At 29.4% G+C, this 43,228-nt stretch carries 45 protein-coding genes, 10 tRNA genes and 1 other RNA gene; 42 read left to right on the top strand and 14 right to left on the bottom strand.

The annotated features are described in order from the left end of the window. Positions 1–112: 112 nt before the first annotated feature. From ACLVEP_RS09085 to ACLVEP_RS09075, 3 genes are all read left to right on the top strand, one after another. On the top strand, positions 113–571 hold the full coding sequence (locus ACLVEP_RS09085; RefSeq protein WP_412584338.1) for a hypothetical protein: 459 nt from the start codon (positions 113–115) through the stop codon (positions 569–571). Positions 572–634: 63 nt separating this feature from the next. Further along, a complete protein-coding gene (gene deoD, locus ACLVEP_RS09080) occupies positions 635–1,333 on the top strand; it encodes a purine-nucleoside phosphorylase (protein WP_412584336.1) in 699 nt (232 codons plus the stop codon). Next, a complete protein-coding gene (locus ACLVEP_RS09075) occupies positions 1,334–1,954 on the top strand; it encodes an HAD family hydrolase (RefSeq protein WP_412584334.1) in 621 nt (206 codons plus the stop codon). 5 nt (positions 1,955–1,959) lie between these two features. Here the strand turns inward: ACLVEP_RS09075 and ACLVEP_RS09070 are convergent, their stop codons facing one another. Then, positions 1,960–2,163 (bottom strand): DUF378 domain-containing protein, encoded by a 204-nt coding sequence (locus tag ACLVEP_RS09070; RefSeq protein WP_032089665.1) that lies wholly within the window; start codon positions 2,161–2,163, stop codon positions 1,960–1,962. Between the two features lie 93 nt (positions 2,164–2,256). On the opposite strand from ACLVEP_RS09070, the gene ACLVEP_RS09065 reads away from it, so the two are divergent. Beyond that, the gene (locus ACLVEP_RS09065; RefSeq protein ID WP_412584332.1) at positions 2,257–3,237 is read left to right on the top strand and encodes a LolA family protein; all 981 of its coding nucleotides are present in this window, start codon (positions 2,257–2,259) and stop codon (positions 3,235–3,237) included. Positions 3,238–3,297: 60 nt separating this feature from the next. Next, positions 3,298–4,398: an alanine racemase gene (gene alr / locus ACLVEP_RS09060; RefSeq protein ID WP_412584331.1), complete on the top strand. Its 1,101-nt coding sequence runs from the start codon at positions 3,298–3,300 to the stop codon at positions 4,396–4,398. Between the two features lie 28 nt (positions 4,399–4,426). On the opposite strand, the gene ACLVEP_RS09055 is transcribed toward alr, so the two are convergent. Together ACLVEP_RS09055 and galE are read right to left on the bottom strand one after the other, a co-directional pair. Further along, entirely contained in the window at positions 4,427–4,846 is a 420-nt protein-coding gene (locus tag ACLVEP_RS09055) for a hypothetical protein (RefSeq protein ID WP_318000069.1), read from the bottom strand. A gap of 74 nt (positions 4,847–4,920) precedes the next feature. Then, complete coding sequence (gene galE, locus ACLVEP_RS09050) at positions 4,921–5,922, bottom strand: UDP-glucose 4-epimerase GalE (protein ID WP_412584330.1); 1,002 nt, start codon at positions 5,920–5,922, stop codon at positions 4,921–4,923. Between the two features lie 184 nt (positions 5,923–6,106). Here galE and ACLVEP_RS09045 point away from each other — a divergent pair. The 10 genes from ACLVEP_RS09045 to ACLVEP_RS09000 all read left to right on the top strand — a co-directional run bounded on the left by ACLVEP_RS09045 (position 6,107) and on the right by ACLVEP_RS09000 (position 7,051). After that, positions 6,107–6,182 (top strand) — tRNA-Val (locus ACLVEP_RS09045). A gap of 32 nt (positions 6,183–6,214) precedes the next feature. Then, positions 6,215–6,290 (top strand) — tRNA-Thr (locus ACLVEP_RS09040). Positions 6,291–6,294: 4 nt separating this feature from the next. After that, a tRNA-Tyr gene (locus ACLVEP_RS09035) sits at positions 6,295–6,378 on the top strand. A 13-nt stretch (positions 6,379–6,391) separates the two neighbouring features. Then, positions 6,392–6,467: transfer RNA gene (locus ACLVEP_RS09030), tRNA-Gln, on the top strand. 8 nt (positions 6,468–6,475) lie between these two features. Further along, positions 6,476–6,551: transfer RNA gene (locus ACLVEP_RS09025), tRNA-Lys, on the top strand. A gap of 13 nt (positions 6,552–6,564) precedes the next feature. After that, positions 6,565–6,653 (top strand) — tRNA-Leu (locus tag ACLVEP_RS09020). A gap of 6 nt (positions 6,654–6,659) precedes the next feature. Further along, a tRNA-Gly gene (locus ACLVEP_RS09015) sits at positions 6,660–6,733 on the top strand. Positions 6,734–6,809: 76 nt separating this feature from the next. After that, positions 6,810–6,883, top strand: a tRNA-Gly gene (locus ACLVEP_RS09010). Between the two features lie 13 nt (positions 6,884–6,896). Beyond that, a tRNA-Asn gene (locus tag ACLVEP_RS09005) sits at positions 6,897–6,972 on the top strand. Between the two features lie 3 nt (positions 6,973–6,975). Further along, positions 6,976–7,051: transfer RNA gene (locus ACLVEP_RS09000), tRNA-Glu, on the top strand. A gap of 31 nt (positions 7,052–7,082) precedes the next feature. On the opposite strand, the gene ACLVEP_RS08995 is transcribed toward ACLVEP_RS09000, so the two are convergent. Beyond that, the gene (locus ACLVEP_RS08995) at positions 7,083–7,502 is read right to left on the bottom strand and encodes a hypothetical protein (RefSeq protein WP_412584328.1); all 420 of its coding nucleotides are present in this window, start codon (positions 7,500–7,502) and stop codon (positions 7,083–7,085) included. A gap of 54 nt (positions 7,503–7,556) precedes the next feature. Here ACLVEP_RS08995 and ACLVEP_RS08990 point away from each other — a divergent pair, with 54 nt between their 5' ends. From ACLVEP_RS08990 to ACLVEP_RS08965, 6 genes are all read left to right on the top strand, one after another. After that, entirely contained in the window at positions 7,557–7,757 is a 201-nt protein-coding gene (locus ACLVEP_RS08990) for a DUF1146 domain-containing protein (RefSeq protein WP_412584327.1), read from the top strand. Between the two features lie 23 nt (positions 7,758–7,780). Then, positions 7,781–8,674, top strand: a complete 894-nt coding sequence (spoIID, locus tag ACLVEP_RS08985; protein WP_412584325.1) for a stage II sporulation protein D — start codon at positions 7,781–7,783, stop codon at positions 8,672–8,674. 33 nt (positions 8,675–8,707) lie between these two features. Next, on the top strand, positions 8,708–9,334 hold the full coding sequence (locus ACLVEP_RS08980) for a M23 family metallopeptidase (RefSeq protein WP_317999368.1): 627 nt from the start codon (positions 8,708–8,710) through the stop codon (positions 9,332–9,334). Positions 9,335–9,439: 105 nt separating this feature from the next. Next, positions 9,440–10,429 (top strand): rod shape-determining protein, encoded by a 990-nt coding sequence (locus tag ACLVEP_RS08975; RefSeq protein WP_022001045.1) that lies wholly within the window; start codon positions 9,440–9,442, stop codon positions 10,427–10,429. An 88-nt stretch (positions 10,430–10,517) separates the two neighbouring features. Beyond that, positions 10,518–11,291 (top strand): HAD family hydrolase, encoded by a 774-nt coding sequence (locus ACLVEP_RS08970; protein ID WP_412584324.1) that lies wholly within the window; start codon positions 10,518–10,520, stop codon positions 11,289–11,291. A gap of 36 nt (positions 11,292–11,327) precedes the next feature. Beyond that, a complete protein-coding gene (locus ACLVEP_RS08965) occupies positions 11,328–11,960 on the top strand; it encodes a hypothetical protein (RefSeq protein ID WP_412584322.1) in 633 nt (210 codons plus the stop codon). Positions 11,961–12,001: 41 nt separating this feature from the next. Here ACLVEP_RS08965 and ACLVEP_RS08960 read toward each other — a convergent pair whose 3' ends face one another. Beyond that, positions 12,002–13,150, bottom strand: a complete 1,149-nt coding sequence (locus ACLVEP_RS08960; RefSeq protein ID WP_317999371.1) for a DUF871 domain-containing protein — start codon at positions 13,148–13,150, stop codon at positions 12,002–12,004. A 124-nt stretch (positions 13,151–13,274) separates the two neighbouring features. Between ACLVEP_RS08960 and ACLVEP_RS08955 the strand changes: the two genes are divergently transcribed. The 7 genes from ACLVEP_RS08955 to ACLVEP_RS08925 all read left to right on the top strand — a co-directional run bounded on the left by ACLVEP_RS08955 (position 13,275) and on the right by ACLVEP_RS08925 (position 20,546). Beyond that, entirely contained in the window at positions 13,275–14,954 is a 1,680-nt protein-coding gene (locus tag ACLVEP_RS08955; protein ID WP_412584321.1) for an MraY family glycosyltransferase, read from the top strand. Between the two features lie 88 nt (positions 14,955–15,042). Continuing rightward, positions 15,043–15,273: a preprotein translocase subunit SecG gene (gene secG, locus ACLVEP_RS08950; protein WP_022001041.1), complete on the top strand. Its 231-nt coding sequence runs from the start codon at positions 15,043–15,045 to the stop codon at positions 15,271–15,273. A 46-nt stretch (positions 15,274–15,319) separates the two neighbouring features. Beyond that, complete coding sequence (rnr, locus tag ACLVEP_RS08945; RefSeq protein ID WP_412584319.1) at positions 15,320–17,500, top strand: ribonuclease R; 2,181 nt, start codon at positions 15,320–15,322, stop codon at positions 17,498–17,500. A 17-nt stretch (positions 17,501–17,517) separates the two neighbouring features. Further along, the gene (gene smpB / locus ACLVEP_RS08940) at positions 17,518–17,964 is read left to right on the top strand and encodes an SsrA-binding protein SmpB (protein WP_032089679.1); all 447 of its coding nucleotides are present in this window, start codon (positions 17,518–17,520) and stop codon (positions 17,962–17,964) included. 3 nt (positions 17,965–17,967) lie between these two features. Then, positions 17,968–18,317, top strand: a transfer-messenger RNA (tmRNA) gene (ssrA, locus tag ACLVEP_RS08935). A 733-nt stretch (positions 18,318–19,050) separates the two neighbouring features. Continuing rightward, positions 19,051–20,127 (top strand): hypothetical protein, encoded by a 1,077-nt coding sequence (locus ACLVEP_RS08930; RefSeq protein WP_412584318.1) that lies wholly within the window; start codon positions 19,051–19,053, stop codon positions 20,125–20,127. A 266-nt stretch (positions 20,128–20,393) separates the two neighbouring features. Next, positions 20,394–20,546, top strand: coding sequence for a hypothetical protein (locus ACLVEP_RS08925; RefSeq protein ID WP_317999381.1), 153 nt, complete (start codon positions 20,394–20,396; stop codon positions 20,544–20,546). 68 nt (positions 20,547–20,614) lie between these two features. On the opposite strand, the gene ACLVEP_RS08920 is transcribed toward ACLVEP_RS08925, so the two are convergent. Next, positions 20,615–20,806: a helix-turn-helix domain-containing protein gene (locus ACLVEP_RS08920; protein ID WP_412584339.1), complete on the bottom strand. Its 192-nt coding sequence runs from the start codon at positions 20,804–20,806 to the stop codon at positions 20,615–20,617. Positions 20,807–21,119: 313 nt separating this feature from the next. Here ACLVEP_RS08920 and ACLVEP_RS08915 point away from each other — a divergent pair, with 313 nt between their 5' ends. The 6 genes from ACLVEP_RS08915 to ACLVEP_RS08890 all read left to right on the top strand — a co-directional run bounded on the left by ACLVEP_RS08915 (position 21,120) and on the right by ACLVEP_RS08890 (position 26,526). Then, positions 21,120–21,863, top strand: a complete 744-nt coding sequence (locus ACLVEP_RS08915) for a MerR family transcriptional regulator (protein WP_412584314.1) — start codon at positions 21,120–21,122, stop codon at positions 21,861–21,863. A gap of 204 nt (positions 21,864–22,067) precedes the next feature. Next, positions 22,068–22,913, top strand: coding sequence for a MurR/RpiR family transcriptional regulator (locus tag ACLVEP_RS08910; RefSeq protein ID WP_412584311.1), 846 nt, complete (start codon positions 22,068–22,070; stop codon positions 22,911–22,913). 114 nt (positions 22,914–23,027) lie between these two features. Beyond that, positions 23,028–23,927 carry an N-acetylmuramic acid 6-phosphate etherase gene (gene murQ / locus ACLVEP_RS08905; RefSeq protein WP_412584309.1) on the top strand — a complete coding sequence of 300 codons (900 nt, stop codon included), beginning with the start codon at positions 23,028–23,030 and terminating at the stop codon, positions 23,925–23,927. A gap of 12 nt (positions 23,928–23,939) precedes the next feature. Continuing rightward, positions 23,940–24,272 (top strand): hypothetical protein, encoded by a 333-nt coding sequence (locus ACLVEP_RS08900; RefSeq protein ID WP_032089731.1) that lies wholly within the window; start codon positions 23,940–23,942, stop codon positions 24,270–24,272. An 11-nt stretch (positions 24,273–24,283) separates the two neighbouring features. After that, positions 24,284–25,636 (top strand): PTS sugar transporter subunit IIC, encoded by a 1,353-nt coding sequence (locus ACLVEP_RS08895; protein WP_412584306.1) that lies wholly within the window; start codon positions 24,284–24,286, stop codon positions 25,634–25,636. Positions 25,637–25,647: 11 nt separating this feature from the next. Next, on the top strand, positions 25,648–26,526 hold the full coding sequence (locus ACLVEP_RS08890) for an N-acetylglucosamine kinase (RefSeq protein ID WP_412584304.1): 879 nt from the start codon (positions 25,648–25,650) through the stop codon (positions 26,524–26,526). A gap of 131 nt (positions 26,527–26,657) precedes the next feature. Here the strand turns inward: ACLVEP_RS08890 and tnpC (ACLVEP_RS08885) are convergent, their stop codons facing one another. The 3 genes from tnpC (ACLVEP_RS08885) to tnpA (ACLVEP_RS08875) are packed head-to-tail and all read right to left on the bottom strand — an operon-like array spanning position 26,658 to position 28,887. After that, positions 26,658–28,223 carry an IS66 family transposase gene (gene tnpC, locus ACLVEP_RS08885; protein ID WP_270470625.1) on the bottom strand — a complete coding sequence of 522 codons (1,566 nt, stop codon included), beginning with the start codon at positions 28,221–28,223 and terminating at the stop codon, positions 26,658–26,660. 44 nt (positions 28,224–28,267) lie between these two features. Next, positions 28,268–28,627: an IS66 family insertion sequence element accessory protein TnpB gene (gene tnpB, locus ACLVEP_RS08880; protein WP_270470626.1), complete on the bottom strand. Its 360-nt coding sequence runs from the start codon at positions 28,625–28,627 to the stop codon at positions 28,268–28,270. After that, on the bottom strand, positions 28,624–28,887 hold the full coding sequence (tnpA, locus tag ACLVEP_RS08875) for an IS66 family insertion sequence element accessory protein TnpA (RefSeq protein WP_270470627.1): 264 nt from the start codon (positions 28,885–28,887) through the stop codon (positions 28,624–28,626). The genes tnpB (ACLVEP_RS08880) and tnpA (ACLVEP_RS08875) overlap by 4 nt, the downstream gene beginning before the upstream one ends. An 89-nt stretch (positions 28,888–28,976) precedes the next feature. Here tnpA (ACLVEP_RS08875) and ACLVEP_RS08870 point away from each other — a divergent pair, with 89 nt between their 5' ends. Further along, positions 28,977–30,440, top strand: coding sequence for a glycoside hydrolase family 1 protein (locus ACLVEP_RS08870; protein WP_412584301.1), 1,464 nt, complete (start codon positions 28,977–28,979; stop codon positions 30,438–30,440). Between the two features lie 126 nt (positions 30,441–30,566). Here the strand turns inward: ACLVEP_RS08870 and tnpC (ACLVEP_RS08865) are convergent, their stop codons facing one another. The 3 genes from tnpC (ACLVEP_RS08865) to tnpA (ACLVEP_RS08855) all read right to left on the bottom strand — a co-directional run bounded on the left by tnpC (ACLVEP_RS08865) (position 30,567) and on the right by tnpA (ACLVEP_RS08855) (position 32,946). Beyond that, positions 30,567–32,147: an IS66 family transposase gene (gene tnpC / locus ACLVEP_RS08865; protein WP_412582196.1), complete on the bottom strand. Its 1,581-nt coding sequence runs from the start codon at positions 32,145–32,147 to the stop codon at positions 30,567–30,569. A gap of 113 nt (positions 32,148–32,260) precedes the next feature. Continuing rightward, the gene (tnpB, locus tag ACLVEP_RS08860; RefSeq protein WP_227352341.1) at positions 32,261–32,617 is read right to left on the bottom strand and encodes an IS66 family insertion sequence element accessory protein TnpB; all 357 of its coding nucleotides are present in this window, start codon (positions 32,615–32,617) and stop codon (positions 32,261–32,263) included. Continuing rightward, entirely contained in the window at positions 32,614–32,946 is a 333-nt protein-coding gene (tnpA, locus tag ACLVEP_RS08855; protein WP_119362695.1) for an IS66 family insertion sequence element accessory protein TnpA, read from the bottom strand. Before tnpA (ACLVEP_RS08855) ends, tnpB (ACLVEP_RS08860) begins: the two co-directional genes overlap by 4 nt. 240 nt (positions 32,947–33,186) lie before the next feature. Here tnpA (ACLVEP_RS08855) and ACLVEP_RS08850 point away from each other — a divergent pair, with 240 nt between their 5' ends. The 4 genes from ACLVEP_RS08850 to ACLVEP_RS08835 all read left to right on the top strand — a co-directional run bounded on the left by ACLVEP_RS08850 (position 33,187) and on the right by ACLVEP_RS08835 (position 39,058). Further along, positions 33,187–35,556: a glycoside hydrolase family 3 N-terminal domain-containing protein gene (locus ACLVEP_RS08850; RefSeq protein ID WP_412584298.1), complete on the top strand. Its 2,370-nt coding sequence runs from the start codon at positions 33,187–33,189 to the stop codon at positions 35,554–35,556. A gap of 101 nt (positions 35,557–35,657) precedes the next feature. Beyond that, positions 35,658–36,248, top strand: a complete 591-nt coding sequence (locus ACLVEP_RS08845; RefSeq protein ID WP_412584296.1) for a hypothetical protein — start codon at positions 35,658–35,660, stop codon at positions 36,246–36,248. A gap of 61 nt (positions 36,249–36,309) precedes the next feature. Beyond that, entirely contained in the window at positions 36,310–36,873 is a 564-nt protein-coding gene (locus ACLVEP_RS08840; protein ID WP_158546564.1) for a TetR/AcrR family transcriptional regulator, read from the top strand. Between the two features lie 139 nt (positions 36,874–37,012). Beyond that, positions 37,013–39,058 carry an FAD-dependent oxidoreductase gene (locus ACLVEP_RS08835; protein ID WP_412584294.1) on the top strand — a complete coding sequence of 682 codons (2,046 nt, stop codon included), beginning with the start codon at positions 37,013–37,015 and terminating at the stop codon, positions 39,056–39,058. Between the two features lie 40 nt (positions 39,059–39,098). On the opposite strand, the gene ACLVEP_RS08830 is transcribed toward ACLVEP_RS08835, so the two are convergent. Continuing rightward, positions 39,099–39,944 (bottom strand): LysR family transcriptional regulator, encoded by an 846-nt coding sequence (locus ACLVEP_RS08830; protein ID WP_412584291.1) that lies wholly within the window; start codon positions 39,942–39,944, stop codon positions 39,099–39,101. A gap of 100 nt (positions 39,945–40,044) precedes the next feature. Here ACLVEP_RS08830 and ACLVEP_RS08825 point away from each other — a divergent pair, with 100 nt between their 5' ends. Together ACLVEP_RS08825 and ACLVEP_RS08820 are read left to right on the top strand one after the other, a co-directional pair. Then, positions 40,045–40,746 (top strand): sulfite exporter TauE/SafE family protein, encoded by a 702-nt coding sequence (locus ACLVEP_RS08825; RefSeq protein ID WP_412584289.1) that lies wholly within the window; start codon positions 40,045–40,047, stop codon positions 40,744–40,746. A 46-nt stretch (positions 40,747–40,792) separates the two neighbouring features. Continuing rightward, positions 40,793–41,416: an L-2-amino-thiazoline-4-carboxylic acid hydrolase gene (locus ACLVEP_RS08820; RefSeq protein ID WP_412584288.1), complete on the top strand. Its 624-nt coding sequence runs from the start codon at positions 40,793–40,795 to the stop codon at positions 41,414–41,416. 13 nt (positions 41,417–41,429) lie between these two features. On the opposite strand, the gene ACLVEP_RS08815 is transcribed toward ACLVEP_RS08820, so the two are convergent. After that, entirely contained in the window at positions 41,430–42,770 is a 1,341-nt protein-coding gene (locus ACLVEP_RS08815; RefSeq protein WP_412584285.1) for an MATE family efflux transporter, read from the bottom strand. 107 nt (positions 42,771–42,877) lie between these two features. Here ACLVEP_RS08815 and ACLVEP_RS08810 point away from each other — a divergent pair, with 107 nt between their 5' ends. Further along, positions 42,878–43,153: a hypothetical protein gene (locus ACLVEP_RS08810; RefSeq protein WP_032089742.1), complete on the top strand. Its 276-nt coding sequence runs from the start codon at positions 42,878–42,880 to the stop codon at positions 43,151–43,153. The last annotated feature ends 75 nt before the right edge of the window (positions 43,154–43,228 follow it).

Here is a 43,228-nt window from a genome sequence, read left to right as displayed (position 1 = left end):
ATGTATTATTATTAATATTATTTATCTCTCAGCACATTTCTTTTCATTCAAAAATAATTGATGTATAATTGAAAAACAAATAGAAAACATTATAAATAGAAAAGGTGAAACCATGAAAAAATTAAAAAAAATTTTATTAATTATTTTATTATTAATCCCATTAGTGGGTTGTCAAAAGAATGAATGGAAAGAAACCTATCATTTGACTTATTTTTATTTAAAAGATTGTTCAAATTGTCAATATTTTAAAAAGAATGTTATTCCTGCTATTAAAAAAGAATTTGGAACACATATGAAAATAAAAGCTTATGATATGGATGATGAAAAAACATTTGATGAAATGAAAGCAAGTTATCAAAGTCATATAGATCAAATTATTGATTTTAATGAAGATGATTATGGTTATGGACCAATGGTCTTTTTAGAAGGATATATGGCTATTTTAGGTGCAGGAAATGCAGATGACTATGTTAAACATCTTGTTAATGCTATTAAGGGAGAAAAGCTTAATGAAGCAGCTGAAATAGAAACCTATTATTATTTAAAAGATGGAAAGGTACAAAAATCTTAAAATCTGTTATCAATTGAAAAAGAATATGTTAAACTTGAAAGAGAATATAAAGGAGGTAGTGTTATGGCAACACCACATAATCAAGCTAATAAAGGAGATATCGCAAAAACTGTCTTAATGCCAGGAGATCCTTTACGTGCAAAATATTTAGCAGAAACATATTTAGAAAATGTTAAACAATTTAATGCAACAAGAAATATGTTTGGATATACTGGAACTTATAAAGGAAAAGAAGTTTCTATTATGGGTTCAGGTATGGGAATGCCAAGTATTGGTATTTATAGTTATGAATTATTTAACTTTTATGATGTAGAAAATATTATTAGAATTGGATCTTGTGGATCTTTTAAAGAAGAAGTTCATTTAAGAGATATTATTATTGTTCAAGGAGCTTGTACAGATTCTAATTATGCACATCAATTTGAAGTACCTGGAACTTATTCAGCTATTTCAGATTATGGTTTATTAGAAAAAGCAGTAGAAAGAGCAAAAGCAAAGAACTTATCTTACCATGTAGGAAATATTTTATCTTCTGATATCTTCTATCATGCTGATAATAAAGCTGATAAATGGATTAAAATGGGATGTTTAGCAACTGAAATGGAATCATATGCTTTATTCGCAAATGCAGCTTATGCTGGTAAAAAAGCATTAACTTTATTAACTGTTTCAGATTCATTAGTAACAAATGAAGAAACAACAGCAGAAGAAAGAGAAAAAACTTTCACAGCAATGATGGAAGTTGCTTTGGAGATTGCATAGGTGTTAACTAAATTTGCATTTTTTGATTTTGATGATACTTTAATTCATGGAGATTCTGGTGGAAAACTTTTAAAGTACTATTTAAAAAAACATCCACTATCTGTTTTTAAATTATTAAAAGTGGTTTATCATTATGCTTTATATCTATTAAAGATAGAACCACTTAATAAAGCTAAATCAGCATGGTTATATCCATTAGATAAGATGTCTGATCAAGAAATTGAAAAGTTTTATCAAGAAGTATTAGAACCTTGTTATTATTTAAATGTTATTGAAGAATTAAAAAAGAAAAAAGCAGAAGGATATACCATTTATATATGTAGTGCTTCTGTAGAAGCATATCTTCGTTTTTGTAAATTACCAGTAGATGAAATTTTAGGTACTAAAACAGTGATTAAAGATGGTAAATATACAAGTCAAATGATTGGTAAAAACTGTAAAAATGAAGAAAAGGTAAAAAGAATCCAAGAAGTGATAAAAAATCATAATCTAGAAATAGATTATGACTTATCTTATGCCTATTCGGATTCTTTACATGATATACCGATGTTAAAGATGGTAAAAAATCGTATTAAAATTGATACTAAAGATGGACATATGTCCTCATTTGAAATAGAGTAGCTAAGCTACTCTTTTATATTTAAATCAGTAAAGAAAAGCATAATATTAATGAGTCCAGCTATTCCTACAACAATATAAATGAGCATTGATAAAAAACTGTTTTGTCCAAATAAACTATCTACTAAATTAAAATTAAATAAACCAATAAGGCCCCAATTAATAGCACCAATCACTGTAAAGACAAGTGCTGTTTTTTGTAATGCATTCATTTTCTTAACCTCCTTAAATAGAGTCTATCCGTAATTATTTATTTTATACATATAAAAATAAATAAAGAATACTTTTATAATGGAGGGATAGATTTGAAAAAATTATATATTGTCATCATTGCTTTAGTCATGTGTGCTACAGGAATTATTGTTTTTTTTAAATTCAAAAATAATTCATTAACTGAAATGTTGAAAGAAGCTAAAAGTATGAATGCTTATCAACTTGTTTGTGATATGGAAATGGCACAAAATGATGAACTTAAAAGCTATGAAGTGAAAGTAGATTACTTAAAAAAAGAAAAACAAAAATATTATCGTGTAGAACTTTATGATAAAAGTTTGAATCAATCACAAATTATTATTAAAAATCAAAAAGGAGTTTATGTTTTAACACCAACACTTAATCAAATGTTTAAGTTTCAAAGTGATTGGCCAGAAAATAGTCCTAAACCTTATATTTATCATTACTTATTAAATATTTTAGAAAATAATAAGGTAAAAAAGATTGAAAAAGGTTATCAAGTTGAAGCAAAAGTAAAATATCCAAATGATTCTCGCATTATTAAACAAGAAGTGATTTTTGATAAAAAACTTAAACCATTAATTATTTTATGTTTAGATCAAGATGAAACAGAAATTGTTACTTGTAAAGTAAATGAATTTCATCGCAATAAAAAGTTTAATAACAAACATTTTAATCAAAACCAAGCCTTAAAAGAAGCAAAAAAAGATGTTAAAACAGCAGCTAGTAGTGATGTATTATATCCTGTTTCTTTATTAGGGGCTAAATTAGAAAGTGAAACAGTTTCTTCAATAGAAGGAGATAAAAATCATATTCTTAAATTTAGTGGTGATAAAAGTTTTACAATGATTGAAACACAAGTAAATAATCAACAAGTGATGCAGTTTTCTAATGATGAAGTTATTGATTTAATAGATGGATTTGCTTATTATCAACCTGGAAAACTCTCAATGATGTATCATGGAATGATGTGTTCTTTATATTCACAAGATTTAACGAAAGAAGAAATGATTTCGGTAATGACAAGTATGCAAACTTCATCGACAAAATAAAGAGATTTCAAATTGAATTATGAAATGGGTTGGATTATACTATTGTTTGGAGGTGTCGTTATGAATTTAAAGCGTGACACGTATGCAATTGTAGATTTGGACCATTTAAAATATAATGTTGAATTGGCACATAGTGAATTTAAAAGACCATTGATGGCTGTTATTAAAGCGGATGCTTATGGTCATGGATATAAAGAGGTTGCTAGTTTTTTAAAGGATATTGATTATATTGAAATGTTTGCAGTCGCAACACTTCAAGAGGCAATTGAATTAAGAGAATTAGGAATTGATAAGGGAATATTGATTTTAGGAGCTATTCCAACAAGTAAGGAAGATATTGATTTAGCTATTAAATATGATATTTCTCTAACAATGGTATCTGTTGCTTATTTAAAATTATTAGATCATTTAATTGATGAAGGACAAACATTAAAAGTGCATATCAAGTTAGATACTGGAATGCATCGTATTGGTTTAATGTCTAAAGAAGAATTATCGACTTTATTAAGACTTGTTAATCCTGATAAATTTAATGTAGAAGGAATCTTTACACATTTTGCGACAGCTGATGGTGATGATGTTGCATTTGAAAAACAAAGAAGTCTATTTTATGAAATGGTAGGTAATTGTAAATTTAAATATATTCATTGTTGTAACTCAGCAGCAATGACTTATCATCGTGATGAAAAATCTAATATGGGAAGACTTGGGATTACTATGTATGGATGTTCACCAAATGGTGAAGAAGAAACAAAGTTTAAACAAGTCATGTCACTTTATACAAAAGTAGCAATGATTAAAAAAATACCTGCAGGAGATAAAGTAGGGTATGGTTTAACTTATACTGCAAAAGAAGATGAATATATTGCAACATTACCTATTGGTTATGCAGATGGTTTTATTAGAAAAAATCAAGGACGTAAAGTTTATATCAATGGTAAATATTATGAAATTGTTGGACGTGTGTGCATGGATCAAATGATGGTCAGAGTGGATGAAAATGTGAAAATAGGAGATCAAGTAGAAATTTTTGGTGAACATATTTCACTTGAAAGTATGGCTAAAGATTTAGATACGATTTCATATGAAGTTTTATGTTTGATTTCTAAACGTGTACCAAGAGTATATGTTCAAAATGGACAAATAAAAGAACTGTTATAAAAAAACGAACTCAGTTGAGTTCGCTTTTTTATTTGAATAATTCACTAATTCTGTAATATGATAAAGCACCAGATTTTTGAATTTTTACTTTTCCATTTTTCATAACAAATGTAGAAGGAACTGATCCATCATCTGTTTTAAAAGTTTTTTGAATATATGTTGTAGCATTGTTTTCTTTAGCTAAATTTACATAGTAAATTTTATCACCATGATTTTTTTCTAAATATTTTAAACAAACATCTTTGTAGTTTAATGTAGTATTATCATTATCACTACCTACAACGACAACAAAACTATCTTTATCTTTGATTTTTTCTTCTAATTTATCTTGGGAAATTGTTGTAAGTTCAACATGTGTTATTTGTCTATAAGCAAATAATGCAATAAAAACAACAAGCACAAGTCCAAAAACACTTATTTCTTTCCCGATTTTTTTAAAAAAACCCATAGAAGATCCTCCTTTTATACCATATAATCATATCAAATTTTACTTATAGAAACAATAAAAAAATAGCCCTAAGGCTATTTCATTCTTGTTTTAGCAAAATTCCATGTGTCTCTACACATTTCATCAATTCCTCTAGTAGCTACCCAACCAAGTTCTTCTTTAGCTCTTGTAGGGTCTGCATAGCACGTAGCAATATCACCAGCACGGCGAGGTTTGATTTCATATTTGACTTTAACACCATTTACTCTTTCAAAGGCATGAACAAGTTCTAAAACACTATATCCACGACCAGTTCCCAAGTTACAAATATGTAAACCTGGTTTACTATATTTTTCAATAGCTAAGACATGACCTTTAGCAAGGTCAACAACATGAATATAGTCACGAACACCTGTACCATCAGGTGTATCATAATCATCACCAAAAACACCTAAACAAGGAAGTTCTCCAGCAGCAACTTTCATAATATATGGCATTAAATTGTTAGGAATACCTTTTGGATCTTCACCAAGTAATCCAGATTCATGAGCTCCAATTGGATTAAAATAACGTAATAATGTCACTGACATTTCAGGACAAGCATGTTGAACATCTGTTAAAATTCTTTCCATCATCGCTTTACTAGCTCCATAAGGATTAGTTGTTTCTCCTAATTTACAATCTTCTGTAAGTGGTACAACTTCAGGATCACCATAAACAGTAGCACTTGATGAAAAGACAATATTGTTGACATGATATTTTTTCATCATTTTAGCAACGATCAAAGTTGTTGTTAAATTGTTTGTATAATATTCAATAGGTTTTTCAACAGATTCACCTACAGCTTTAAAAGCAGCACAATGAATAACAGCATCAAGATCATTTTCTTTAAAAACTTGTTCTGTTTTCTTTTCATCTAAGATATTAAATTCATAAAACTTAACTTCTTTTCCTGTGATATCTTTAATATATCCTAAAACTTCTGGTTTAGAGTTAGAAAAATCATCAATTACAACGACTTCATGATTTGCTTGTAATAACTCTACACAAATGTGGCTACCAATATAACCAGCACCACCAGCAACGAGTACTTTCATTTTTATATCCTCCATAGCATCTTGCTTATTTACGATACTATTATAACAAATAATGATATAATAAAAAGGTGAAAAAAGGAAATAGAATGGGTAAAAAAATAAAATTTATAAAAAAATAAAAAAATTGGTAAAAAACTGTTGACGAATAGGGTAAGAGATGTTATTATAAGTGGGCACTAGTCAAGGAGGCTTAGCTCAGTTGGGAGAGCATCTGCCTTACAAGCAGAGGGTCAGCGGTTCGAGCCCGTTAGCCTCCACCATTAAATAGTGTTTGAAATAAATTATAGAAGATGCCGGCTTAGCTCAATTGGTAGAGCAACTGACTTGTAATCAGTAGGTTGAGGGTTCAAGTCCTTTAGCCGGCACCATGATGGAGAGGTAGCGAAGTGGCTAAACGCGGCTGACTGTAACTCAGTTCCTTTTGGTTCGGTGGTTCGAATCCACTCCTCTCCACCATCTATCTAATGAATGGGGTATAGCCAAGCGGTAAGGCAACAGACTTTGACTCTGTCATTGCGCTGGTTCGAATCCAGCTACCCCAGCCATAAGGTATGACCCGCTAGCTCAGTTGGTAGAGCATCTGACTTTTAATCAGAGGGTCAGGCGTTCGAGTCGCCTGCGGGTCACCATTTAACTGAATAAGCCCAGGTGGCGAAATTGGTAGACGCACAGGACTTAAAATCCTGCGGACCTTAAAATCCGTGCCGGTTCGACTCCGGCCCTGGGCACCATTCAATGCGGGTGTAGTTCAATGGTAGAACTTCAGCCTTCCAAGCTGACTACGTGGGTTCGATTCCCATCACCCGCTCCATTAAAAAAATAAAAAAGTTAAAAAAGTTCTTGCAATCGCTTGAATAATGTGCTAATATAAATGAGCACTAAGTAATGCGGGTGTAGTTCAATGGTAGAACTTCAGCCTTCCAAGCTGACTACGTGGGTTCGATTCCCATCACCCGCTCCATTTAATTGAATAGGCTTGAATAGCTCAGTTGGTAGAGCAATCGGCTGTTAACCGATCGGTCGTAGGTTCGAGTCCTACTTCAAGCGCCATGTGGCTCGTTGGAGAAACGGTTAACTCACATGCCTTTCACGCATGCATTCACGGGTTCGAATCCCGTACGAGTCACCATTTGTAAACTACATCACTTCGGTGATGTTTTTTATTTTTTAGCAATTTCTTCATCAAGTATGTTTAAATATATATTTGTAAGTTTAGTATTTCTCTGATCAATAGTAGAAGAAATATAAGAGGTTAAATTTTTAATTTGTTCATCATTATTCGCATTAAAACTTTCACCACTAAATATTTTTGTACTAGATCCTTCATATTCTAACATCCAATATATATTTTTTTTAAAGCTTCCTTGATCAACTGGTTCTTTAACAATTGGATGATAACTTGATGTGTTTAATTCTTGATAATAACGATCAAGATATGAAGCATTGTTAAGAGTCTCTTCTTGATAGAGTTTCATTTGTGTTTTTAATATTGTTGTAGGAGCTTGATTTGCTAATAGCTCATACATGCTTGCTGAATATAGTTGATTATAGATAAGATATTGTAAAGTTTGATTTGTCAAAATAATCACCCCATTTATTATATGTAAGTAAGTGGGTTATATGAGGAGAAAAATATGTCATATCAGTTATTAAAGTTAATTGTTTATTTATTTTCAATTTTATCTTCAATGTATGGTTTAAGTTGTTTTCATTATGAAAAATATATTATTAAAGGAAAGATAAGACAGTTTTATTGTTTATATATTGTAGCATCTGTATCCTTAGGATATTTATTTGCTTCTTTTATTTTAGATTTTGTAACAATACATTTTTGATTATAGTTTTCATATATTAAAATATGAAAACTATTTTTTTTAAATTATTTATTATTTTATTTATTTTAATTTCACTTTTATTACTTTATAAACCTTTGAAAAAAAGTGATTCTTTATATAAAGGAGAAAAAAAGGATGTCTATGTAAATGTTACAGTTGGAAATCAAACACAACAAATTCTTTTAGATGATTATCTATTAGGGGTTGTTGCAGGTGAAATGCCAGCAAGCTTTGAATTAGAAGCTATTAAAGCTCAAGTTGTCGCAAGTCGTACTTTTGTTTATTCACGTTTATTAAGTGTAGATAATACAACCAATACGCAGGTTTATTTAGATGATGCACAAATGAAAGTTTCGTGGAGTGACCATTATGAAGAGTATAAAGAAAAGGTTAAAAAGGCGATTGTTGAAACAAGAGGTGAGATTTTAACTTATCAGGGTAAGTGTATTTCTGCACTTTTTTATTCAAGCAGTAATGGAAAAAGCGAAAATGTAGAAAACTATTTTCAAGGATCTAGTCAACCATATTTAATCTCTGTAGATTCACATTGGGATAAACAGTATGATCCTAAATTTACAAGAAAAGTAAAGTATACTTCAGCACAGCTCAATTCTCTTTTTGGAGGTTCATTTCAATATCATAGTTTAAAACGTTATCCAAGTGGACGTGTAAAAACAATTGTAATTAATCAAAAACAATATAGTGGTAGAGAAATAAGAGAAAAGTTACAACTTGCTTCAAGTGATTTTGAAATTATTGAAGAAGGAAATTCATATGTTTTTGTGACTAAAGGAAGTGGTCATGGTGTTGGAATGTCTCAATATGGAGCACAAGGAATGGCAAAGGAAGGATATGATTATCAAGCTATTTTAAAACATTATTATCAAGGAGTAGTGATTTCAAAGAATAAAGAATAATTTTATGGTTACACTTCTTAAGAGGTGAAATTCATGAAAGGATTATTGAAGAGGAATAAGAAGACATTTATTTTTATGACATCACTTTTATTGTTTTTAATAGGGGCTGGAGTTATTCAAGAAATTGTTAAAAATTTAAAACCGTTTGAGGATGTTCCAGTTGTTTCAGTAGAAACTAAAGATAAAAATAATCAAGAAAGTGAAGTTTTAAAAAAACCAGTTAATGATGATGTTAAAGTAAGTAAAGGATTTTATGATACTTCTTTATCTGATGAAGAATTAGAAAATGCCTTAGTTTATTTTGAAGGGGTTTATCGACCTAATGATGGAATAGATTATACAAAAGATAATGAAGATTTCGAAGTTTATGCAAGTGCAAGTGGAACGGTTGTTAGAAAAGAAAATGATTCTTTACTAGGGTGGATCGTGACAATTGAGCATCAAAAGGGCCTTCAAACAGTTTATCAATCTTTAGATGATATTAAAGTTGAAAAGGGTGACCAAGTTAAACAAGGGGATCTCATTGGTAAGGCAGGAAATAATGTGTATCAATCTTCTCTTAAAAAGCATGTACATTTTATTGTTTCGATAAATGATCAAACAGTAAATCCAAATAAATATTTTGGTCAAAAAATTGAAAAAATTAAGACAACATCATGATAAATTTATATTTATAAAAAAAATAGTGTCTTTTGTTTTTTTACCTTGTAATTCAATAAAATCGTGATACAATATTGAGGAAAAAACATACAAGGAGGAAAAATAATGGCATTATCAAAAGAAATTGGTATCGATTTAGGTACTGCAAATATATTAATTTATGTCAAAGGTGAAGGTATTGTAGTCAATGAACCTTCAGTAGTGTCAATAGATGAAGAAACTAAAAAGCCATTAGCTGTAGGACAAGAAGCAAAAGATATGTTAGGTAAAACTCCTGGTAGGGTTCAAGCAATTAGACCATTAAAAGATGGAGTTATTGCTGATTTTAGAATTACTGAAATCTTATTAACTCATTTTATTAATAAATTAAATTTAAAAGGAATTTTTGCTAGACCAACAATCTTGATTTGTTGTCCATCTAACATTACTTCAATTGAAAAATCAGCAATTAGAGATGTTGCTGAAAGATGTGGAGCTAAAAAGGTATTTATTGAAGAAGAACCAAAAGTAGCAGCAATTGGTGCTGGTCTTGAAATTAATAAACCAACAGGTAATATGGTTATTGATATTGGTGGAGGAACTACTGATATTGCTGTATTATCTTTAGGTGATATTGTAACAAGTTCATCATTAAAAATTGCTGGTGACGTTATGGATGCTGACATTATTAAATTCGTTAAAGATAAATATAAATTATTAATTGGTGATCGTACTGCTGAACAAATTAAATTAGAAATTGGTTCTGCTGTAAAAGGTTCATCAGATAAAACTTTTGAAGTACGTGGTAGAGATTTAGTAACTGGATTACCACATACAATTACTATTACATCAAATGAAACTGAATTAGCACTTAGAGAAACTTGTGCAACAATTGTTAAAGAAACAAAACACGTTCTTGAACAAACACCACCAGAATTAGCTGCTGATATCGTATCACGTGGTATTTTCTTAACAGGTGGAGGAGCTTTATTAACTGGTTTAGATAGATTATTAGAATCTGAATTAAATGTTCCTGTATTCGTAGCAGATGATGCATTAAATTGTGTTGCTAATGGATGCGGTGTGATGTTAGAAAACTTACACTATATGAAATAAACTGTTCTTTGAACAGTTTTTTTTCTTATATAGAAATTATACAAATTGAATAATAAAAAATGATACAATCCCGTTTGAGGTGAAAATGATGAAAAAAGTATTATTTTTTGATATAGATGGAACATTATTAAATAGTGAATTAAAAATACCAGAAGGAGTAAAGAAAGAGCTTAAGAGATTAAAAGATGCAGGTCATTATCTTTTTGTTGCTTCGGGAAGACCTATAGCGTTTATTTCAAAACAAATTATAGATGCTGGATTTGATGGTTTTGTCTTATGTAATGGAGCACATGTGGAATTAAATCATGAAATTATTTTTGAAAATAGGATTCCCTATGAAAAAGTGGTTGGTTTAATGAAAATGTTAGAAAGTATTGATTGTGAATATAATTATGAAACAGCAACAGATTGTTATATTGATCCTGCTTATCATGATTTTATTGAATTCTTTAAAATTTGTGATATTCGTCATGAAAAATTAATAACAAATTTTGATAAAGAAGAAGTAATGCATCGTACTTTAAAAATAGAAGTAAGTGCTAAAAAAGATCATGATAAAATCATTGATTATATTGCTGATAAATTTTATTTTGATCATCATGGAACAGCTAATTCATTTGAAATATGTGCTTTAGATACTTCTAAAGCAACTGGTGTGGAAAAAGTTTTAGAACATTTGAATATTGATAAAGATCATAGTTATGCTTTTGGGGATGGCTTAAATGATTTAGAAATGATTAAATATGTTGGTCATGGAATTGCTATGAAAAATGCTGTTGATCAATTAAAAGAAGTAGCTGATGAAGTTATTGGGCATGTGGATGAAAATGGTTTAGAAGAATATTTAAAAACAATAGATTGATTATAAAAATACGAATAAATCTATAAGAGGTATTTCATGTATTATGATTGGGAAAATAAGTTTGAAGAAATATTTGAATTAAAAGATAGTGATACAAGTGAATTGAAAGTAATTATAGGGAAACAACCTTATAAGATTAAATTAAATGATGTTAAATTTGAAGTAAGTCATTTTATTTATCCATATAACAAATTAGGAAACTCAGTGGCTTTTCTAGTAACAAATTGGATAAAAATTCAAGACTCATTGGAAATGATTTTTAATTTATTATTTAAAAATAATATCAATGGACTTAAAGTATTATGTTTTTTAAGAGAAAATAATGTTGATGCTCAACAATTTGCACAATATTTATATAGAAAATATTCTATTATACTAACAAATAGTAAACTTTCTAATGATATAGATAATATGAAGAATATAAAAGAATTAGTTGAAGAAATAAATAAACCAACTTATTTTTTATTGGTAGGAAATATTGCTAGAAAAGATTATACGAGAGTTATGAAAGATGAAAAAATACAGGGCGTTGCTTATTTCATACATCCAAGTGGGATGGTTTTAAATAATAGATGTAATTCTAATAAATATTATAAGAATTGGTATTCTTTAAAAGGGAATAATGTTCAAGAACAAGATGTGATTAATAAATTCATCTTAAGTCGTTAAGAAAATAAAACAAAATAAAAAGGGCAAAAGCCCTTTTTCAATTATTTAATAAATTTGAAATGTTGACCTGGTTTAATGAAATCTAATAAACCTAAATCTTCATCTTTAATTTTACCAATTAAGTTTCTTTCACCGTCATTTGGAATTTCAGTTAAGACAACTTCTAATTCTCCACGATAATGAGCTAAGTTATCATTAACTACTAAAATGTCTCCACGAGTGAATACTTTTTTACCACAATCATGATGTGGAATAGATTTGTCTTCTTTAGCTTCTTTTTTATCACCAAATCCTGAATCTTGAACAGTTGCTTGGTTTTTGAATTGAAGTCTTGGGAAGCTTGATCTTAACATGAATGATGAATGATCATATCTATCCCAGTGTGGTGCGAATTCATACATGATGTATTTTTCATTATCAGTAATTTCTGGTACTTCTTCAACACGTAATTCTAAAGCTTGGAAATTGATTTTTGATAATGCTTCTAATTCTTCTGTACTAGCTGGATAGTTACCAACGATAATATCATCAACATCTCCAGTAGCTAATAAATATCTTGCTTGTACTTCAATTGGTAAAGGTCTCATGATTTCTACTGTAGGTAAACCACAGAATACTTCCCAAGGACCAATTGTTGGATCATTATGACTTGAAACAAAGGCAGCTGTATGAAGATTTAAAGCTTTCCATTGTTTATTGAATTGTTGGAATAAATCAAAATCTAACCCAGTGTATCTTTCTGGGAAGAAGTTATGACACATAATGATTTGATCTTTATTTCCACCGTTTTTAATTAATAAATCAACACCAGCATCCATACTAGCATTAAATTCAATTTTGATACCATAAGGATTTCTAGTAACAGCAATATCTCCTTGAGTACCAAAGTTACCATCCAAACGAATAATATCTAATCCTAAATCAGCAAATGGTTTTAAATTATTTGGAGTAGCTCCAATCAATTTAAATACTTCTGGATTTGTATCAGCAGCAACAACAAATCCTAATTCATGAGCTTTATCCATGAACCCTTTAAATTCTTTTAAATAACTTTCTCTTTTATCATCTGGAATAGATAAAAAACAAGTAAAGATTCTAGTAAAACCTAATTTAGCAGCAGTTTCCATATAATCATAGACTTCTTTAATATCACTTTTATCTGGATAAACAGAGATTCCTAAACTATGCATAAACACATTCCTCCTTATATACTAGTATAGACAAGTTTTTACTTGAATACAAGTCATAGAACCATTTAAAAGTTGAAATTTACTTAAAAATAATGAATAATATAGGCATAAAGGAGGTGGCTAAATGTCACTTACGGTCATTCTTTCATTTGTTGCAACAACGATTATTTCGGCTTTAATGATTCCACTTGTTATTAAAGCAGGAAATCAGTTAGGAATTGTTGCACATATGAATAAAAGAACAGTTCATAAACATGAAATAGCACGTATTGGTGGCTATGCCATTTATTTAAGTTCACTCATTGGATCAGCGTTATTTTTAAAAGCTGATCATCAAATAAATGCTATTATGGTTGCAGGATTTATTATTTTTATGGTGGGATTATATGATGATAGTCATGATTTATCTCCTAAAGTAAAATTGATTTTTGAAGTCATTGCAGCGTTTATTGTGATTATTTATGGAGAAATTTATATTAAAGGATTTGGCTATTTTCCAAGTGATGCAATGACATTTCTTTCAGGTGTTGTTACTTTATTTTGGATAGTAGGTATTACCAATGCAATCAATCTAATTGATGGTCTAGATGGTTTATCAGCGGGAATTTCAATTATTGTACTTGTTACAATTTCAATGACATCCTTACTTTCAGGAAGAAGTGATATTGCATCTTTATCACTTATTCTTGCAGGAAGTATTATGGGATTTTTGTTTTTTAACTTTCATCCTGCTAAGGTTTTTATGGGAGATTGTGGTGCTTTATATATTGGCTTTATGATTTCTGTTATTTCTTTATTAGGATTTGGTTATAATGCTTCTGCTTTCTTTACTTTAGGAGCACCTATTATTGTTTTAATGGTTCCTATTATGGATACATTAATTGCTATTTTAAGAAGAAAAATTCATCATAAAAAATTTAGTGAAGCTGATCGAGGACATTTGCATCATAATTTGATGTTTAAGTTAAATTTAGGACAAAGGAAAAGTGTTTTGGTTCTTTATTTAGTAACATTTTTATTTTCATTATCATCTTACTTATATTATTATAATCCAACAGCAGGGACTATTTTATTTATTACTTTAATGATGATGTTTGAAATATTTGTTGAAGTTACAGATATGATATCAAGAAAATATAAACCATTGCTTACAATTATAAACATTTTCATTGATTCTGATAAATTACCTAAAATAAAATTTTTAGAACGTTATCGTCAAAGAAGAACACCTCAAAAAGCAATGAGAGATCATTTGATTATTGCCATGGCTTGTTTATTAATGATTGTTGGAGTAGGTTATGTAATGTCTTTAAAAAATACACCTTTACCTCTTAAAACAGAAACAGTCCAATCTCCTTATGTTAAATCAGGAGAAAGTGAATTATTAAATAATATCTATGCAAGATTAGATGTAAGTTATAAAAATAAAAATGAAGAAGATGAATGTCAATTAGTAGCTGCTTATTTTGTATGTGATTATTATACATTTGTAGATAAGAAAAAAAATGAAATTGGTGGTCTTGATTATATGTATCCAGAAATGGTAGAAAACTTTAGTCAATATGCACAAACTTCATTTTACAGTTATAAAAATCAATATCCTGAATTAGAAGTTTTAAAATATAATATTATTTCTTATTCACCTTCAAAGGTAACAATTTCAGGATTAGAAGATAATGATTACTATAATGTTCTTATTTCTTTAACATTTAATGAAGAAATTGAAGGGTTTAATTCAACTGTTAATGTAACAGTTGTAAAAGTAAATGATCGATATTATGTTTGTGGTTTAGATAATGCATAAGTTATTTTAAAATTATGTTGTGTTTATGAGGATTTTATGATAATATTTGCTATGCAATGTATTAAATTAATCGAAGGAGGTTAAAAATATGTTTGAAACAATTTTAAAGGTTGCTATGGTTATTATTTCCGTTGCTCTTATTATATTATGTTTATTACAAAGTGGAAAATCAGATGATATTGTTAATGCATTAACTGGTCAAAGTTCAAATCTTTTTGCTGAACAAAAAGAACGTGGTGTTGATTTAGTAATGTCTAGAATGACAATGATTTTGAGTATTGCCTTCTTCGTGATCGCAATTCTACTACGTATGAATTAATGAATAATAGGACGCAAGGCGTCCTATTTTTTTTGGAGGTGAGAAGATGAAAGAAAGAATTTTGGATATATTAAAAGATAAAGAAAGATCAATTCATGAATTACAACATGTATTAGATCTAAATAATAGTGAAGGTTTTACAGTTTTGCTTAAAGCTTTAAATCAATTAGAAGATGAGGGTAAAATTGTAAGAAATGATAAAAATGAATATTTATTAATAGAAAATTCTAATTATATTGTAGGTGTTTTACATATTAATAAAAGAGGTTTTGGTTTTGTCATTATTGATGAAGAAAGTGATGATATTTTTATTTCTTCAAGAGATTTAAAAGATGCTTTTAATATGGATACAGTCATGGTTGAACTTAAAAAGCATCAAACAGGATCGCGTCAAGAAGGTAGAATTGTTAAAGTTATTGAAAGAGGACAAACAAGACTTGTTGGGCTGTTGAAAAACGCTAAAAGAGAACTTGTTTTTGATGCGGATGATCAAAAGTTTACACAACCTATTTATATAGATCATGCACATAGTCATGGTGCAGTAGCTGGACATAAAGTTGTTGTTGAAATTAAAACGTATAAACCTTATTTAAAAGGAAATGTCGTAGAAATTTTAGGACATGTAGGAGATCCAGGGGTTGATATTTTATCTGTTGTTTCTCAACATGAAGCACATGTTGAATTTCCTAAAGAAGTTTATGAACAAATCGAATCAATTGAAAATGAAATTGATCAAGAAGAAGCTAAAACAAGAACTGATTTAAGAAATGAAACGATTGTTACGATTGATGGTGATGATGCCAAGGACTTAGATGATGCAATTTCTTTAAGAAGATTAAAGAATGGAAATTATTATTTAGGGGTACATATTGCTGATGTTTCTTATTATGTAGAAGAAGGATCTGAATTAGATAAAGAAGCACTTGCAAGAGGAACTTCTATTTATTTAGTGGATCGTGTTATTCCAATGCTTCCTCATAAATTATCTAATGGAATTTGTTCACTCAATCCTCATGTGGATCGTTTTGCAATTTCATGTTTTATGGAAATTACCCCTCAAGGGGAAGTCATTGATCATGATATCGTTGAATCAGTTATTAATTCAACTGAAAGAATGACTTATAATAATGTTAATAAAATACTTGCAGGGGATGAAAAACTACAAGAAGAGTATAGCCATGTATGTGATTTATTTTTCTTAATGAAAGAACTTGCTGAAATTTTACAAAAAACAAGAGAAGATCGTGGAGCAATCGATTTTGATACAAATGAAGCTAAAGTATTAGTTGATGAAAAAGGTAAACCAACAGATGTTGTTTTAAGACAACGTGGAGAAAGTGACCGTATTATTGAATCATTTATGTTAGTTGCTAATGAAACAGTTGCAAAACATTTTAAATGGCTTGATTTACCATTTATCTATCGTGTTCATGAAAATCCTAAGGTAGATAAATTAAGAAAATTCTCTACAATTTCTAGAACTCTAGGTTATACAATAAAAGGTTCGTTAGAAGATATTCATTCTAAAGAATTAAGTAAAATCGTTGAAGCAAGTAAAGGAACAGATGAACATGTGATTATTTCTACATTACTTCTTCGTTGTATGGCAAAGGCAAGATATGATGAACAATGTTTAGGACATTTTGGTTTAGCGGATGAATATTATACACATTTTACATCACCAATTAGACGTTATCCTGATTTAATGGTTCATCGTTTGATACGTACGTATTTATTTAAAAAGAAATTAGATCAAGAAACTCTTTTTCATTTTGCTTCTATTATGCAAAATGTTGCTGATCAAGCTTCTTCGCTTGAAAGAAAAGCAATTGATATTGAACGTGAAGTAGATGATATGAAGATGGCTGAATATATGGAAGACCATATTGGTGAAACTTTTGAAGGAATTGTTTCTTCAATTACAAACTTTGGTATGTTTGTTGAACTTCCAAATACAATTGAAGGATTAATTCGTATGGAAGATCTTGTAGATGATTTCTATTATTTTGATGACATAAATCTACAATTAATTGGAAAAAGAACTGGAAGACGATTTAAGATGTCTGATAAAGTCAAAATTAAGGTTTCAGCTGCTTCAAAAAGAGAAAAAACAATAGATTTTCAAATTGTTGGTATGAAATCTAACAAAAAGAAGAAAAAAACTGTTATAATAAATAAGCGACGAGATAGAAAGCCAAAACAAAAGTTTAAAAGAAAAAGAAGATAGAAAAGGTGGTGATATGTATGAAGATCATTTCTCAAAATAAAAAAGCACATCATGATTATTTCTTGTTAGATACTTATGAAGCAGGTATTGAATTAAAAGGAACTGAAATTAAATCTGTGCGTTTAGGTAATGTGAATTTAAAAGATTCTTTTGTAAGAATCAAAAATAACGAAGTTTATGTAGAAAACATGCATATCGCTCCTTATGATCATGGAAATATCTTTAATCATGAAGCAAGAAGAACAAGAAAACTCTTGCTTCATAAAAAAGAAATCCTTAAAATAACTAATAAGTTAAAAGAAGGTGGCTTAACTGTCGTACCTACTAAAATGTATTTTAGTGGATCTAAAGCTAAATTAGAAATTGCGCTTGCTAAAGGTAAAAAACTTTATGATAAACGTAATGATCTAAAAGAAAAAGCTGCAAAAAGAGATATCGAAAAGTCTCTTAAAAATTACTACTAATCTGGGGATGTCTTGGATTCGACAGGGGTATGTTTGACCTTAGCTGCAGTCGTTGGAGTACGTTAAACTCAAACAAAAAATAACTGGAAACAGACAAACTAATTACGCTTTCGCTTAGTCGACATAGACATGAAAGCTGCTAACATTTAGTGAGCCTATAGCTATTTGTTAGTATTATAACTTTTAGGATAAGGGTTGAAGGAGTCTTGACTTTAACCACGAAAATTTAAAGAATCGCTTGGTGTAAAATTGTTCGTTGATTGTAGCCAAGTTAAATTATTCAATGGACTAAACTGTAGACGCTTTGGAGGAATTGCTTTTGGACGCGGGTTCGATTCCCGCCATCTCCACCAAAATTAAGAGTTAAAATGGATGTCATCGAAAAAATACCGATGAAATCAACGTTTTTTAAGATATTTTAAAGAATCAAAAAATAGCGATTTACGTGGATGTCACCCATATAAAAGGGTGTCACTACCTAAAAATCGCTATTTTTTACTTCAGAGATGAGGTAAAATGGATGTCATTAAAAGAAAGCAGGAAACCAAATGAAATTTTATATTAACAACAAAGAATTAAGTGAAAAAGTATTTTGGAGAACACTAGAATCATTAGTAAGTCCAATACAAAGAGTACATATCTTGGATGGAATGAAAGTGAAGATTGCCGATTACTTATGTTGGATTGAAATAGTGTAATGCTTTTAAAAGTGAATATGAATGATAAGATAGTAGATCAGAAGACTTACTATCTTTTTTTATGAAAGAAGGTGGTACAATGAAAGAAATGATAGATAATCAAAAGTGTGAATTTACTATGAGTAAATTAAAATAAATGTTATGATAATATAAACAAGTTTATTTAGTAAAATTTGTTGAAAAATGTAATATTTGATATTATTAAAATAATAAATAATATCAAATTATTTTAATTTAAAAATATGTAAAGGAGAAGAAATATGCTATTTGATGAAAGAGATTTAAGAGTTTTCGACAATATTTTGAAGAAATTTTACAATGTTACTATAGTAAAAATTATAGGGCAACTATTGTTTTGTTATATTCATTTGTTATTTATGATTTGTTTATGAAATTACAAACTATGGCAAGTGAGGGAAATAATAAGGCTGAGGAAAAATTAGCAGAAATTAATGAATTAATTTTAAAAAATGAAAAATATTTAGAAGTCGAAAAGAAAATAATTGAATTCTTTAATAAAAATTGTAAGTTGTATTTTAATCGATTTACAGAGGACGTAAATTATTTAATAGAGTGTAGACACAAATGTGCTCATTTGAAGGTCAATGATAATACATTATATGTTCCAGAGGATTATCAAGCTAGAATGTTAATATGTTCAATGTATGATAATATACTTTCTGTTAAAGCACCATTTATTATGGATTTATTCTCTCTAGTGCAAGATAAGGTTGAAAATTATTCACAGACTATTGATGATATTTCAGAAAATGGTTTAGATGATAGAATAAAAAATGAAATAACCAAAAACTATTTGGAACGTATGACATATGATTCACTAAAAATGTCGTATAAAACATTTTTAAAATTATTATTTATTACTACTGATAAAGATGCGGAAAGAAATGCTTATGGATTATTTGCATTTGTTTACGCTATGACAGATCATATAAGGAAAAATGGGTTTGAAAGATTATTTAAAGAAGAAGATGTTAGAAAAAAATTATTAAGTATTAGTATTGAAAATTTAGAAAACTCTTCTGAAAGAAAACAATCCTTAATAGAACTTATTTTAAATTTTCCAATTTTATTGGATATAATCAAAGAAGATGTGTCATTGTTTGAATATATCAGCAACGAAATTTTACTGAATCCAAATGGGATAAAATATTATAGACTATTTTATCCACGTTCTAATAAAACCCCATATGAATTTTTCAAAGATAACAGTATAGTTCAACAACCACTTTATTCAATGACATTATATGATGCTGATGGTTTCATGAACTTTTTTAAGAAACATTTACAAGATTTAGCTATAGAAGATATAGATTCTGTAATGAGTATATATAGACGAAATGGACAATGTACAGGTCGTTCTAGACATTCAACTGATTATCAAGAAGTCAGTATGTATTTAGAAGAATATAAAGTTCATGATACTTCAGAGGACGAAAGTAACTAAATATAAAAAAGATTGCTAATTGTAGCAATAAATATATAGAACAAGAATACTGAAGAATTATGTAATTCTCGTATTCTTGTTTGTACTTTTCAAACATGGTATACTAATCTTGTTTAAAAATTAAATATTCGGATGTATTAATGAAAAAAGAAGTAATGGACATATACGACTTAGAGATGTTTTTGAAATATAGAACTGAAAAGAGTGTTGTGCTAAAATTAATTTTGGTTGTCTTATAAAAAATATAAAAAGGGTAGGGAATCAAAATGAAATTCTATATAAATAATAAAGAAATGAGCGAAAAAGTGTTTTGGAGAACATTAGAATCTTTAGTGACGCCTCTTCAAAGAGTTCATATTCTAGAAGGGATGAAGGTAAAAATTGCTGATTATTTATGTTGGATGGAAATTGTCAAATGAAAGAATGAAAAGGAATTCGCATTATTGTAAATTCCTTTTTCTATGCTCTTTTTGGTATTTTTAAATGTTTAAATATAGTGATTTACATTTTGAAAATCATTTTTTTTAGAAATTTCAGTAATATTGAAAGTAGAATCTAAAAGATAATCAATACTTTTTAATAAACGATAGTGAATTAAATAATCATAAGGAGACATTTTAACAATCATTTTAAAATAACGATAACATTGAGCTATGCTCATATTTCCACTTTCAGCAATATCTTGTAAAGAAATACTTTTATAATAATTTTGGTGAATAAAACTTAACCTATTTTGTAGACGTTCTTGTTGTTTAAATAATGAAATGATTTATTTGAATTGATCAATAATCAATTCATTAGCTATTATATAAGCACGTAAATCAGTATTATCTAAATCTTTAGGTTTTAAAGAAGTTGGCATGATTTCGGGAGGTTTTATGTTAAAAGACGGTAGTTATTCAAATATGTATATCTTATATTTGTCTTTATTATAAAAAGTACTTGACCATATCCTAAGGTTATACTGTTTAATAAGGGTAGAGGTGATGAATATGACAACACATGAAGTAGAAGAAATGTTATCAATAACAAAGAAAACATTGATTTATTATGAAAATGAAGGTTTGGTAAAACCAGCAAGAGATAGCAATAATTATCGAAATTATAGCCAAGAGGATGTTTCAAGAATTAAATTTATTTTATTATTAAGAGAAATGGATGTCACGATTGAAGAAATCAAACAAATTATAAATGATAAGAAGTCGATTAGAGATGTTTTAGAAAATAAAAAAGATATGATTAAAAAACAACATCTTGATTTAGAAAATATAGATGAAAGAATTAATAATTATATTAAAAGAAGAAAAGTTAAAATAGCAGTTGATCACGTTTTAGATTATGGAACGATTTATGATCGCTTATATTTTTATAAAGATTATCTTCAATATGAACAAACAAAAATAAACTATAGTGATATAAAATATTTTAAATTATCTATGTCTAGTTCAATAGGTCTAATGAGAGTATTAGTTGTTCATATGAATTATTATGTAGATTTAGATGTTGTCACACAACATGATACATATTCTTTTCAAATTATGAATAATGAAGTTGTTTATCAAATGATGGAAAGAATTAAAGATTATCCAATAGAAGATCCTCTTGGATTGGTTGATATTTATCTTAATAAACGAGATATGGTGCAACTTAATTCATATATTAATAGACATTTTAGAAAATGGGCAAAAGAATATCATTTAGATAATCCAAGAGAGAGTATTCTAAAAAAAGAATAAAGACCAAAATGTTCTTAAATAAAAATTATTTAATTATAAATGATAGAATAATTATGCATATAAAATGTGTACTATCACTGTTGATGAGATTATCCATATATTTTCCTTTTGTGATAGTTAAGGAAAGCTTTTTGAAGCTTTCTTTTTTTAAATAGAATTTCATATTAATGATTGATATAATGAAACTATATAGGGAGTGATTATGTGAATATTTTATTAAGAATTAAAGAAAATAAAGAAAATTATACATCGACAGAAAAATTAATAGCAAAATATATTCTTGAAAATAAAAACGAAGTTTTAAAATATTCTGCACAAATATTAGGTGAAAAGACAAATACATCTGCTGCGGCAGTTATTAGATTTTCTAAAAAAATAGGTTGTAAAGGATTTAGTGATTTAAAGATGAATTTAGCTCAATCTCATTCAAATGAGCAACATGATTTAGATGTAGATATTATTTTTAATGAAAATGATGATATGACATCTTTAGTAGATAAAGGATGTCGTTTAAATATGAATACGGTATTGAAAACATATCAATTGATTAATGTTAGTGATTTAGAAAATGCTATAAATCTTTTATGCAATGCATCTACTATTTATCTATTTGGAGTAGGTGGTTCTTCAGTTATTGCTAATGATATTGAACAAAAATTAATCAGAATTGGGAAAAAGGTTATTTATAATAATGATTTACATATTCAAATGACATTTACGCAAAGTATGACAAAGGATGATACGGCATTGATCATCAGTTATTCAGGAACAACGGCAGGATTGGTAGATATTTCTAAAATCTTAGTTGAAAAAAATATTTCGTATATTTCAATTACACAAATTAATCAAAATCTTATATCAAAAAATAGTACGGTTGCACTTAGAGTACCAAGCGAGGAAAAGGAGTTACGTATAGGAGCAGTTTCATCAAGAATTTCTTCTTTTGTAATTACTGATTTATTGTATTATGGTGTGTTTAAAAAGAACTTTGATAAAAATAAAGATAATTTGATTGATTCAAGAAATAATGTTTCAATTCTTAAAAAGTAGATTCATTTCAAAATGAATCTTTTATTTTAGAAATAATATTTTAAAATATATCAATTATTATTGAAATAATATTTCAAAAATAATATAATGATATTGGAAGGAGGGGCCATATTAATGAAATTAAATCAGTTAGATACAGAAAAAGTAAACCAAAATTCATTACATATTGATGAAATGTCAACTATTGATATTTTAAAAACAATTAATAATGAAGATCAAAAAGTAGCATTTGTAGTACAAGACGTCATATTACAAATCGCTCAAGCGGTTGATTGTATCTATAAAAAAATGTGTTTAGGTGGAAGATTAATTTATGTAGGTGCTGGAACTTCTGGAAGGCTAGGAATACTAGATGCCTCTGAATGTCCACCAACTTATGGAGTTGAACTTACTCTTATCCAAGGAATTATTGCTGGAGGGATTAAAGCTGTTACCCAAGCAGTTGAAGGTGCAGAGGATTCGAAGCAATTAGCACAAATAGATTTAGAAAAAATAGATTTAAATGACAAAGATATTGTTTGTGGAATTGCTGCTTCAGGAAGAACACCTTATGTAATTGCAGGATTGCAATATGCGCGCAAAATTGGCTGTTCTACAATTTCATTGTGTTGTGTTCAAAATGGAGAGATTTCAAAGTACGCTAATTATCCTATTGAAGTTGTTGTAGGACCAGAAGTTGTCACTGGCTCAACAAGAATGAAAGCTGGGACAGCACAAAAGATGGTTTTAAATATGATTTCAACTTCAGTGATGATTAAAAGAGGAAAAGTATTTGGAAACTTAATGGTTGATGTTCAACCAACAAATGAAAAATTAAAAATGAGAGCTGTTTCTATTGTTTGTCAATCTGTTGATTGTGATGAAGCAGAAGCAACAAGACTATTAAATAAAAGCAAGTTTAATGTTAAGATTGCTATTTTAATGGGTCTTACGGGTAAAGATGAAATAGAATGTCAAGAAGCTCTTGAAAAGAATAAAGGTAATATTAGCCTAACAGTTAGAAGTTTTTTATAGGAGGAATAAGCAATGAAAAGATATGTTGTAAAAAATGAAAAAAATAAAACATATAAAAATATGTTTGGGGTAACAGACTATGATATTCCAATGTTCGGATTTAAAAGCGCATTGTTGATTTTAGGTGCTACAATGTTATCTTTAATTGTTTGTGTAAATGGTTTTCATTATTTACATATTGATTTTCGCCTTCCTAATGCAATTATTAGTTCAATTGTATGTGGTTTATCTGTTGCTTATTCACAATTTTATATTGAAAGAAAAAAAGGAATGTGTAAAAGCTTTTGGATTGTTGCAGGTATATTTACAATCATGGCTTTTGTGATGATATTAATGATTAGATAGGAGGAAAAAATATGTTTGAAAAGTTCTCGAACATTATTGAAGGTAAATTTGCTGGTCCTTTGGAAAAACTTTCCAATCAAAGACATTTACGTGCTATTCGTGATGGGATCATTGCTACTTTACCAATTATTATTGTAAGTTCGTTATTAATGGTTGTTGCATTTTCATATAATCAAATGCCTGAATCATGGGCTTTGGCGAAGTTTATCAAAGCTAATGCAGTAGCTATTTTATTACCATATAGAATGTCAATGTATATTATGACATTATATGCAGTTTTTGGAATTGGCTATTCACTTGCAAAATCTTATGATTTAGATGGATTAAGTGGAGCAATTATGGCAGAGTTAACATTCTTATTAACGATTGTTCCTGTCTCTATTCCAGATGTGACTGATTCAATTACTGCATTAGCAGGTAAAAATGCAGAATTAAATGCATTTTTACAACAACTTCCTTCGGGATATGTTATTCCTGCAGAAAACTTAGGATCAGCAGGTATGTTTATTGGAATTTTATCTGCATTTATTGGAGTTGAAATTTATAGATTTACACAAGTAAAAGGTATAAAAATTACGATGCCTGCTGCTGTTCCACCAGCAGTAGCAAGATCTTTTGAATCTTTAACACCAACAATTATTATTATTTTAGGTATGGCTACAATTACAATGTGGCTAGGTATTGATGTTCATAGTATTGTAGGAACACTTATTAAACCATTAGTAAATGCGACAGATACATTACCATCAACATTAATTATTATATTCTTAATTATGTTTTTCTGGTCATTTGGTATTCATGGAGATTCTATTGTCAGTTCTCTTGCTAGACCAATTTGGTTAATTTTATTAGATCAAAATACAGCAGCAGTAGCTGCTGGTGGTGTTGCTACACATATAGGGGTAGAACCATTTCTACAATGGTTTGTACATATTGGAGGTTCTGGAGCAACACTTGGATTAGCTATCTTATTCTGTTTTAAAGCAAAATCTAAATATGGAAAAACTTTAGGAAGAACAACATTATTACCATCTATTTTTAATATCAATGAACCAATGATTTTTGGGGCACCTATTGTTTTAAATCCAATGTTACTTATTCCTTTTATCATTATTCCTTTAGTTTTAGCAACAATTGCTTGGGTTGCTACAGCTATGCATCTTGTTAATTGTGCAGTTACAATTGCTCCATGGACATTACCTGGACCAATTGGTGCTTATCTTGCATGTGGAGGAGATTGGAGAGCAGCAGTTTTGAATATTATTTTAATTATCATCTCTGTTGTACTATATTATCCATTCTTTAAAATGTATGATAAGGAATTATTAGAAGAAGAAAAAGCAAAAGAAGCTATCGAAGGATAAAGGTGAAATTTATGTATATAGGTATTGATGGTGGTGGAACTAAAACAAAGATGGTTTCTTATGATGATAATGGGAATATTTGTCAAGAAATTGTTTTACCAACTGTTCATATTTTAAGTCAAACACCTCAAAAATGCATTGAAATATTAAAAGATGGTATTGAACAATTAGATCCACAACATATTTCAAAAATTGGTATTGGTTTAGCAGGATATGGACAAGATAAAAAAATAAGAAAAGAAATAGAAGAAATTTGCGAAAAAGCCTTTGAAAACAGACCATTTGTTTTAGAAAGTGATGTAAGAATAGCAATAGAAGGTGCTCTTGATGGTCAAGATGGAATAGTCGTTATTGCTGGAACTGGTAGTATTGCGCTTTCTTTGAAGAAAGGTGCATTACAACGTTGTGGTGGTTGGGGCTATCAATTAGGTGATGAAGGAAGTGCTTATTGGATTGCTAAAAAGATGTTAAGTGTTTTTTGTCAAGAAATAGATGGTCGATTAGAAAAGACAATTTTATATGATTTAATTAAAAGAGAATGTCATTTAGTAAATGATTATGACATTATTACTTTTATGGATCATTTAAATCATGATCGTACCAAAATTGCTGCTTTAGCTTATATTAATGGTTTAGCAGCAAAAGAAAAAGATCCTAATGCTTTAAAAATATATAAACAAGCTGCAGAAGAAATATATAAATTGATTAACTTGTTATCTAAAAATTTTAAATCTCCCATTAACGTCTCTTATATAGGCGGTGTATTTCAACATGCAAATTCTTTTATTATTCCTCACCTTAAAGATAAATTAGGAAAACAATTTAATTTAATCCCACCTATTCATACACCAGAATATGGTGCCTATATACTTGTAAAGAAACTAAGGTGAGAAATCACCTTAGTTTTTAAAAGGAGGACATAGAATGTAAGCGTCAAATAACGAGCATAAAAAGTACTGGATGAAAACCAACCAGATAGGATCATTCTGTTTTTTAATTGATGCTCAAAAAGGACATATCGCTATGCCTTTTTGTCCCTATATAATGTTTTTGGTAATTTCTTTGACCATGGCATGATTTCTTCCAGCATGTTTTCTGTTAATTTATTTCCTGCCATTTTTGTAAGTATGTATTCTATGTAGTCATAAGGTTTTAACTTGTTCATTTTTGCACTTTCAATAATGCTGTATGCCGCACCACTTGCCTTGGCTCCATTGATACTGTTACTGAATAGAAAGTTCTTTCTTCCTATGACAAAGACTTTACAACATCTTTCCGCTGAGTTGTTAGAAATTTCAACACGTCCATCTTCTATGTAATATCTTAAATATTTTTCATTGTTGATGGCATAGGTCAAAGCAGTATGCAAATGTGTTTTCTCAACTGAATGAGGATAGACAGCTTTGACTTTTTGATAGAACTCATCAAGAACTGGCAATGAATTCTTTTTTCTTTCCTCAGTTATACGATCAAAATCATTTCTGTATTTTTTATCATATACCTTTTCCAGGTGGAACAGTTTGTTAAGCATCTGATACATTTTATATGTTTCTGTTTCTTTTATTTCTGTTCCTTTTGGTGCTACATCCATGACTTCTACAAACTTCCTTCTAAGATGTGCAAAGCATCCCATGTTTTTTACATCTTCCACATTTGAATATGCCTTATAGCCATCACTTTGTATAATTCCCTGATATCCTTCTAAGAAGTTGCTCGCTCTTTCATGTTTTCTGTCATTTTCAAACTGATAGAGAACCATTTGCTTTTCTTCGCTTCTTCCTGTTTTATAAACCCATACGTAGCTGTCCTGTCTTCCTTCACTTTTTTTAAGTTCCAGTACTTCCAGGGTTGTTTCATCTGCATTGATATAGCTGCATTTGAGAAGTTCCTTATGCATATAGTCAACAAATGTCTGAAAATAAAGATCATAGAGCTTTATGATCCAGTTGGACATTGTCTGTCTTGACAGCGTGATTCCAACTCTTTCAAGTGCCTTTTCCTGTCTGTATAGCGGCAATGACAGATTGAACTTTTTATCCAGAATAGATGCAAGCAGTGATGGTGATGCAAAGCTCTTTGGAATAACAGATGCTGGCACATCACCCTTATACATTGGAGTTGTTTCTATTTCTTCATCATAATCTGCACTGTAGACATACTGAACATGTCTGATGACTTCATAGTATTCCTTATGATGAACAAGTTCTTTTCTTTCATTCGTTCCAATAAGTCTTAATGGTTTCCCTGTTCGAGGGTCAGTTTTATCTTCTATATCATGTTCAACAACTGTTTCAGGAAGATCATCAATATTTCTTTTTCTTGATTTCTTTCTTGAATGTGATGACACCCTTACCTGAAGTTCAGGTTCTGCTTTTATGGGTGTTTCTTCAGTTTCAGCTTCATTAAAAATATTGAGTGTCAACTGATTAGGAATTTCAGTCTTTTCAGTTCTTGAGCCATAGAGAGTCTTTTTATAAAGTACAAGCTGTTCATGAATATAATTCAGTTCCTGTTTGAGACTTTCTATGACATTGTTTTTAGCTTCAAGTTCTGCTTCTAGCTGACTGATTCTTTCTTCATTTTTCATTGATCATCACATCCTTAAAACACAAAAGATTATACCATAAAATACTAGACAATAATACGATTGGAAACCGTATTTTCACATATCATGTCTTCAAATTCCAACCCTTCAATCAGCCAGTTGAGCTGTTGAGGAGTAATCATCAGAACACCAGATTCTTCATGCATTTTAAGTTTAAATTTTCCATTTTCCAGTCTTCTGGTAAAAAGCCAGAATCCATTGGCTTCATAATAGAGCATCTTGATTCGATTGCGTGAAGCATTGGTAAAGATAAACAGACTGTGATCAAGAACATTCATCTTAAATTCGGATGTGACAATCAATGAAAGACCCGCAATCTGTTTTCTCATATCACAGTATTTTTTGGAAACATAGATATTTTTGATCTCATCGGTATTGATAATCATAGCAGACTCTCCAATATTACTCTGACATGTTGCTTTGAACACGAAATATGATGATGATCAATTTCAAAATCAATCATTTCATCATCTTTATCAACAACGACAGGAAGAAAAGAAGATTCTTCTTTAATAATCAGTGACTTATATTTATAGAAACTGGAAACACAGATATGGCTCTGTTGACAGTATTTTTCTATTGACAGTCCACTTGCTTTTTGATCTTCTATAACTTCTTTCCATTGTTCCCTGGTCTTTTTCATCATAAAGATGCACCTCCTTGTTTAGTACATCCTTATTGTATTGAATTATTCTATTATTTATAAGTGCTTAATTATTTGTCGCTTACCATAGAATGGTATATATACAAAAGAAAAAAGATATTCTTTGGGGTGGAGCAACTGCTAGTAGTCAATATGAAGGAGGTTATGATTTAGATGGAAAAGGTCTAGATACTCAAGATTGTAGACCTTATTTAAAAAGAACTTCTGATGCTACAACAGCAACCCGTTTACTCACTCAAGAGGTTATAGATGAAGCAAAAAAATGTCAGGGTGTTGGAAATTATCCTTTTAGAAAAGGCAGTGATGGATATCATCATATAGATGAAGATATTGCTTTATTAAAAGAATTAGGGATTGATATTTATAGATTTTCAATAAGTTGGGCAAGATTATATCCTCAAGGTGATGAATTAGAACCTAACAAAGAAGGAATTGCATTTTATGATCATATTTTTAAAGAAGTTCATAAGGCAGGAATGAAAATATTTTTAACAATGAATCATTATGCTGTTCCATTATATTTAGTAGAAAATTATGGTGGATGGACAAATAGAAAACTAGTTACTTTTTATGAAAGATTTGCTAAAACTGTTTTTGAACATTGGGGACAATATATTGATTACTTTTTACCATTTAATGAAATAAATGCAGGATATTTTAGTCCTTATAATGGTGTAGGTTTAGTTAAAGAAAAAGATCAACCTTATAACCAAAGTCTTGTTTTTCAATCACTTCATCATCAATTTATTGCAAGTGCAAAAACAATTAAAATAGCAAGAGAATTATCACCTAAAAGTCAATCAGGATGTATGGTAGCATGTTTTTGTTATTATCCATTAACTTCTTCACCAGAAGATAATTTAAAGGCTGTAAGAGATGAGGAAATACATCAATGGTTTGCTGTTGATATTTTAGCAAATGGTCATTATCCAAGTTATATGGATCGTTTCTTTAGAGAAAACAATATACATCTTAAAATGGAAGATGAAGATGAAACATTATTAAAAGAATATACTTGTGACTTTGTTAGTTTTTCATATTATTCAAGTTCTATTGCAACTATTCAAGAAAACGGCCAACAAACAGCAGGTAATCTTGTAGTTTCAACTAAAAATCCTTATTTAAAAGCATCTGAATGGGGATGGCAAATTGATCCTATTGGTCTTAGAATTATGCTTAATAAAATGTATGATCGTACTCAAAAACCAATCTTTATTTCAGAAAATGGTTTAGGAGCAAGAGATCAATTGAATAGTGATTTTTCTATTCATGATCCTTATAGAATAGATTATTTAAAACAACATTTCAAACAAATAGAAGAAGCAATTGATGATGGTGTTGATGTTATTGGTTATATTATGTGGGGCGTTATTGATATCGTTTCAGCAGGAAGTTGTGAAATGGCAAAAAGATATGGTGTTATTTATGTAGATGGTGATAATTTAGGAAATGGTACTTATAAACGTTATAAAAAGGATAGTTTTAAATGGTATCATGATTATATTCAAAATCAACATCAACAGTTTAAGAAATGATTAAATTCATTTCTTTTTATTTGAAATATCATTTCAAACTTTTTTATGAAAAATGAAATTTATATAGTAAGTGCCAAATAAAATAGTGTATTTAAAAAAGTCGATTGAATTGATACAATGATCAATTTAGTCGGCTTTTATTTCAAATTCTTCTTTTATTTCTTCACTCCATGGTAAGAACCAATCCAATTTCTTTGGATCTTCAACCAGATCTTGTTGAGGTAAATAATCCAGAATGAATTCAATATAATCATATGGATTAAGTTTGTTGGCTTTAGCTGTTTCAATCAAGCTGAAGACTGCAGCACTTGCTTCAGCTCCTTTAGTAGAAGTTGAAAACAGCCAGTTCTTTCGACCAACTGTAAATGGTCTGATTGTACGTTCATCTAATGAATTTGTCATAGGTACAAGACCATCTTCTAAAAATGAACGCAGTCCTGCCTCGTAATTCAAGGCATATTGTATAGCTTTTCCTGTCTTAGAAGCTGTTAACACCTTGTTTTGATTTTCTTTGCACCATAAAAAGAAGTCATCAACTAATGGCTTTGATTTTTCTTGACGTACTTTCTCCTTTTTATCAGGTGATAATGTTTCGATTTGTTTTTCTATCGCAAACAGTTTAGCTATTTTTTCAATGGCTGTATTTGCGAGTGTATCTGATGCATTCTTCATATCTACAGGCAAAGCATCATAGAACTTCCGTCTGGCATGCGCCCAACAATAAGCATTGGTTACACCATCTATATGGTTATATCCATAATAGCCATCAGTAATGATAGTACCATCAAATCCTTTCAGAAATTCTTGAGGGTTGGTTGCTTTTCTGTCAGGTCTGTAATCAAATATCTTAACAGGTCTTTTACTTTCTTTGATACTTGAATATACCCACATATATGATTTAGAAGTAGCCTTCTTACCTGGTTCATTCAATACCTGAACTGGCGTTTCATCACAATGTATATGTGATTCCTTCATCATCAGTTCGTGCATCCTGTTTACCAATGGAATGAAATATTCATTGGCGGCAATGATGATCCAGTTTGCCATTGTCGTTCTTGAAAGTTTCATTCCTAATCGTTTCCATTCTGATTCTTGTCTGTATAGTGGCATATGATTTACATATTTATCAATGATTACTTGTGACAGTACACTTGGCGATGTATATGAATGTGGAACAACCGGTTGAGGTGTGCCAGCTTTAAGCATGACTACCTTTCCTTTTTTTCTACAGTTTCGACATTCATATGTTTTTCGATAAATATCTTTTACATAGAGTTTGGCTGGTTCATAAATAACTTCATGTCTTACAAATTCCTCACCTACATAAGATAATTTAGAGCCACATTCATCACATACTCTGTCTTTTTCATCAACATCATAAACTTTTTTTACATGTTTTAGCTTGTCTAATTTGATATCAATTTTCTCTTTTTGTTTCTTTTTGGCTCTGGTATATGAGATATCTTCAAGCAGTTCAGGTTCACATTCATTTTCTGCTTCATCAAAAAGAGAAAGCTGATCCATAGAATGTGTTATCTTTTCACTCTTGGTACCAAACAGCTTTCTCTTTAAATAGGCATTTTCTTCACGTAAAAGTTCATTGTTGTTTTTTAAGTATTCATTTTCAGCTTTCAAACTGTCAATGGTACTGTTCAAAGATGCAATTGTAGCTTTCAATTCTTCAATAGAATGTGACAGATTAGCCATTACCAAAGCTAAATTTTCAACTGTACCTGTAGTAGAATCAGCCATCAAAAGCACCTCCATTTCATACATCCATTATACCATAAACAGGCATATTATCCTATGAAATCAAGGCTTTACAGTACAACTTGTGGATAACTTTTCTGAATGGTCTTAGGCTGTACGATAGAAAGTCCTTCAAGCAGCCATCTGAATTGTTGAGGGGTTATTTCTCGAGCTTCTGATTCATCTCTTGGCCATTTGAATTTACCATTTTCAAGTCTTTTATAAAGTAAGACAAAACCATCACCTTCCCAATACAGTGCCTTCATGATTCTTGTATTTCTACCACAAAACAGAAACACAGAATTAGAAAAAGGATCAAGCTTGAAGTTCTGTTGAACGATAGCTGAAAGACCATCAATCTGTTTACGCATATCTGTATAGCCAACAGCTATATAAATATGTTCGGCTTTTGAAATATCACCAATCATAATAGTGACTTCAAAAGAGGCTCAATACTTTGGTAAGGTGTATCTGAATCGAGTTCAATTTTGATGCTTCCCTTGATAATGATAATCTTTTCATTATTGTGTGGTTGCTTTTCAACAGAAACAAAGGATACTTCATTCTTGTAGCTGTTTTCATTTATCTGATCACATAAAATATTTCTGATTTTTTGTTGATAATTATAATAAGTCGACGGCTTGATATTGTTTTTGTCACAGAAATCTTTGACAGATAAACCACTTTCCTTGCATTCTTTGATTTTAAAATACCAAAATTTATATTTTTCATTTTCGGTAAGTTCCTGTACTGTCATATAGTCTCTCTTCCTTTCCATATAGTTTTTGGAGAATATAAAAACTACAATATAGTTTATGGAGTCTCCACATTCTATATTGTAGTTCTTAGAGTTCTATATTTTTATCCACTATTTTATTTGGCGCTTACTTTATATATGAAAAGGCTTGCAAAATGATTTTGTTTTTGTTACAACGCTTATTGTACAACATGTCTAGACAATATTAAGTGCAAAAATTGAGGAAGGAAATATAAAAATATGGGAAGAAGAATGAAGAAAGTTCTTGCATCTGCTATGTCTCTTTCAATGGTTGCTTCAATGGCCATGTCAGGGGTAGGTGCAACAACTTCAAGAGTTGATAGTTTGTTATCCAATATGTCTTTAAGACAAAAGATAACACAAATGATGATGATTGATTTTAGACAATGGAAAACAGCAGATGAAGAAGCAAAATCTGATTTTACAAAAATGAATTCAGAAGTACAAAAAATAGTAGAAGATTATGATTTTGGATCTGTTATTTTCTTTGCTAATAATATTAAAGAAACAGAACAAAGTTATAATTTAACAATGGATTTACAAAAAGCAGCAACTAAAGATAATGGTATTCCATTATTGATTAGTGCTGATCAAGAGGGTGGTTCTGTTTATCGTTTAGGATCAGGAACTGCTTTACCAGGAAACATGGCATTAGGAGCAACAGGTGATGTCAATAATGCTAAAATTGCTGGAGAAATTATTGGTAGTGAATTAAGTTCTTTAGGAATCAATACAAATTTAGCACCAGTTGTCGATGTCAATAATAATCCAAGTAACCCAGTTATTGGCTTACGTTCATATGGTGATGATGCTGAAATGGTTGGAAAAATGGCATCAGCTGAAATTGAAGGATTAGCTGAATATAATGTTATTGGATGTGCAAAACACTTCCCAGGTCATGGTGATGTAGCCACTGATTCACATTATGGATTACCAATCGTAGACAAATCAAAAGAAGAATTATTAAACAATGAATTAAAACCATATCAAGTAGCGATTAATCAAGGTATTGAAATGATCATGTCAGCGCATATTCTTTACCCACAATTAGATAATACAACAGTTTATTCAGAAAAAACTAAACAACAAGAAAAATTACCTTCAACATTATCTCATAAAATCTTAACAAACTTATTAAAAGAAGAAATGGGATTCAAAGGAGTTGTCGTTACTGATGCAATGAATATGGCAGGTGTTGCAAATACATTTGATCAAGTTCAAGCAGCAAAACTTGCTATTAATGCAGGTGTAGATTTAATGTGTATGCCTTGTGAATTAAAAAGTAAAGAAGATTTAGCTAATTTAGATAAAATTATTGATGGTGTAGAAAAAGCTGTAAATGATGGAGAAATCCAAGAATCTAGATTAGATGATGCAGTAACAAGAATCTTAACATTAAAAGAAAACAAAGGAATTTTAGATTGGAAAGAATCAAATTATTCATTAGAAAAAGCATTAGCAACAGTAGGTAGTGATGAAAACAGAGCTAAAGAAAGAGAAATCGCTACAAAAGCTGTAACAGTTATTAAAAATGAAAATAATACATTACCATTAAATGTTACTAAAAAAAGTAAAGTTTTAATGCTTTGTCCATATACAAATGAACAATCACAAATGTTAATGGGATGGAATAGAGCAAAACAAGCTGGGTTAATTCCAGATGGTGCAGAAGTTAAAGTTCAATGTTATCAAGGACATGATGATTTAGAAACAGTAAAAGAAAATATTGATTGGGCTGATACTGTTATTATTAATTCAGAAATTTATGGAACATATGATACAGATTATAAACATTGGAGATCTGCTGGACCAAATAATTTTACAAAATATTGCAAAGAAAATAATAAAACATCAGTTATTATGTCAGTGGATTTACCATATGATGTTCAATTATATCCATATGCAGATGCAATCTTAGCTGTATATGGTGATGCAGGGTCTTCTGTTGATCCAACAGAAGCTATCATAGGTGGAGCTACAACATCTAAAGCAGCATATGGACCAAATATTATTGCTGGTATTGAAGTTGCTTTAGGTACATTTGGAGCAACAGGAACTTTACCTGTAAATGTTACAAAATATGATGCTGATAGTGATAGTTATACAGATGAAATTGTTTATAAACGTGGATATGGAATAACATATGATGCAAAAGTAATCGATAGAGATACATTAGCAAATAAAGTAGCAGAATTAGAAAAACTTGAAAAAGGAAACTATACAGATGCATCATGGTCAGTATTTGAAATTGCATTGAAAAATGCACAAGAAGTATTAAGCAAAGTAAGTTCACAAGAAGATCTTGATGAAGCATTAGCAACATTAAATAAAGCATATGAAGCATTAACAGAAAACAAAAAAGAAGAACCAACAAACCCATCTGATAAAAAAGATGAACCAACAACACCATCTGACAAAAAAGATGATACAGTAAAAACAGATACAACAACAAAAACTGATACAAAGAAAGAAGATACATCAAAAGTAAAAACTGGTGATAATGCAGCAATTGTCCCATTAGTAACTATGATGATTATTTCTGGATGTGCACTAGCATATGTATTAGTAAGAAGAAAAAGAAATAACTAATTAAATGATCCTCTTCGTTAATAGCGAGGAGGATTTTTTTATTTTAATCACTTTGATTATCAAGTATAATTAAATAAATAAACAAAGAAAGGATTAGAGTGATGATTGATTTAAGAGAATATTTTTATAATAAAATAAAAAATGAAATGGATCATTGGAATATATCAGATGCTTACTCTGTTACATTTTTTCTATACAGTAATGAAGCATATGCATATAAAGAATATTCTAATGTATGTGAATTTAGTATTTCTTTAAATAATGAAACTTTTTTTAAAAGTGAATATACTGGAGATGATGAGGGACTTTATAGTGAAGAAAGATGGAATTATGCATATTTAGAACAAGATGATAAAGATATGCTTGATGAAAAAGGAATGGAAACTTTATTTGCGTGGTATAAACAAGAAGGTATAGAAAATATTGGTTATGAAGATCCTGATTGTTATGATGAAAATTGTAGATATATAGGAAAAGGTCCGATAGGGTATTATGAATTATTAGAAGTGATTAGTGATGTTGCTAGAAGATTAATTGAAGAAGATTATTTTCTACAAAGATGTGGTAAGAGAATTCCTATTATTATTCAAGATTTAGAATTTACGTGGTATGTTCTTGAGGCAACAAAGAAAGTAAATATTCATGATGAAGCACATGATTTTTTTAAAGCATTAGAATTTGGAAATATGTAACCTATTTGTATTTTTTAATAAGTTTTGATAAAATCTATTCTGTTTAGAAATGAGGAATAGTATGACTACTAGAGATATACAAAGAGAAGAAACTAAAAAGAGAATATATGATGTAGCTTTTAAGTTATTTGATGAATTTGGATATGATAAGGTAAAAGTAAGTGATATTGCTAAGGCAGCAAATGTTTCTGTAGGATCTGTCTATTATCATTATAAAAATAAAGAAGCAATTATTGATTATGGTTATTATGAATTTGATCAGATGTTAAAAGAAGCTTATGAAAAGCAAACTTTTAATAGTGAAAGAGAGGCAATTCTTTTTTTAATTGATTTTCAAATAAAAGATGTTTTTTTAGATATTGGTTTAAAGATGACAACTATTTGTTTTAAAAATCAAATAAATGCTGAAAATACATATCTTCATAGTGATGAAAGATATCTTTATCAAAAACTTTTAGAAAACTTAAATAATATACAACATATGAATAAAGAACATGCTGCTAAAATGATGTTAAGAATTAGTCGAGGAAGTATTTATGATTGGTGTTGTCATAATGGAAGTTATGATTTAATAGAAGCGGTGCATGAAGAAATTTCTATTGTACTAGACTATATTGGTTTATAGAAAGACGAAAGTCTTTCTATTTTTTTTATTTCTATGTGAAAAAATTATTAAGTTATTGACAATTGAATTGTAAAGGCTTACGATGTATATATAAGTTAACTGAATAAGTTCAGTGAACTAATTCAAGGAGGAATTTGGTATGAATAAATATCAACATTTATTTTCACCGGTTAAAATCGGTACAGTAGAAGTTCCAAATCGTATTGCATTACTTCCAATGGGTGTTTTTTCACCACGTATGATGAATAGCGATGGAAGTTATACAAAAGATGGAGCAGATTATTACATTGAAAGAGCTAAAGGAGGAACAGGTTTAATTATTACTGGACTAGTTCCTGTACCAAAAGGAGCAGGACTTCCAAGTATTGTCAATGATGTTAAAAGTTACACAGAAAATATGAAATACTTAGCTGATGGTGTTCATAAATATGGTTCAAAAGTCTTTGTTATGTTAACAGCGATGTCAGGTAGAGCCTCTATCCATCCAACAGATCCAGCACCTAGTTCAATGCCTAATGTGTGGGATCCTTCTAAAAATAACCCAGAGATGAGTATTGAAGATATTCATCAATATATTGAATGGTTTGCTCAAGGGGCAAAAGCTGCTAAAGATGCAGGAATCGATGGGGTTGAAATTCATGCAGTACATGAAGGTTATTTATTAGATCAATTTACAATTGCTGCATGGAATAAACGTAATGATGAATATGGTGGAAGTTTAGAAAATCGTTTGAGATTCCCATGTGAAATTGTTAAAGCAATTAAAAAAGCTTGTGGTGAAGACTTCCCAGTTTCTGTAAGATATTCTGTTGTAAGTAAAACAAAAGACTTTAACAGAGGTGCTTTACCAGGTGAAGAATATCAAGAATTTGGTAGAGATTATGAAGAAAGTGAAAAAGTTGCGAAAATGCTAGAAGAAGCAGGATATGATATGTTAGATTGCGATAATGGATCATATGATGCTTGGTATTGGCCACATCCACCAGTATATATGCCTAAAGCATGTAACTTGGAAGATGTTGAAAAAGTAAAACAATGGGTCAATATTCCAGTGATTTGTGGAGGACGTTTTGATGATCCAGAACTTGCTGAAAAAGAAATTGCAGCAGGTAAAATTGATATGATGGGTATGGGTCGTCCATTACTTGCAGATCCTGATTTAGCTAATAAATTCAAAGAAGGACGCGAAGATGATATTCGACCATGTATTTCTTGTCACTTTGGATGCTTAGCACGTATTTTCCAAGTAGATATGAAAACAATGACACCTAAAGACATTTCGTGTGCTTTAAATCCACGTTGTGGTATGGAAAATCATTATAATATTACGAAAGCCGATGTCTTAAAGAAAGTAGCTGTTGTCGGTGGTGGAATTGCTGGTATGGAAGCAGCACGTGTCGCAGCTTTACGTGGACATCAAGTAGATCTTTATGAAAAAACAGATCGTTTAGGTGGAGTCTTTAATGAAGCGAGTGCTTTTGATTTTAAAGATGATGATCGTCGTTTACTTGCTTGGTATAAAAAACAAATTAAAGATGCAGGTGTCAATGTTAAATTCAATACTGAATTTAAAGTGGTAGATAAAGAAAATTATGATGTTGTTTTTGTAGCAACAGGAGCAAGTGAAAAACGTTTAGATATGATTCCTGGATTTGATCAACCAAATGTAAGATATGCCGTTGATGTTTTAGATAAACAAGATATTAAAGATCAAAATGTTGTTATTATTGGTGGTGGTCTTACAGGTTGTGAATTAGCTTATGATCTTGCTAGAAAGAATAAAAAAGTTTCTGTCGTAGAAGCACTTCCTACTATTATGAACGTAGAAGGTTTAGCTGCGCCAAATTATAATATGCTTGTTGAATTGATGGAATATTATCATGTTGATCTTTATAAAAATGCGACAATAAAAGAATATAAAGATGGAAAATTAGCCATTGATGTTATGACAACAAATCAACCTAACATTAATAATAGAGCACGAATGATGTCATTATTTGGAGTGCATCATACACCTAAATTAATTGATGCAGATACAGTTGTTGTCTCTGTTGGTTATAAATCTGACCAATCACTTTATGAAGCAATTAAAGGAGATAATGTTTACTTATTAGGTGATGCTATTCAACCAGGTAACTTAATGACAGCTATTTGGGGTGCTTATACAACAGCTTTAAATATTTAATATGATTAAAATTACGAAACATGTTTGTTTCGTAATTTTTTTAAAGATATTTTTTTAATAATTCTATAAAAGCTTTTTGAATGGGAGAAATATTTCCTTTTTTCCAAATAATATGCCATTTATAAGAAGGCATATTTTTTAATGGAATGAACGTTAAATCAGGATCTTGATAACAAGTATCAGGCATAAGAGCAATTCCTAAATTTTCTTTCACCATTATTTTTGCGTTTTCTGGTAAGTCAAAGACAGCAACAATTTGTTGGTCTTGAATAAATGTTGGTACTTCACCATCTTGAAGTGCTTGTCTAGCAACAATTAATTTTTCATTTTTTAAATCTGTAGTTTCAATTATATTTTTATTTGCGAGTGAATGATTTAAAGGAACCAAAATACCTAAAGAGTTTGTAGACTTTAAAGACAGACCTTCATACTTGCTTTTATCATATTCACGAATAAATAATCCAAAATCAAGTAAACCATGATCTATTTGTTTTAATAAAGTTTCCTTATCGCCACTTAAAATATGAAATTTAACAAAAGGATAACGTTCATTAAATAATTTCATGACTTTAACAATTTCTACTAAATTATCTGTTTGTCCTGTACCAATATATAGAGGACCAGCTAAAACATCATTTTGCATTTCTTCAAGAGTTTTATGAGATAATTCTAAAATTTGTGAAGCTCTTTCTTGTAAAAGAAATCCTTTTTCGGTAAGTGAAAGGGAAGACTTTCCTCTAATAAATAAAGGACTTCCAATTTCTTGTTCTAAATCTTTGATTTGTTTGGAAAGTGCAGGCTGTGAAACATGTAATATTTTAGCAGCCTTTGTCATATTCTTTTCTCTAGCAATCGTTAAAAAATAATTTAAAACACGTAATTCCATTTTATCACCTCTATAACTTTTAATTATAATATATCATAAAATATAAATATTTGTAATTATATATTTCTTTTTCTATACTCTAGGTGAGGTGAAAAAAGAGATGGGATTATTTGTAGGATTAGGTGCAGGGTTATTACAAGGAATGACAGGATTTGGAGCAGGTATTATTTTGATGCTTTATTTACCAATGCTTTATACAGTAACAGGGAGTGCAGCAATTACTGGTGCTATTTCTATTGTTCTTTCTAGTTTTATGGTATTTCAATATCGACATTTTATTGAGTTTAAAAAAGTTATAAAACCTACTTTTCTTTATATGATCGTCTGTACTTTAACGATTATGATTTCTTCAAGGATAAGTACAAGTTATTTAAAAAAGGGTTTAGGTGTTTTTTTGATTTTATTAGCTTGTTACTATTTATTCTTTTCTAAAAATAAACAAGAAATGAAAAAAACAGTTGCTTACTTTTGTATTATTCTTTCAGCAATTTGTGATGGTTTCTTTGGTATCGGGGGACCATTGATGGTTGTTTATTTTATGTCGAAAACAAAATCACAAGAAGAATATTTAGGATGTCTACAAATGTTCTTTTTGATTAACTGTATTTACAATACTCTATTAAGAATTTATAGAGGTATTTTAGTTGTTGATTATTTACCAATGATTTTATTAGGTGCTATAGGAATTATATTAGGAAGTTTGATTGCTAAAAGGTTATTGAAATATATTGATGAAGATAAAATGAGAAAGTTTATTTATATTGTTATTGGAATAAGTGGTTTGATAAATGTAATCATCTAAAATGATTCTTTTAATTGAAAGGTGTATAATGATTTTGGTGATATAAATGAAATATAATCTTTCAGCAAAGAGTTATCAATTGATTTTTTTGGTATTATTAAAAAAATATTATAAAAATAATTTACCAACAAGAAACTTTAATGAAATTAAAAAGAAAATAAAAAAATATTATCGAGAAATGGTAGAAAGAACACCAGGTATTGGTGGAAATAGTTTAGAAAGTAATTTAGTGGCAGGATGTTTCTTTTTTGCAATGGCTAAAGCTGATGAAGAAATGACACTGGAGTTAATGAATGATATTATTGATCAAAGTATTCAATCAAACTTGATGCAAAAAGCACATGAGGGACAAAAGAAAAAAGGAACTTTATTTTCAGATAAAGTTCAAGATCAAAAAGTATTAGAATCTCAAAAATCAAAAAACAGTAAATATGAAACGGATTGGGTATTTGATTATCAAAAAGGAAAACAAGAATTTTATTGTACATATACAAAATGTGGTTTATGTACCTTAGCTAAAAAAGAACATATGGAAAGGTATTTACCATGTTTATGTCGTATGGATTATCAAACTTATGAGATGGTTGGTGCCAAGTTAATAAGGAATCATACATTAGCTAAGGGAGATTCATGTTGTGATTTTCATGTAGTAAGAAAAAAAGATATCTGAGAGGATATCTTTTTTAGATAAGTGTCTTTTTTACAAATTTTTTAAAGTACAGACCATTAATAATAGTTGTCATTAAATCAGAAATTGGTTCTGCAAGAACAACTGCAAAAACACCATAACTTGGTAAAATCAAGGGTAGAATATAAATAAGGGGAATAAGTAAAATGATTTTTCTAAAGAATGCAAAGAAAAATGCATTTTTACCACATCCTAAAGCATTATATGTTTGTTGGAATGTAGAGAAAGCTCCCATAATAATAAATCCAAAAATATAAATTCTTAAAAGTTGATAAGAAAGTTCAATCAATTTTGTATCATTAGCGAATAAAGAAACAAAAACTTGTGGAAATAATTCCATTAAAATAACACCAATAATTGAATAGGTAAGAGCAACTTTAAGGGCAATCTTAATAGTCTCTTTTACACGTTCATATTTTTTAGCACCAAAGTTATAACTGATAATTGGTTGTGCCCCTTGAGCAATTCCTTCCATTGGTAAAGAGAGAATTTGTGACATTGATAAAAGAATAGTCATGGCACTTACGGATAAATCTCCTCCATAAAGAAGAAGTTGTCTGTTAAAAGCAACTTGTAAAATTCCTTCAGTAGATGACATAAAGAAAGGTGTAAAACCTAATCCTAAAATCTTTTTCATGATATTAAAATCAAATAAAAGATTTTCTTTTTTGATTTTAATTGTTGTTTTCTTTCCAAATAAAAAGGAAAGAACCCAGATACATGAGATAAACTGTGAAATAATTGTAGCAAGTGCAGCACCAGCAACATTCATATGTAAAGCATAAATAAAAATAGGATCTAAAATAATATTTAAAATACCACCGATCAATAAAGTCATCATTCCAAATTTTGCATAACCTTGTGTATTAATAAAATAATTAAGACCAACAGTTAATTGAATAAAAATTGTTCCCACACTATAGATTCTTAAATAAGATAAAGCATAAGGAAGTGTCTTTTGACTTGCTCCAAAAAGAATTAAAATACGATCTCCCCATAATAATAAACAAATCATAATAATGATCGATGTTAAAACTAAACTACTAAACGCATTTCCTAAAATTCTTTCTGCTTCTTTAGGATTCTTTTCTCCAAGTTTGATAGAAGCTAAAGGAGCACCACCTCTACCAAAAAGATTACTAAAAGCAGTAATGATTGTAATAATTGAAGTACATAGACCTATACCGGCAATTGATAAACCGCCATCAGGTAATCTTCCAATATAAATACGATCAACCATATTATAAATAAGTGTTGCCAGTTGCGCTAAGATAGATGGTAAGGCAAGTGATAATAAAAGAGATGATACTTTTTCATTTTCTAAACGTTGATTCATATAAAACCTCCAAACATTTCTAATTATAAACGATAGGGGCTAAAGGTCAATATAGATAGGAAAGGAGAAATATGATAAAATGAGTTTTAAGAAAGAAGGGAAGAACAATGGCATTATTTGATGATTTAACAAAAAAAGCAGCAAAGTTTACTGAAAAAACAATTGAAAAATCTTCTGAATTCGTTGATACAACAAAAACAAAAGTAAGTATTAAAAGTGCAGAAGCAGATTTAGATGATCAGTTTATTGAACTTGGAAAACTTTATTATGAAGTTTTAAATAAGGACAATGTTTTTGATGAAAAAGCTGCTCCAGTTGTTCAAAAGATTGATGAAATCAATCAACGTATTGAAAGTTTAAAATCAAATCTTGAAAAAGAATAACGCAATTACTGTTCATATTTATTATACCGGGGAAAATGGAAGTGCAAAAGCTTTTGTCAAAGAGATGTTAACAAG

Origin of the sequence: Faecalibacillus sp., assembly GCF_047023275.1 — a bacterium.
GTDB lineage: Bacteria > Bacillota_I > Bacilli_A > Erysipelotrichales > Coprobacillaceae > Faecalibacillus.
This window is presented reverse-complemented; position numbering and strand designations above follow the sequence as displayed.

Coding starts and splice junctions, on each gene's coding strand:
- ACLVEP_RS09085 (WP_412584338.1), top strand. CDS start 113: ATGAAAAAATTAAAAAAAATTTTATTAATTATTTTATTATTAATCCCA.
- deoD (WP_412584336.1), top strand. CDS start 635: ATGGCAACACCACATAATCAAGCTAATAAAGGAGATATCGCAAAAACT.
- ACLVEP_RS09070 (WP_032089665.1), bottom strand. CDS start 2,163: ATGAATGCATTACAAAAAACAGCACTTGTCTTTACAGTGATTGGTGCT.
- alr (WP_412584331.1), top strand. CDS start 3,298: ATGAATTTAAAGCGTGACACGTATGCAATTGTAGATTTGGACCATTTA.
- ACLVEP_RS09055 (WP_318000069.1), bottom strand. CDS start 4,846: ATGGGTTTTTTTAAAAAAATCGGGAAAGAAATAAGTGTTTTTGGACTT.
- galE (WP_412584330.1), bottom strand. CDS start 5,922: ATGAAAGTACTCGTTGCTGGTGGTGCTGGTTATATTGGTAGCCACATT.
- ACLVEP_RS08990 (WP_412584327.1), top strand. CDS start 7,557: ATGTCATATCAGTTATTAAAGTTAATTGTTTATTTATTTTCAATTTTA.
- spoIID (WP_412584325.1), top strand. CDS start 7,781: ATGAAAACTATTTTTTTTAAATTATTTATTATTTTATTTATTTTAATT.
- ACLVEP_RS08980 (WP_317999368.1), top strand. CDS start 8,708: ATGAAAGGATTATTGAAGAGGAATAAGAAGACATTTATTTTTATGACA.
- ACLVEP_RS08975 (WP_022001045.1), top strand. CDS start 9,440: ATGGCATTATCAAAAGAAATTGGTATCGATTTAGGTACTGCAAATATA.
- ACLVEP_RS08970 (WP_412584324.1), top strand. CDS start 10,518: ATGAAAAAAGTATTATTTTTTGATATAGATGGAACATTATTAAATAGT.
- ACLVEP_RS08965 (WP_412584322.1), top strand. CDS start 11,328: ATGTATTATGATTGGGAAAATAAGTTTGAAGAAATATTTGAATTAAAA.
- ACLVEP_RS08960 (WP_317999371.1), bottom strand. CDS start 13,150: ATGCATAGTTTAGGAATCTCTGTTTATCCAGATAAAAGTGATATTAAA.
- ACLVEP_RS08955 (WP_412584321.1), top strand. CDS start 13,275: ATGTCACTTACGGTCATTCTTTCATTTGTTGCAACAACGATTATTTCG.
- secG (WP_022001041.1), top strand. CDS start 15,043: ATGTTTGAAACAATTTTAAAGGTTGCTATGGTTATTATTTCCGTTGCT.
- rnr (WP_412584319.1), top strand. CDS start 15,320: ATGAAAGAAAGAATTTTGGATATATTAAAAGATAAAGAAAGATCAATT.
- smpB (WP_032089679.1), top strand. CDS start 17,518: ATGAAGATCATTTCTCAAAATAAAAAAGCACATCATGATTATTTCTTG.
- ACLVEP_RS08930 (WP_412584318.1), top strand. CDS start 19,051: ATGAAATTACAAACTATGGCAAGTGAGGGAAATAATAAGGCTGAGGAA.
- ACLVEP_RS08925 (WP_317999381.1), top strand. CDS start 20,394: ATGAAATTCTATATAAATAATAAAGAAATGAGCGAAAAAGTGTTTTGG.
- ACLVEP_RS08915 (WP_412584314.1), top strand. CDS start 21,120: ATGACAACACATGAAGTAGAAGAAATGTTATCAATAACAAAGAAAACA.
- murQ (WP_412584309.1), top strand. CDS start 23,028: ATGAAATTAAATCAGTTAGATACAGAAAAAGTAAACCAAAATTCATTA.
- ACLVEP_RS08900 (WP_032089731.1), top strand. CDS start 23,940: ATGAAAAGATATGTTGTAAAAAATGAAAAAAATAAAACATATAAAAAT.
- ACLVEP_RS08895 (WP_412584306.1), top strand. CDS start 24,284: ATGTTTGAAAAGTTCTCGAACATTATTGAAGGTAAATTTGCTGGTCCT.
- ACLVEP_RS08890 (WP_412584304.1), top strand. CDS start 25,648: ATGTATATAGGTATTGATGGTGGTGGAACTAAAACAAAGATGGTTTCT.
- tnpC (WP_270470625.1), bottom strand. CDS start 28,223: ATGAAAAATGAAGAAAGAATCAGTCAGCTAGAAGCAGAACTTGAAGCT.
- tnpB (WP_270470626.1), bottom strand. CDS start 28,627: ATGATTATCAATACCGATGAGATCAAAAATATCTATGTTTCCAAAAAA.
- tnpA (WP_270470627.1), bottom strand. CDS start 28,887: ATGATGAAAAAGACCAGGGAACAATGGAAAGAAGTTATAGAAGATCAA.
- ACLVEP_RS08870 (WP_412584301.1), top strand. CDS start 28,977: ATGGTATATATACAAAAGAAAAAAGATATTCTTTGGGGTGGAGCAACT.
- tnpC (WP_412582196.1), bottom strand. CDS start 32,147: ATGGCTAATCTGTCACATTCTATTGAAGAATTGAAAGCTACAATTGCA.
- tnpB (WP_227352341.1), bottom strand. CDS start 32,617: ATGATTGGTGATATTTCAAAAGCCGAACATATTTATATAGCTGTTGGC.
- tnpA (WP_119362695.1), bottom strand. CDS start 32,946: ATGACAGTACAGGAACTTACCGAAAATGAAAAATATAAATTTTGGTAT.
- ACLVEP_RS08850 (WP_412584298.1), top strand. CDS start 33,187: ATGGGAAGAAGAATGAAGAAAGTTCTTGCATCTGCTATGTCTCTTTCA.
- ACLVEP_RS08845 (WP_412584296.1), top strand. CDS start 35,658: ATGATTGATTTAAGAGAATATTTTTATAATAAAATAAAAAATGAAATG.
- ACLVEP_RS08840 (WP_158546564.1), top strand. CDS start 36,310: ATGACTACTAGAGATATACAAAGAGAAGAAACTAAAAAGAGAATATAT.
- ACLVEP_RS08835 (WP_412584294.1), top strand. CDS start 37,013: ATGAATAAATATCAACATTTATTTTCACCGGTTAAAATCGGTACAGTA.
- ACLVEP_RS08830 (WP_412584291.1), bottom strand. CDS start 39,944: ATGGAATTACGTGTTTTAAATTATTTTTTAACGATTGCTAGAGAAAAG.
- ACLVEP_RS08825 (WP_412584289.1), top strand. CDS start 40,045: ATGGGATTATTTGTAGGATTAGGTGCAGGGTTATTACAAGGAATGACA.
- ACLVEP_RS08820 (WP_412584288.1), top strand. CDS start 40,793: ATGAAATATAATCTTTCAGCAAAGAGTTATCAATTGATTTTTTTGGTA.
- ACLVEP_RS08815 (WP_412584285.1), bottom strand. CDS start 42,770: ATGAATCAACGTTTAGAAAATGAAAAAGTATCATCTCTTTTATTATCA.
- ACLVEP_RS08810 (WP_032089742.1), top strand. CDS start 42,878: ATGGCATTATTTGATGATTTAACAAAAAAAGCAGCAAAGTTTACTGAA.